Genomic DNA, 42,059 nt, shown 5'->3' on the forward strand with positions numbered 1-42,059 from the left:
TGTAAATAAAATACTTGGAACATCTTTCAGGCCTAAAATATCTAAAAAGGGTTTTGCTTTTAGTAAAATCTCTGAAAACTCTGCTTCTGCTTCGCTCTCAAATGTAATTCCACCCCCTACACCAAGCTGATAATGCTCACCATCATGAACTAATGTCCGAATCACGATGTTCATATCCATATCCATTTCTCGACTTAACCAACCCTGCATCCCTGTATAAATTCCTCTAGGTTGTTTTTCAACTTCCTTAATAATCTCCATTGCCCGCTTCTTAGGTGTACCTGTGATTGACCCTCCCGGAAATAAAGCCGTCATAAATTCTGAAAAAGTCAAATCTTCTTTAATTCTACTTTTTATTGAAGTCACCAGTTGATGAACATGAGAAAAAGTTTCAATTTCTGTAAATTTAGGGACAGACAAAGAAAAAGGTTGACTAATTCGGGCAATATCATTACGCAATAAATCCGTCACCATCAGTAACTCAGACCGTTCTTTACTACTATTGGAAAGTATTTCCTTTTGTAATCTATCAGCTACAACCTTTTCTCCTCTGGCAATTGTTCCTTTAATTGGTTTTGAAATTAATGCTCCATCATGAATAGAAACAAAGCGTTCCACTGAACTTGAAATTTGCGTCATTTTCCATTCAGGATATTGTAAAAATGATGAGAAAGGAGCTGGAATTTGTTTCCTTGTTTTCTTAAAAACATCAATAGGTTTTTGATCGGACCAAATTTCAAATTGTTGCGTCAAATTGGCAACATAGATATCGCCAGCCTTCATATAATCTTGTAATTTTTTTATTGAAGCAATATATTCTTGCCTAGTTTGGTCAATAAAAACAGCACCTATGCCATTCTGACCATCAAACTCAATCTCTGAATCCACTTCAATTTCTTCCGATTCAGTCAGCCAATATTGGCCATCAGTTTGTTCAAATTGCACGACACGTAACAGTTTTGTTCTATGGTCAAAAAGTAAAACTTCATCATAAGCTGCAAAACAAGCCGGATCTTGCTCATAACTTACAAAACCCAATAATTCTGGATAAAAAGGCCAATTTTTAGGTCGTTCAACTCTCTCATCCTTCAGCAAATCTACCGCATCTAAAAAATTGAACTTCTTTTTTTCACCATTAAAAAACACTTGACCCTTATATTTTGAAACCTTTTTATAAGGTTTATGAGCTAAAATACTATAATGCTCATTTTCGGTCACCTGACTACTATGTAAAAAAACAATTTCTTCATCTGACCGATAATATTTTAGGAAAATTTTCCAAATATCCGTATTTTTTATTATAAATTCCTTCAAAAGACTACACCACTTTCAAAAAATTATTTAACATTTCATGACCATATTCAGTAACTAAACTTTCTGGGTGAAATTGTAAAGCCCACAATTTTAATTTTGGCTGATGAATGGCCTGAATAACACCATCCTCACTCTGCGCATCAATTTCAAAATCATCAGGTAGTTTATCGACAATCAACGAATGATAACGTGCAACTTTCAAATTTTGTGGAAGTCCTTTAAAAATTCCTTGACAATTATGACGAATGACAGAAATTTTCCCATGCATTGGACTCTCACCAAGAACAACATTTCCCCCAAAACATTCAGCAATGACTTGCTGACCCAAGCAAATTCCTAACATAGGAATTTTTCCAGCGTATAGTTGAACTACATCCCTACTAAAAACGGCTTCTTTTGGTGTTTTTGGACCTGGAGAAATGATAATCGCATCATAATTTTCACAAATAAAATCCGGAGAAATTCTAATTTTCTGACTCATTTTCTCTTGGTCATTAACCACTGTTACACTACAATCTAATTCCTCAAAATACTGTGCAAGCAAATAAGTAAATGAATCATAATTATCAATTAATAGCAATTTCATTTCAGCCTCCTTTTTTAATTATACTAAAATATTTATTAAGTTAAGTATTTTAATCAACCTAATTTCAAATCTATAAAGACAATATTCCCTCATAAATTAATTAATTTACATATTTCAAAAAAGAACTAAAATTAAGTCCTTTTTTGAAAGTATATGAATTTTAAAGACTATTTAGCAAGACCTTTATAAATTTGATCTAAATTCCATTTCATCATACTATAGTAGCTATCCCCATTTTCTCCTTTTTTCGCCACTGAATCTGTAAATATTGTTGAATAAATTGAAATTCCTGTATCCTTAGAGACTGTTTTCATTGGTCGACTATCAACACTACTTTCTACAAAAAGCGATTTGAGTTCAGTAGCTCTTAACTTTCTAACTAGATTTTTTATTTGGTCTGGCGTGCCTTCTTCTTCTGTATTTATCTCCCAAATATAAGCAGAGGGAATATTATAAGCCTTAGAAAAATATTTAAAACAACCTTCGCTCGTTACAATCATCTTTTCATTTTCAGGTATTAAAGAAAATTTAGATTTTGCTTGCTGATCAAGATCAGATAATTTTTTAACATACTTCTCTAAATTAATTTTATAAAAATCCTTATTAGCTGAATCTTTTTTTGATAACTGATGTTCAATATTTTTTGCATAAATGATTCCATTCTCTAAGTTGAGCCAAGCATGCGGGTCTTCTTTTCCTTCAGTGTTCTTTCCTTCAAGATAAATGACCTCAACTCCAGTGCTTACAGGAAAATAGTCAATATTTTCTTTTTTATTTGCATTATTCACTAGTTTTGTAAACCATGCATTTCCACCTGTTTCCAAGTTTAAACCATTGTAAAAGATTAAATCTGCTCTAGAAGTTTTTTGAACATCTACAGGCAAAGGCTCATATTCATGCGGGTCTTTACCAACAGGAACAATACTATGTAAATTGATTTTATCATCAGCAATATTTTTTGTAATATCTGCCAAAATTGAATTAGTCACGACCACATTTATTTTTTTATCTGTGACTTGGTCTGTTTTTTTATTTGAGCAACCTACTAGAAAAACGATAGTACCTAGTGCTATAAAAGTTATCAATATGTTTTTATATTTTTTGATCATCAATTTTAACCTTCTTTTTTATAAAATTTTGTTTTGGTGAAACTAAAAAACTAATTGCAAAAATGATAGATGAAGTAATGACAATGCTTGAACCGACAGCAATATTAAAGCTGTAACCTATAAATAAACCTAAAACGGAAGAAACTGCCCCTAGTGAAGAGGAGAGAATTATCATTTTCCTCAAGCTATTTGTATATAAATATGCTGTTGCTGCTGGCGTAATTAACATAGCAACAATTAAAATAGTTCCGAGGCTTTGCATCGCAGTTACGGATACTAACGTCAATAAAACCATCAAAAGATAATGATAAAAATTCACTTTCATTCCAATTGCTTTTGCCATCAATGGGTCAAATGATGTAATTAAAAGTTCCTTAAAAAAAAGAATGATTACTATTAAAACAATTCCTGAAACTCCTATTGTCAGCCATTTATCAATATCTTGTACAGCTAAAATATTTCCAAAAAGAATATGGAACAAATCTGTTGAACTATTGGCAACTCCGATTAATATAACACCTAAGGCTAGAAACGAACTAAATGTAATTCCAATTGCAGTATCACCTTTGATAATACTATTATTTTTTATGAAAGTAATAATTATTGACGACAATAATCCAAAAATAATTGCCCCTACAAAGAAATTTATTCCTAAAATATAGGAAATAGCAACACCAGGAAGTACTGCATGAGAAATCGCATCACCCATTAAGGACATTCCTCTCAAAATGATGAAACAACCAACTGCTCCTGAAACTACGCCTATCACAACTGCTGTAACTAAAGCATTCTGTAAAAAATGGAATTCATATAAACCATTTATAAAATTCTGTATCATTTGATTCTTAATCTCCTATAAATATATTATCTCCATATGCCGCTTTTAAGTATTTTTGATTAAAACTATCTCTTACTGAACCATAAGAAATTAATTCTCTATTTAAAATAACAATGTCATCAAAATACTCTCTTACTTTGCTTAGATCATGATGTACTATTAAAATAGTTTTCCCTTGACTTTTTAAATCTTGAAGAATATTCATAATAATCTTTTCACTTATTGAGTCTATCCCTACAAATGGTTCATCTAAAAAGATATAGTCTGCTTCTTGAACTAAACACCTTGCCAACAAAACTCTTTGAAATTGACCACCTGATAGTTCACCTATCTGCCTATTTTCATATTCTGATAAGTTAACTTTTTGTAAAGCGTTAGAAACCCTTGACCATTCTTTATTTCCAAGTTTTTGAAACAGCTTTAATCCCGTATAAGTACCAAGAGATACGCACTCCTTAACTTTAATTGGAAAAGTATGATCAATATCACTTTTTTGCTCTACATAAGCTATATTTTTCAGTTCCTTTTTACTTACCTTACCATTTATTAATATTTTTCCAGAATGTGGAACAATATTGAGAATAGCCTTGATTAAAGTAGATTTTCCTGCACCATTTGGTCCTATAATACCAGTGATTTTCCCAGGTTTAACTTCTAGTTGAATATCCTTCAGAACTTTATTTTCATTATAGAATACATCTAAATGTTTAGTACTTATCATCGTTCTCTCCTATGCTAGTAAATAAAAACTTATAAATCTTTTCACAATTATAGCATATGCTAAATATTTAATCAATATATTTCGTTCAGGCTATTTATCTTTTAATATTAATTAATATATTTGAAAACTCACAGTTTTCTTTCCATACTAAATTGCAGATTTCGTTCTCAAAAAGTTTAAGTCATAAGTTTGGATTCCTGCACTATTATCTGTTATACTTCAAGTAAGATTGTTTAGAGAACGTTTTCATTTACACAAGGAGGCAAACAATATGACAACTATGGTTTTTGTAAATTTTCCAGTATCTGATATTGAAGCATCAACTAGTTTTTATAAAAAAATAGGTTTTAAAAAGAATCCTAATTTCTCAGATGAATTGGTTAGTTGCATGGTTTGGGATGAAAATTTTTTTATCATGCTACTATCACATGCTCGTTATAAAACATTCATTGGTGAAAAAGAAATTGCGGATACAAAATCATCAAGTGCTGCATTAATTTCATTTACTTTTTCAAGTGCGCAGAGTGTAAAGGACTTTGGTAAATTGGCAGATGAAAATGGCGGAAAAAGCCTTTATTTAGATAATGGTATTTCTGAAGAAATGATGTATGGTCTTGAAGTCCAAGATCTAGACGGCAACTGTTTAGAGCCTGTTTGGATGAATTCTGAGATGGGAAAAAATTGATTTCATGAAAAATTTCTCTAACTAATAAAAAGGCTCTCACAAACGAGAGCCTTTTTTTATTTTAAAAAAGAAATCTTATATTTTATTTTCAAAAGAAACTAGTTAATTATTCTTTCTCCATGCAATTCCTCCAATTGTCAATACTGAAAGCAAACCTAAGCCAAGTGCCATCAACTCTGAACTCATTAATTCATCTGAGCCTGTAGTAGGAAGTGAAGCTCCAAACGGCTCCGATACTATAGGCGTACTAAGAACATTCACCTTGTTACGAAGAGCTGAATTATTACCAGTTGATATTGTAGGAACAGAGAGTGCAGTGTTCCTAACTTTTGAAAATGGTACTTTTTCTATTACTTTTACTCTCATATTATTTCTAAGAGTGTCATCTGTATTCACTCCATCTTTACCATTTTGACCATTGGCACCATCTTTACCCGCTACACCTGCTGGCCCTTGCGCTGAAACTCCCGTATCTTTTCCATTGATAAAGATATCTCCATTATTTCCAATTGTAAGTGTTGGACTTTCTCCGTCTTTACCATTTGTACCATTTTGACCATCGGCACCATCTTTACCTGCTACACCTGCTGGCCCTTGTGCTGAAACTCCCGTATCTTTTCCATTGATAAAGATATCTCCATTATTTCCAATTGTAAGTGTTGGACTTTCTCCGTCTTTACCATTTGTACCATTTTGACCATCGGCACCATCTTTACCTGCTACACCTGCTGGCCCTTGTGCTGAAACTCCCGTATCTTTTCCATCAATATACCAATCACCATTTTCTCCAATGCTAATATCTGGCTCTTTACCCTCAGGACCTGTTGGACCAGTTACTCCTGGATCTGTGGTTCCGGTAGGAGGGACAACCGTGAGTGATCCTTCACCAGGAAATGTTACACCTCCTGTTGCAGCTGAACTACTTATAGAACTTGAGGAACTACTAGCTATACTTGAATTATTAGTTGCACTAGAACTTTCAGCACTGTTATTAGAACTAGATGCAACATTACTGCTATTACTTGTCGAGCTAGAACTATTTGAATTGTTTGGTGCAACAACCGTCAAGCTTCCTGATCCAGGTAGAGTAATTGGGTCGGCAAAAGTAACTGTACTTGTCAATATGTCTCCCACAGGAATACTTGAAGCATCAAAGCTATAAGTCAAAACAACATGACCAGCACCGATATTATCAACTACCATATTTCCATGGGCGGTAGCAATAATTTTACCTGTATGAGTGTCATAAAGGGTCCCTTCCGTAGGTTGAGAAGTATTTGCGTCCATCATATCATTTTCAACTTGAACAAAATCATAGGCTAGTTGGTTTCCATCCGCATAAATTTGTCCTTGTAAATACGCTCCCGCAAGTTGGTGATTACCAGAAGCAACATAAACTGGCGCAGATGATTTATAAATTTTACCAGTTATAGGATCAATGTAACTATAATCTACTGTATAAGTTCAGACTGAGTTTGTATTAACGTATCCAGATACACTGAGTTCATCCAATGATAAACTCTTACCTCCAGTGATAATTGCAGAAACGAAGCCAGCATCTGGAGAATATTGATCCCCAACAAATACGGTTTGAGATTGAGTCGTAATTGTTACAGCACTAGTTGGAGCAATTATAGGGTTAATATTTTCATTGTTCATTTGATAGACAATTGTTGTATAACCAGCCTGTGTAGGAGCGCTGTTTAAACTTACTCCCGCAGTATTCCCTCCTTGCGTAGATGCTGCAGCAGTCCCCATTGTTGTAGTTGCTCCATTTAAAGTTGGTTTAACTACAAACGTTTCGGGTACAAACATACCATCCTGATTTGATCCTGTAACAGCTTTTTGACCTTGATAATAATAGTTTTCGTATGCAAGGTTTTGACTAATCTGACTGCTTGGGTCTTGTGCTGTAAACCCAACTGTCATAGTTGCAGATGCTGTTATTGTAGGAATAGCAGCTGTTCCTGTACCATTTGCACCAACATTCCCACCAAGGCTGAGAACACCATCAATCACACCAATACCAAATTGGATAGCATCAAGTGGGCTGCTTAAATTTCCTTGTATTGAACCAGCAATAGCAGAATTTGATAAATTGGCAATATTGCCTATTCCTGCTAAAGTTTGACCTAAAGAATACCCTATACTATTAGTTCCGCTTGTTAAACTATTTGTAATATCTGCTTGTAATCCTTGGACAATAGAATTATATCCTTTTAAAGCGGTACTATAAGCTGCCGTGGTTGTATTGAGTATACCATTCAAAAAGTTATCTACAATAGCAAGCCCTGTATAAGAAGTATTACTTGAGTAATCATCAAATAGATTTGTAATCGAACTTGGTAGAGTAACAATCGTTCCCAGTTCATTACCTACTGATTGGGTATAATTTGTCACAAGATTAGTTGCCCAGTTAGCTACAGCAGTAATAAAGCCATGACCACTTCCTTGAACGGTAAAGGTACCATCACCGTTATCAACAACTGGTGCAAGATAATTTTCAGTAAATATTCCGCTCGTTGGGGAGCTAGCATTTGCCAATACCTTTCCAGATTCATTAATAGAATTTATTGCAAACTGAACATTATTACCATACTGTTGTAAAGCTGTCGCTGCAACTGTAGTTATATACTGAATCTGAGTAGCAACATTATAAATTCCTTGTTCAAAACTAGTAGGATTAATTTTTAAAAGTTCACCAATAGTAGGTCCAGAGAAAAGTGCTCCTCCAGTAAGTGGATTTGGAATAGATATTTCAGTACCTAAAACTGTAGTAATTAAATTATTAAGTTGTTGTTGACCGCCATTTAAAATAGAATTAAATGACAACTGGTTAAAAGGCGAAAGAATAGTATTTACTGAACTTGAAATAATTCCATTCACATAATCTGTTGCTGAGAGTCCAACATACTTAAGGACGTTGTCTGGAACACTTACAGCTGGATCAATAACAGCCTCTAAAGCACCAGTAAAATATGTTGCAAGAGAGGAAGCTAAGTTACCATTCAAAATTTGATTGATTGTATCAGTAGTTGAAACCCAAGCAGAGCCCGCACCTGCAGCTATATCATTTACAAGGGAAGCCACACTTCCTACTGCACCTCCAAGAGTATTAGCTAAAGCTTCTGTCGTACTTGAGTCAGCAGTATATTGAATGCTAACCATTGCAGTACTGGCTGCTGAAGTGACGATATAGCCAGTTTCTTCTGCGCTCATCATATTTTGCATTGAAGCAATGGCTGTACTATTTGCAGTAATACTAGTCAATAGATTCGTCATCTGTGTAAGTAAAGAAGCCGCACTTGCATTAAATCCACCCACTGCAATTGCTTGTGATTCTGCGGCAGACAATGAAGCATAATCAATCGCCATAGAACTAGTAGTTTTTGACAAATCAGCAATCGAGGATGCAATAGCAGAATTTTTTGCAGTTGTAGAAGTTGATTGAACAAACCCTTCACTTCCCACCACATCGTTCGGATAGTAACTTTGAGCTCCTTCATTTATTATTTGATAAGAACCACCAATTGTTTGTGCCGTTGCATTATTTTTTACAGCGAGAGTTGTTGTAGTCCCTTGTAAATTAGCTGTCGATTCCTGATTTGCTACATAAATTACTTTGGTATCTGCTACTGATAGACCAGCCTCTACTAAATCAGAAGGGGCTTCAACTGTCCATGAATAATTTCCCCCAGACAGAATATCATTAGCTGGTTCTCCTGAAGGTACTATTTGAGTTTGCTTAATATCAAATGATGTTGAAGAGTTTGCACTACTACCAGCTTGTATTGCCCCATTATTATTCAATGCTGTGCTATTTGTAACTCCTAAAGCTGGTGAGGCTGAGGAATCAACTCTGTTAACAGAACTATTAACACTATAAGTTCCGTCAGTATTAGTTGTATTTTTAGTTTCTGGAAGTCCTGTTGGAGCTGCAGTAGAGCCTAAAGAGTTTGAAATTACTGAAGTTCCATCTTGTCTTAAAACAACGTTACTCGTACTCGTTACAGTTGTAGAACTAGCCACACTTGAGGTAGCTGCTAAACTACTAGCAACCACCATATTTGAAGAAGTGATTGAACTTTGCAGTGAATTAGCATATGAGGCATTATCAGCGCCTGCGGTGGCATTAGATCCTAAACCTCCGGTTGCGGTATTTTCCGTCCCAGTAGCACCCGCTGAACTAAGAACTTGTCCATCTGCATGTACGTCTAGTTCAGTTCCTAAAGCACCTACTAATATAAATGCAATAACTGCAGAACTATAAAGCCAAGTTTTACCAGATTTCCAAGTACGAAATTGAGTGTTTACTTCTTTGAGATTTTCTTTCTTAAGTTTCTCCATAGTTTATTCCTTTTCGTTTAAAATAAAATTGTTTCACAACAACATAATACATTTAAATTAATAATAATTCAAGTCTTTGGAAGTATTATTCATGATTTGCTTTTATAAATAGTTTCCTTTTTGATATTTTTTTAAGACGCAACTCCTCTCTTATAAAGAGTTTTATATAGATTACACTATAGACAAATAGTTTTTATTCATCAAAAGCTCACTTTCTATGATGTATAATTATTCATAATTGTTAAAAAATCGAGTAAAAGCCTAATATCAACCTAATAGTCGCTATAAACAAATTATTTTCTTTCATTAAGAATCCAATAATACTTGTTGTATTTTTTTTAAAGCGAAATAAAAAGATTTCGACATACAAAAATTCTTATTTTTTGCCATCAACAGTAATTGTAAACAATAAAAAAAGCAAAAGATATAAAACCTCCTGCCTTTTCATAGAACTAACTCCATAATCTTTTCAATTAATTATCTAAAAAACCCATTTGAAAAATATAAACAACTTCTTCTTGATTAAAATAACGAATTGATTTGAGATTTTTATATCCTTCTGGTATTACTATTGCTGAATAGTCTAGCTCACTATTTGAATCTAACCCTACTTGCTTATAACCAATGATCATCAATTTTTCACTTCCCCCAGCAAGTAAAACTACACTCCCAAGTGGCAGAAAATCCTTTAACTCCCTCATAATTTACAATTTCCCTTATTGCTTCTTCCTATAACTCTTATACGTTAGAGTAATTATAACATTTACTTGAACACAAAGCTACAACTGAAATAGAAATATTACATCATTTTTAGTTAGCATAAAAAAAATTATTTAATGACAGGTTTAATATTACTTCTACCATCCCCCATTTTATTTATGATAATTTGTTGTCCAATAGTTGCTTTCATTTCCTCTACATGGCTAATTACTCCAACTAATCTATTTTCACCAATTTGTTCAAGAGCTTGCATCGCTTTTTGTAATGTTTCTTGGTCAAGAGAACCAAATCCTTCATCAATAAATAGTGCTTCTATTTGGACACCATTAGCTGTATTTTGTACGACTTCACTTAAAGCCAAAGCAATTGACAATGCGGCTATAAATGTTTCTCCACCCGATAAGGTATCAGCTGAACGAGCCGCCCCTGTTTCATTATCATAAATATTAATATCTAATCCATGATCCATTCGTCGATTATTTCCCTCGCCAGCAAGTTCAAATCGATATCTATTGTTTGACAACTGATTAATAAAATGATGGTTAGCATAATCAAGAATTTTTTCTAAATAATTTTGAACCACATATGTTTCAAGCCTTAGTTTATCTTCGGAAGCTCTACCAGAAATTGCATTATAAAGCTTAGTAATTGCAGATTTTTTGCTAGCATCCTTTTCTTGTTCTTTTATGACTTTTTTTAATTCACTAAGAATTAACTTCGCTTGCTCTACTTCATTTTCAGCAGACACCAATTTTTTTTGCAAAAAAACATAGTTTTCATTTGTCTGTTTCTTTTCTTCTTCAATCGATGCAAGATTTGGTCGCTTTTTATTTTGAATTAATTGCTGAATATTTTTAATTTCGACTTTCAATCTTGCTTTATCTGCTTTATATTGTTCAACTTTTTGGGAAATCTGAATTAAATCATCATCATAAGCCCACTCTTTTAATATTTGAAATTCTGTCGTGAATGCCTCTTGCTCAGAAAATTTTTCTTTTATTTTTTCTTTATTGGCGCTTATCCTTTCAAGTAATGTTGCTTCTTGACTTTCCAATGAATTTAAGCTGGCCGTTTGTGAAGAAATTTTTATTTTAATATCTGAAAGTTGTGCCATTAGTTCTGACAGATGTTTTTCAAATAAATCAGCTTTTTCCATTAGCCTATTTCGCTTCCTTATCAAATTATAACTTGTTTCAGTAATCCCTATCTCCGTTATTTCAGCTTTTAAATTTTCTATCTGTCTATTAAACTCTTGATTACTATATTCAAAGTCTTTTACTTTTTCCTGTAATTCAATTTTTTTTGACTCCAAATCAGCAAGCTTTACTTTTGTTTCATCATTTTTTACCTCTTCCAACTCTAACGATTTCGTTAAATTTAAAAGACTTTCCTTAATAGATACTTCATCAAAGGAATCCGGAAATATTTGTGAATAATCAGCAATAAATTCACTATAAAGAATTGAAAGTTCTTTTTCAAACTCATCTGCCTCTATTTTTTTCAAATCAAGACTAGTTTTAAGTTCAGTCTTTAATTGTTGTAATTGTTTATTTTTCTCCAAAAGGACTGTTTGTTTCTTTTGTGATTCATCAATCTCTTTCAATAAATTTTCAAGTTCTTTATAAGAGCTTTCTTCAATAGTTTCTGTAAACGGATGTTCTAATGCACCACACACGGGACATGCTTCGCCTTCTTGCAACTCAGATTGCAGCTGTGCGATCATCAAGCGTCTTCTACCTTTTAATTTTTCATTATAAGCAAATTTAGCCTTTTCTAGATTGTCCTTATTTTCAGAAAGCGTTATTGTGTTTTCTTTTAATTTTAATTCTAACCCAAAAATATCATCTTTTGAATGTTTCACTTTCTGAAAGGTCGGAATTAATTTCCCTCGAAATGTTAATTCTAATTGATTTCTCTCTTCTCTTTTATTAATAAAGTAGTCATCAGAAATAACATCATCTTGAAGAGTTAAAATATTTTTGGCTGCTTGTCCCAAGTTAGCTTTAAAATTTTCTAGTAGTGTGAGATTATCAACTTGCTCTAACCTTAATTCCTCAACCTTTGATTGCTTTTTTTCTACTTGAAGTGATAGCTGAATCTGGACAAATATTTTTTCTGCTGCTTTTTTATTCTCATTAATATTTTCTTGCTGTTTATTTAAGTCCTCTTTTTCTTTTGTTAATTTTTTCAAAAGAATTTCATCTTTTGCTTTTTCAGAAATTACCCCAGCAATATTATTTTTTAAAATTTTTGACTGTTTTATATCTTGTTCTAATTCATGAATACTTTCTTTTAAGGGAGAGGCCCATTTCAATTTTTTTAGATATTCGGAATTTTCTTCAAAAATAGCTGACTTTTCAATAATATTCTGCTGGTAATCATTTTCTAAATTATTTAGATTTTTAAACTGATTTTCTAATTCCAACGCGGATTTATAAGCTATTTCTATCGAAGTTACTTTTTCTTCTTGTTCAAAAGTTTGACCTTCTATCTCATTTTTTCTCGCAACACGTTCCTTCCATAGAGACGTGACTAGATCCAGTTTTTCTTGTTCAGCTGCATCTTCTAGTTCTTTTAACTCAAAAGGGTTCCAAATTGATGATTCATATAAATTTTGTTGTTTTCGATCATGTTCTAAATAAACAGCATTCATCTCTGAATTTTTAGCCTTTATCTCATTGCTAAAAGATGTAAAAATGTAGGTACCAAATATTCTTTTTAATATTGCCTCTTTATCTGGAGTAGAAGACTTCAAAAATCTCGAAAAATCATTTTGAGGTAGAAGAATTATTTTTTTAAATTGTTCGGCATTCAGATGTAAAAGACGAGTGATTTCTTCTCCAACGTTTTTAGGATTTATTGCAATATTATTTTTCTCGATTCCTTTTACTCTATCTACAATAGCTAATTTCGCTGTTGATTTTTGAAGAGTAGATCCACTGCCTCGTTTCTTTGAGAGTTTTTGTTCAGGACTTCTTTCAATTCTGTATAAAAGATTTCCTTGTTCAAAATAAAAAGTCACGCTTGTCCTATCATCAGCTGTTGCAAACTGACTTCTCATTTCTTTGGCATCTCTATCACCCGTTGTTGTTCCAAACAACGCATATGTCATCGCGTCAAATATCGTGGATTTTCCAGCGCCTGTGTCCCCACTAATTAGAAATATAGGAGATTCATCTAGCAGTCGAAAATCTACGACAGAATTCTCATGGGGGCCAAAATAATTCATTTCCAAATATATAGGCTTCATTTTTATTTTTCTCCTTCTAATTCATTAAATGTACTTTCAATGATTGCTGTTTGTACATCATCTAGCGTTTCCCCTGTAGTAAATTTATAAAAACTAGAAAGAATTTCCACATTATCTAACGTTTCAATATCTTGACTCCTACTTCTTGTTAATTGTTTTTTTTCAAATTGATAGTCAAGTTCTATAATTGTTCCATAAATCTTTTGGAGTTGGGCACGTAAATTTTGTCCCACGAGTTTCGTCCGATCAAAATTTTTAATTGTAATCGCAAACCAAGCTTTATTAAGTGGTTGCCTTTCATAAAAATCACGGTTTATTAGTTGCTCCCATTCTTCTTCAAGAACTACTAAATCTGTTTTAACTTGTAGTGGAAGAAAGTTAGAATTGAGCATTTTTTCTTTAATTTCAACAACAAAGATTCCTTTTTGTGTTGACGCTTCTTTGGTATTAAATTTTACTGGACTTCCCGAATACTGTACTTTATCACTTGGGGAAGCTAACCTAGTATGAATATGACCTAACGCAACATAATCAAAATCTGCAAACTGTGAAACATTTAAGGTCGATAATCCACCTACTTTAGATGAGGTTTCACTTGTTAAAACAATTTCTTCTTCATGAGGACTCACCGCAAAATGAGTGACTAAAACCTGATTTTTCTTATTATTGAACTGACTTTTCATCTTAGAAATTACCAATGTCATCGCATCATCAATTGTCTTAATTTGCTTTGTGTCCTCTTCATCTAATCCCTGATTCGAAAAATATATTCTTGCATCCATTGGGTCAAAAAAGGGAAGTAAAAAAATCTGAGTTTCTTTTGTTTCCACTGGAATAAAGGCTTCCTCAAGAGATGTTCGTAGATGTAAATTATTAAAATCCAACCAGTCCTTAGCATAACTTAGTCTTTTGGCTCCATCATGATTCCCTGAAATCATATAAATAGGAAACTTTTCTATAATATTCATCTCTCTCAGCATCTGATTGAATGTTATGACTGATTCTGCACTCGGAACTGCTCGGTCATAAAGATCTCCAGCAATGATAATTCCATCAACTTGATTTTGTTTTGCCAAAGATAAAATTTGCTCAAATGCATATTTTTGTTCTTCCAATAAAGAAAAACCATTGAGTGTTCTTCCAATATGCCAGTCTGACGTGTGTAAAAATTTCATATCTCTATCCCCCAAAAATAATCTTAATCCTTATAATATTCACCTTTCATTATAACATTATCAAATAGTTTTATATTATTCATTGATAGAGTATCTGATAAAACAAAAATACTAGCATTAACACTAGTATTTCAATAAATTCAATTATTTATTATTTTGCTTTTAATAACTCTTCTTTGCTGTGAACTAATTGTGTTAAGAAATCACAATAAGATGTGGCTACCTTATATTTTTTACCTTTACGTGAAACAGCCCCATTAATATAGTCAATCTCTGTCAATCGATTATTTTTAATCAAATCCTGATACATAGAAGGGTAATGTAATCCAATTGTGGATGGATCAAAACAGGTTTCAACGTGCTGAACTACTTCAGCAATATCAAGGTTTACATTCTCAAATTTTGCTACTGCTGCAAATTCATTAACAATAGTAACAACCATATCATGTGCTGGTTTTGTTTCACCTAATCCGGCCATATTAGTGTCTAAAATAGTACAAAGCCCATTCATTGTTCCATTAACACAAGCTTTTCTATAAATAGAATAATAAATATTGTTAGAATATTTAGCATTCAGTCCCGATTCTGATAATATTTCTGCTAACTTTTTAGCTGTTTCTTCCTCACCCGAAATAAGATTTTGTAGCTCAACCGAACCATCACCAAATAATTTAGCTTTACCTGGACCTTCTAATCCAGCAGTCCACATAGTATTACCAATAAAGATATTATTTTTCGAAACATATTTTTCTATAGTATCTTCGTGACCAATTCCATTTAGTAAGCAAAGTACCTTGGTATGCTCGTCAATTAATGGTTTAATATCTTGTAGCATCTTATCTAATTGCATGGCTTTTGTAAACAAAATAATTAAATCTGTTTTTTCTTTAGAAGAAATCTCAGATTGTAACTCAACCGATAGATGAGCGGTGAGTTCTTCTCCATTGTAATTAGCTCGCAAACCATGCTCTTTAATCGCTTTAACGTGTTCAGGCCATCCATCTATAAGGGTTACTTCATTGCCACCTTTATGAAGCATTAAACCAAAACGACTCCCCATCGCTCCTGCACCGGCAATTGTAATTCTCATTTTATCTCTCAATCTACATATTTTTTCCATAAAATAACTGAATTCGCTATTTTTAAACGAGTTCAGTTATAGTAATTTATAGATAACAAATTATTTATAGTTAAAATTGTAGCTTTTTATTAGTCAAAAATCAAAAATTAACTTTCAAAATATAAGACAGAGATATTTTGAAAATTCAACAAATCCTCACTAGATATTCTTATTTTGCCTGATCCCAAATTCGAACATTTTCAATAGCGGTCATCATGCCAAGCTGCCTGACTTTTCGTGGAAGAAATTTACGAATATCATCTTCATTATAGCCTACTTGCAACCTATGTTCATCCACCACAAGTGGACGACGCAGTAATTTTTGATTCTGAACAATTAACTCTACAAGTGAATTTAGAGTGAGCGCATCAAAATCAATGATTTTTGATAGTTTTTTATAAGCACTACTTCTTTTAGAGATAATTTCCTCTACTCCAGTTTCTGTTAATGAGAGTATTCTTAAAATATCTTTTTTTAATAAAGTATTTTCTAAGATACTTATTTCTTCAAATTCTAATTTGTTTGTAATTAACCATTGTTTCATTTTTTTACTTGAGCTACAGTTTGTCGAAGAAAATAATTTAATCATGGCATAATTTCCTTTTTTGTTTTTTATTATTTTTTTCTCATTTACAAATATATTATATTAAATCTTTTATTTTTTGTCAATATATATTATTATTTTTATTTAATTTTTTTGTTATTTAACTATAGTTTTTATGCATGCCCCTATTAAATAATAAAAGCCATCATTTTGATGGCTTTTGTTTAATACTTATTTTCTCCCCCCAGAAGTTAATGTCTTAAATTTATGCTTCCATTCGTTTTGGAACCATCGATTTTCAAAGGTGTCTGCAAGCAGAGTATTTCTCTCTGTTTGTTGTTTACTATTTTTGACCACTTTTACTGATATTTTTTTAGACAATTGATTTCCTCCCATTAGTGCTCTTAGATGATTAACCGAATAGGCCACCTCTAAAACTACTATATAGCTTAAAAAAATCTAAAGGATATAGAGAATCATTTCATTCTCTTAACGTAATTATACCAAAAAAATAACATTTTATGAAGAAAAAAGCTTACTTTTGATATAGATAATTTGAATACCCCATTAAACAACAAAAAAGCCAGTCGAATGGACTGGCTCAATGTTTGTAATTTGAAAAGAATTTCAGAGATGTCAAGGTTGGATATGCCTTGACTCTCTTATTCTATCGTATTTTATAAACTTTAACTAATTATTTGTTTGAAAAATTTTATAGGTGTTAGCTTTCATCCTCCTTTTTATTTTTACGCCAGAACAATAGACTGCCAAGCAGAGATAGAATGACTGTTCCAATTACACCAAGCCAGCCAGTGTCTGCACCATTTGTTGATGGTAATTTACCACTTGAGAAATACTTACCACCCATATTATCCCCACTATTACCTATTGCCATTCCAGAAGTCAAGACCGGAATAATAAAGTCTGTTGGATCACTTATATTTCCTGCAGCATCAGTTGTGGTAGCTGAAAGTTGAGTACCCGGTTTAACCCCCATCGGAAGTTTGATGCTATAGTTTCCATCTTTATCCACTATAGTAGTTCCCAAAACCTCACCAGTTGCTGGGTTTTTAATTGTTATTGTGGATCCAGGTTCCCCCTTACCACCTACTGTATAACCTGTATCAGTGTTCCCAGTTATTGTATCAACACTTGGAGCTTCTGGAGCAGTTGTGTCTGCTGGATCACTAACGACTAAGTTTTGGGTTACATCTTTATAACCTAATGCCGAATAAATCACCTTATAGGTTCCTTTTGATAGTTGCCCATTCGTTACTGCTATTCCTGAATTATTGGTGATTTTAGAAGTTACTGATATATCCGCACCAGCACTATTTTTCAAAGTTGTCGGAAGAGTCGCGCTCGCATCTGCGGCACCAGCGGCTGAAGTCGTCGCAGTTAATCCTGTAGTCGGAGCGACGAGTACGGGATTGACTGGATCTGCTGGAGTAGTCGCTGAGGTTGGGGCACTCTCATTTCCAGCTTCGTCAGTCGCAGTTACAGTCAACGGAGCGTTAGGACCAACACTACCTGGAAGTGTCACACTATAATCACCAGTTTCACCAGCGGTACCTGTACCTATCGGCGTCCCTGTCTCATCTTTAACTGTGACTGTCGAACCTGGTTCGGCTGTCCCGGTCACAGTGTAGCCATTCGTGCTGTTCCCCGTCACATCATTGACAACTGGGGCAGATGGGGCGGTCGTATCTGCTGGGTCACTAACGACTAAACTTTGAGTCACATCGTCATAACCTGTGGCTGAATAGGTGACTGTGTAGGTGCCAGCTGTCAATTGACCATTCGTTACTGCTGTACCTGAAGCATTCGTGATTTTAGAAGTTACTGGTATATCTGCACCAGCACTATTTTTCAAAGTTGTCGGAAGAGTCGCGCTCGCATCTGCAGCACCAACCGCTGAAGTCGTAACTGTCAAATCACCAGTTGGCGCGACAAGCGTTAAATTAACATCGCCAGCTAAATAAACATAGGAAATACCATTTGCACCACTCAGAATGTTAACATCCAGTAAAGTTGTCTGAACTGCGGATCCTACAAATTTTGCATCAATATCACTTTGGATAGTTGTTGGCGCTGTTATTTTGGTAGGAATAGTAATTGTTGTATCACCGAGAGCTGAGACATTTAACAATAAATCTAAAATATTACCTGTTCCATTAGTTAATGGTAATAAAACATCATCGATAGCTCCATTTAAAACCAACTTTAAAGGAGTTAAAGCAGCATTGACCGCTATAGCCCCTGGACCTGTTGCATTGAGATTATTAACAGCGGTTTCCAGGTTTTGAAGAATCGTTTTCACGTTCAGAGATAAAATATGTCCTACTCCATCATCTAATGGTGCACTAAGTAGTGCATTCTCATTACTTAATGTCGTTGTAGATGTAAATGTTCCGCCGCCAATATCTTGAATTCCTCGTAAAAGGTTGAGCTGTTGAGTCACTTGAGCTAAGTTAAGAGTAACCAAAGGATTACTACTCAAGAGCGGAGCAATATCAGATATCAATGTATCTCCAGCATTCACAATAGCAGTAATGAGGGCAACTTTGTTGAAATCAATGGTGATATTGGTAGAGACTGAAGTATTCCCGGTAGCAGCCACATAACCTCGTAGCTCTGGCGGAACCACCAAAGTAGCATATCTTGTTCCTGGTAGTACAGAGATATTCGCTAAAGCACCACCAGAGATGGTAAAATCTACATTGTGGCTCCCTGAATTACTGGTCCATCGATTAGTTGTACTTGTACCACTATTATTACTTGAAGTGATATTTTGCAATAGGTCAATATTCAAGGCAGCTGTTTGTGCTGTGATCTGATTAGAAAGAAGGCTGTAAGCTGTTGGAATAACTACCGATGTCATTAATAAAGTTCCTGACATCGTTGCTGATAATACTTTACGTTTAGTAATAATTTTATTTTTCTTACGTGGTGGTTTTTGTTTTTGCTTGACCATTGCTGACTTTCACAAGAGCTTGTGTGAAAACAACTAAGTCTTAAATCCCCCGTTTTCAGGACCTTCAACCAATTTTAGATGACATTTTCAAAATAAAAAAATCGCCAATGATAGCGATTTCTTTATTTTTGTGTTTTTATTTTATTTTTGTATTTTTATTCTATATGATTTTATTTTGTATTTTATTTATTTCTCGGAATTTTCTTCTAACATTTTCATTCTACGCAAAAGTTGATGTTCTCCAAATAAAATTAGTAATAAAACCAAGCTCCAACCTCCAATCAGTCCTGCTGAATCGATGAGTGGTCGTCCAGTCTTTGAAATGAAAATACGAGTAGGATGGTCTTTAGCCACATATACAATAATTTTTTTGCCATCATCTCCTAATTTTCTAAAATATACATCTAAAGGTCTTTTTTGATATTCTTTTCCTTCAAAACTGTATGTTACTTCATGGATTGCTTTAACCTCTGTTCCGTAAACAATTTTTCCTGAAACAGGTATTTTCTCTAAGTTTTTATTTGTTTGATGCAAGCCTAATAAAAAGAGAGCTCCTCCAAGCATTGCCACAGCAACGACAAACATGATAATCCGTAGAATACGCTCAACTATGCCGACAATTTTATTCATTTAATTATCCTATATTTTCTAATTTACTAATTTTCCTGAACTTATTTCTATTTTATTTTAACATTTTTTACTGATAAAAGTTACTTTCTCACTTATCCAAAGTTTTTTCAAAATTTTTGAAAGAAATACAAGCCCTTCTTTAATAATAGAAGAAAAATTACTCTTTTTTTGGTAAAATTGGCATAGAAATAATTATAAAACTTCTCATATTTACTGACAGGTTTGTCAATAAATTGAAAAGATATAATCACTCCCTAATTAACAGTGAAAACTGCTTATAAGAATTATAAAACGAAAGAGGCACCTAATGTCCTTTGATGGTATTTTTTTACACCACATGACGGCTGAACTTCAACCGTTGGTTGGTGGACGTATTCAAAAAATTAATCAACCTTTTGACCAAGAACTTGTTCTAACAGTTCGGTCAGCTGGTAAATCTCATAAACTTTTGCTGTCAGCACATCCTGTTTTTGGTCGTGTTCAGCTGACCAAAACTGATTTTCAAAATCCACAAAATCCAAATAATTTCGTGATGATTTTACGCAAATATTTGGCTGGCGCTTTTATTGAACAAATTGAACAAGTGGGCAATGATCGTCAGATTATTTTCCATATTTCAACCAAAGATGAAATTGGTGACAGTTTAAAAATTGCTTTAATTACAGAAATTATGGGTAAACATAGTAATATTATTCTACTAGAAAAAACCTCGCAAAAAATTATTGAATCCATTAAACATATTGGCTTTTCACAGAATCAATATCGCACAATTCTACCAGGTTCAACTTATATTGCACCACCTTTAAATACTGCTATTGACCCTTTCAAAGCTACTGACGAAGAAATTTTTGAAGCTTTACAAACTGAACAATTACAACAAAAATTACAAGGAATCGGACGTGATTCTAAAAATGCGTTGACAGGTCTGTCAGTAAAAGAATTCAATGAAAAATTACTGACAGTCACTCCATCAATTTATCCTAATGATACTTTTTCCAGTATCAAACTTGCTGACGAATTTGTAAGTTTTGACAGCCTCTCTGAAATGCTTGATACTTACTATGCGGATAAGGCCGAACGTGACCGTGTTAAACAGGTTGCTGCTTCTGTCATTAAAAAAATTCAAAATGAACTGAAGAAAAATCGTGATAAATTAAAAAAACAAGAACGAGAATTACTTGCGACTGACAACGCTGAAATTTTCCGTCAAAAAGGTGAACTGCTTAATACATTTTTAAATCAAGTTCCTAATGATAAAGCAAGTGTAACTTTGGAAAATTACTATACTAATGAACCAATTGAAATTGCTCTAAATCCAGCTTTAAGTCCTGTTCAAAATGCTCAACGTTACTTTCATCGTTATCAAAAATTGAAACAAGCCGTCAAATTTTTAGGAGAGCAAATTGCTAAAACCAAGGAAACGATTCATTATTTAGAATCTGTTGAATCAAATCTTGAAAATGCTGACGTTGCTGAAATTGCTGATATTCGTGAAGAATTAATTCAAACAGGCTATATTAAGCAAAAATATCGTAATAAAAAGCAAAAAATGCTCCCACCAGAAAAATATCAAGCTGAAGATGGAACAATTATTTTAGTAGGTAAAAATAACTTACAAAATGAACAAGTCAGTTTCAAACTTTCACGCCGTGGCGATCTTTGGTTTCACGTTAAGGATATTCCGGGAAGCCATGTTTTGATTACAGGAAATGCAAATCCATCTGATGAAACAATTACTTTTGCTGGGGAATTAGCAGCTTATTTCAGCAAAGCACGTTATTCCAATCTTGTTCAAGTAGATGTTTTGGATGTCAAAAAATTACACAAGCCAACAGGAACAGCTCCAGGGTTTGTTACTTATGACCGTGAAAAAACGATTCGAGTGACTCCTGACGAATCTGTCATTAAATCTCGCAAAATTGGTAAGTAAATTTTACTGACAAAACTTAATTTTTATATTGGAGAACAAATGTCTGAAATCATCAGCTGCCCTGTATGCAGCCACTTGCTCATAAAGGAACAAAATACTTATAAGTGTGAAAATAACCATACTTTTGATTTAGCTAAGGAAGGTTATCTCAACCTTCTTTTAAATGCTAAAAAAACTTCTGGCGACTCAAAAGAAATGATGGCAGCCAGACGCGACTTTCTTGCCAAAGGCTATTATGAAAAACTATCAGATAGAGTTAATCAAAGACTTAAAAAAACTCATTCAACTGACCAAGCTATCCTTGATATTGGTTGCGGCGAGGGCTACTACCTTTCACGCTTCCAAAAAGAGATTGCTCCGAAAGCCTCTAATTTCTATGGAATGGATATTTCTAAATTAGGAATTCGCATGGCAGCTAAAAAAAATCCAATGATTCATTGGTTAGTCGCTAATTTTGCCAAACTTCCTTTCAAGGACAAATCTGTCAGCACCGTTTTATCAATGTTTGCCGAATATTCTGTTCCAGAAATCGACCGAATTCTTACTGACGACGGAAATATTATTATTGTCAGAGCCGCAAACAATCATCTTATCGAATTAAAAAATATTATTTATCCTGAAATTCATGAAAAAGTAAAAACTTCATCTATTAAAACTTTCCCCGGCTTTTGCGTTGAACAAGAAAATTTTTCATATAAAGTTACCATTCAATCTACCGAAGATTTATTAAGTCTGCTATTGATGACACCACATTATTGGAAAATCAAACCAGAAGGAATTGAAAATTTAAAGAAATTTGAATCCTTGGAAGTAACAATCAGTATTGAAATTGATTTATTAAAGCGACAAAAATAAATCTTTTTAACTGAAAAATAACTGTATTTTAACCAAGCTTTTTTAAAAACCAATTATTAGGAAAAGCACTCTCATTATTGGAATGACGGGGCTTTCATAAATTGGACAAATTTGATATAATTAAATTTGTAATTTTTACAATTTACATTATTATATTATTTTATAAGAAGGAGCCAATATGGCAAATGAAACTGTCATTCAAATGATTGATGTCACCAAACGTTTTGGTGATTTTGTCGCTAACGACAAAGTCAATCTTGAGTTGAAGAAAGGTGAGATTCATGCTTTGCTCGGCGAAAATGGAGCCGGTAAGTCAACCTTGATGAACATTCTCTCAGGACTCCTCGAGCCTAGCGAAGGTGAAGTCCACGTTAAGGGAAAGCTCGAAAATATCGACTCTCCGTCTAAAGCAGCAAACCTCGGTATCGGAATGGTTCACCAACACTTCATGTTAGTTGACGCCTTCACAGTTACTGAAAACATCATCCTTGGTAATGAAGTTACTAAAGGAATCAATCTCGATTTAAAGACTGCTAAGAAAAAAATACTTGAACTTTCTGAGCGTTATGGTCTTTCTGTTGAACCTGATGCGCTCATCCGTGATATTTCTGTCGGTCAGCAACAAAGGGTTGAAATCTTAAAAACACTCTATCGTGGAGCTGATATCTTAATTTTTGATGAACCAACAGCGGTTTTGACTCCAGCTGAAATTTCTGAATTGATGCAAATCATGAAGAATTTAATTAAAGAAGGCAAGTCAATCATCCTCATCACACATAAATTGGATGAAATCCGTGCGGTAGCTGACCGTATCACAGTTATTCGTCGTGGTAAATCAATTGATACTGTTGAACTTGGTGACAAAACGAATCAAGAACTTGCAGAATTGATGGTCGGACGCTCAGTTTCATTCATCACCGAGAAAGCTCCCGCTCAACCTAAAGATATTGTCCTCGAAATTAAGGACTTAAATATCAAAGAAAGTCGCGGTTCTCTAAAAGTAAAAGGATTATCACTTGATGTTCGTGCCGGTGAAATTGTAGGGGTTGCCGGAATTGATGGAAATGGTCAAACAGAATTAGTGAAAGCTATTACTGGTTTGACAAAGGTTGATTCCGGTTCTATCAAACTCCACAATAAAGATATCACCAACCAACGCCCCCGTAAAATCACAGAACAATCTGTCGGGCATGTCCCAGAAGACAGACATCGGGACGGACTTGTTTTGGAAATGACAGTAGCCGAAAATATTGCTTTGCAAACCTACTACAAACCACCAATGAGCAAATATGGTTTCCTTGATTATAATCAAATAAATAGTCACGCTCGCAAACTCATGGAAGAATTTGACGTTCGTGGTGCTGGTGAATGGGTTTCTGCTGCCTCTCTTTCTGGTGGTAATCAGCAAAAAGCAATTATCGCCCGTGAAATCGACCGAAATCCTGACCTCCTAATCGTATCACAACCCACTCGTGGACTCGATGTTGGTGCGATTGAATATATTCATAAACGTTTAATCCAAGCTCGTGATGAAGGAAAAGCAGTTCTTGTTATTTCTTTTGAACTTGACGAAATTCTAAATGTTTCCGACCGAATCGCTGTTATTCACGATGGTCAAATTCAGGGAATTGTAAGCCCTGAAACAACCACAAAACAAGAGCTCGGTATTTTAATGGTTGGAGGAAACATAAATGAATAGTAAAACAAAAAAAGTCCTTGTTCCTCTGGTAGCCATTGTTTTTGGTTTCTTATTGGGAGCAATTATCATGCTAGCCTTTGGCTACAACCCAATTTGGGGTTATGAAGACCTCTTCATTTCTGCTTTAGGAAATGCAAGAGCAATCGGTGAAACCTTACAAACAATGGGCCCACTAATTTTGACCGCTTTATCTTTTGCAGTTGCAATGAAAGTAGGTCTCTTCAATATCGGGATGTCTGGTCAAGCACTTGCTGGTTGGATTAGCTCGATGTGGTTTGCTTTGAGTTTCCCAGATATCCCACGTTTATTGATGATTCCTTTAGTTGTAATCATTGGAATGTTCTTCGGTGCATTTATGGGATTCATACCAGGTATTCTTCGTGCTCTCCTTGGAACATCAGAAGTTATCACCACAATCATGCTAAACTATATCATGTTGTTCTTCTCAACATTTATGATTCATAGCATGTTCCAAAAAAGTATCCTGATGGATAATACTACTGACCAGACAAAACTAATTGGTGCCAATGCTTCTTTCAGAACAAATTGGATGTCATCATTAACTGATAATTCAACCTTAAATATTGGATTAATCATTGCATTGATTGCCCTTGTGATTATGGCGATTATCTTTACAAAAACAACTCTAGGATTTGAAATCAAAGCTGTTGGTTTAAATCCTGATGCTTCAGAATATGCTGGTATTTCAGCAAAACGTACCCTTATCCTATCTATGGTTGTCGCTGGTGCCCTTGCTGGTCTTGGTGGTGTTGTTTACGGATTTGGATACATGCAAAACTTTGTTTCTCAGTCAGCGTCCCTCGATATCGGATTCAACGGGATGGCCGTTGCACTTCTTGGTGGTAATAGTCCTATAGGTATTCTCTTTGCTGCTCTTCTTTTCTCAGTTCTTCAAACAGGTGCTCCTGGTATGACAAATGATGGTATCCCACCAGAAATCGTTAAAGTCGTCACTGCTTCAATTATTTTCTTCATTGCAGTGAAATTCATTATCGAAGTCATGTTACCAAAAGCTAAAGAAATCAAAGCATCAGAAGCTGCTAAGAAGAAAGGAGAAAAAGCATGAATCTTGTAAATACTTTACAAATCATTGTCGCTAATATGCTCATCTATTCAACTCCTCTAATCTTTACAAGTATTGGTGGTGTCTTCTCCGAACGAGGCGGTATCGTCAATGTCGGTCTTGAAGGAATAATGACTATCGGAGCTTTCAGTTCCGTTGTATTCAACTTAACTACTGCCGGAATGTTTGGAAGTATGACTCCATGGCTCTCAATCCTTTTTGGAGCTTTAATTGGTGCTCTCTTCTCTTCTCTTCATGCGGTGGCTACAGTGAATCTAAGAGCAGACCATATCGTATCTGGTACTGTACTCAACTTGATGGCTCCAGCACTCGGAGTTTTCCTACTTCAAGTTTTCTATCAACAAGGTCAAATTAATATCAGTGAACAAATCGGTTATTGGAACGTTCCACTACTATCAAACATCCCTGTCATTGGTAAAATCTTCTTTAGTCAAACTTCTCTACCAGGGTTTCTTGCAATTGTTGTAGCCATTCTCGCTTGGTACGTTCTATTTAAAACACGTTTCGGTCTTCGCCTTCGCTCAGTTGGTGAAAACCCACAAGCAGCTGATACCCTTGGAATCAACGTTTATGCCTACCGTTGGGCTGGTGTGATTCTCTCAGGTGTCCTCGGTGGTGTAGGTGGTGCAATTTATGCTCAAGCAATTTCTGGTAACTTCTCAGTTTCAACAATTGCTGGTCAAGGGTTCATTTCACTTGCAGCGATGATTTTTGGTAAATGGAATCCTATTGGAGCAATGTTATCATCACTTCTCTTTGGGCTCTTTACCTCACTTGCCGTTGTCGGTGGTCAAATCCCTGGAATCAAAGAAATCCCTTCTTCATTCCTACAAATGGCTCCATATGTCTTTACAATTATCGTCTTGGCACTCTTTCTTGGAAAAGCAATTGCGCCTAAGGCTGATGGTGTTAACTACATCAAATCTAAATAACTTTACAAAAATAAAAAAGTCTGTTGATGAACAGACTTTTTTATTATACTTTTAGCTTAACAAATTTAATTTAAAATAAAAAGAGTTAGTTGAAATCTCAACCAACTCTTTTTATTTTTAGTTTTTAACTGCAGAAGCAAATTCTTCTTTAGCAAAAGCTTCGTCAATGATTGCTTTCAATTGAGCACCAGAAGCTTCCATTTTTTGCATTTCAGCATCATTCAATGGAATGTGGATTGGGTTAACAACACCTTCAGCACCAACTACAGCTGGTTGACCAAGGTAGCAGTCGCTTACGCCATATTGTCCATCTTGGAATACTGATACAGGAAGTACTGCATGTTCATCATCAAGAATTGCTTTAGTAATACGAGCAAGAGCTACAGCGACACCATAGAATGTTGCACCTTTTTTAGCGATGATTGAGTAAGCAGCATCACGTACAGATTCAAACAATTCAACGATTTCAGCTTCGTTAAGGTAGTCATTTTCTTGGAACCATTGTTCCAATTTAACACCAGCAACGTTAGCGTGTGACCAAACGGCAAATTCTGAGTCACCGTGTTCACCCATGATGTATGCGTGGATTGAACGAGCGTCAACATCAACTTTTTCTGCCAATGCTTGACGGAAACGTGCAGTATCAAGTGAAGTACCTGAACCTACAACGCGGTTTTTAGGGAAACCTGAGAATTTCCAAGTAGCGTATGTCAAGATATCAACTGGGTTAGCAGCAACAAGGAAGATTCCTTTGAAACCTGAAGCAACAATTCTAGTGACAACATCTTTAGTGATACGAAGATTTTTTTCAACAAGGTCAAGACGAGTTTCACCTGGTTTTTGTGGAGCACCAGAAGTCAAGACAACGAGGTCAGCGTCGCTTGCATCAGAGTAGTCTGCAGAGTAAATCTTTTTAGGTGAAGTAAATGCCAAGGCATGAGAAAGGTCTTCTGCATCTCCTTGAGTTTTTTCTTTAAAGAGGTCAACAATTCCTAATTCTTGTGCAATCCCTTGGTTTACAAGAGCAAAAGCGTATGATGAACCTACAGCACCGTCACCTACAAGGATAACTTTTTTACGTTGTTTATCAGCCATGATTTTCTTTAATTCCTTTCAAATTATAAACGAGTATTTTATAAAATATAATCTTTTCAACAATAGGGCCTGTCGATAGCGGCAGGCATTATTGTTTTAAGATTCTTAATTGACAAATTATTTAACAGTGCGGATACGCATTGTATTTGTACGACCAGTACCAACTGGAACACCAGCAACGATGATGATATTGTCACCAGATTCAACTAAACCTGAAGCCAAAGCAACTTTTTCAGCAACTTCAAACATGTCATCTGTAGATGAAGGTTTTTCAGTCATCGTTGGGATTACACCCCAGTTAATCATCAATCCACGTTCAACTTTTTCGTCAAATGTAATAGCCAAGATGTCAGCATTAGGACGGTGTTTAGAAATCAAACGAGCAGTGTTACCAGATTCAGTCAAAGCAACAATCAATTTGATATCCATAGCTTCTGCAGCGTTTTTAACTGATGCAGCAACTACTTCTGTTACAGTTGATTTGTCGTAACGTTCTGGGTGAAGACGTCCGTATTCTTTCAACATTGTTTGAGCGTTTTTGTTAACAGTAGCCATTGTACGAACTGATTCGCGTGGGTATTTACCATTAGCAGATTCACCTGAAAGCATTGTTGCGTCAGTTCCGTCAATAACAGCGTTGAATACGTCTGAAATTTCTGAACGAGTAGCACGTGGGTTGTAAGTCATTGATTCAAGCATGTTTGTTGCAGTAACAACGATTTTACCTGCTTTGTTAACTTTGCTGATGATCAATTTTTGGTAAACTGGAACCATTTCAAATGGAACTTCGATACCCATGTCACCACGAGCGATCATGATACCATCAGCTGCTTCGATGATTTCATCAAGGTTTTCGATACCTTGTTGGTTTTCAATTTTAGCCAAAAGTTGTACGTGTGGATTTCCAGTTTCTTCACAAATACGACGTACTTCTTTAACGTCATTTGCAGTACGTACGAATGAGATAGCGATAAAGTTGATTCCGCCAGGTTGTGAAAGTCCGAAACGGATATCCGCATCATCACGTTCAGCAAGAGCTGGGAAAGGAATTTTAGTGTTAGGAATGTTAACACCTTTTTGTTTACCAATAACGCCATCATTTTGTGCTTCAACTTCAAACTCACGAGTTGCTGCATCTTTACCAGTCAATGACAAACCAAGTTTACCATCGTCAATCAAAATAGTTTGACCGATTTCAACATCATCAAAGATATCAAGACCACCAGCTACGTTCAAAGCAATCAATTCAGGAGTTGATTTAAGACCTTGTTTAGTTGCAACGCGGAATTTATCTCCAGTAACAACGCTGATTGCATCAGCACCGTCAGCAAAGAGTTCTGTACGCATTTCAGGACCTTTAGTATCAAGCAAGAAACCTACTTTATGACCAGCGATTTCTTCAGCTCGGTGAACTGTTGCCATACGAGCACCTTGTTCAGGATGGTCACCGTGTGAGAAGTTAAAACGGAAGACATTTGCACCTTCTTCAATCAAAGCTGCAATGTTTTTTGCTGATGCTTCGACGTCAAGAGATTCTCCCCAATAGCCGCTTTCACCAAATTTTTTGCCACCACGAATTTCGACAGCAGGTCCAAGAGTTGAGACGATTTTTACACGTTTATTCATTTTGTGTTTTTCTCCTATAATGATTAATTATATATCTCTGCCCTAATTATGCGTTTAACACTTAACTAGAAACAGATTTGCAGTAACTTAGTTAAGGTTAAGATTGTTGAGTGCTGAGTTAAGACGGTAAAGTTCAAGACCAGCTTTATGCGGGTTATTTACTTTGATTCCACCTTCAGTAGTCAAACTAAAGAGCGCTCCTTCTTCAGCTGTTCCGAGAATTGGACTTTCTACAAGTTCTTCATTACGGATACCAACGGCTACGCCCCCGATTCCATCACGAAGCAATTCAACGGCACGAGCACCCATACGGGAAGCAAGAACACGGTCACGAGCTGTTGGTGAACCACCACGTTGGATGTGTCCAAGGACAGAAACGCGAAGGTCTCCTTTATAACCAGCTTCTTTAAGTTTTGTAGCAAATTCTTCACCAGTCATTACACCTTCAGCAAGAACGATGATGTGGTGATTTTTACCTTTTTCGTAGCCTTTGTTAATGTTGTTAACTACGTTTTCAAACTTAAATTCTTTTTCTGGAATACAAATATCATCTGCACCAGCAGCGATACCAGCATTCAAAGCGATATCTCCAGCATTACGTCCCATTACTTCTACAACGAAAGTACGGTTATGTGATGATGAAGTATCACGGATTTTATCCAAGGCATCTACAACTGTTGAAACAGCTGTATCAAATCCAATTGTAAAATCAGTTCCTACGATATCGTTATCGATTGTTCCTGGAAGTCCAACAGCTGGGAAACCATGTTCTGTAAGACGCATAGCTCCATGATAAGAACCATCACCACCGATTACAACGACACCTTCGATACCGAATTTTTTAAGTTGCTCAATCCCAGCAAGTTGTCCTTCTACTTGAGCAAATTCTGGGTAGCGTGCTGAATACAAGAATGTACCACCACGACCGATTTTATCACCAACTGAAGCTGACGTAAGCGGGAAAATATCTCCCGCAACCATGCCCGCATATCCGTGATTGATACCGTAAACTTCGATACCTTCAGAAATTGCTTTGCGAACAACTGCACGAATAGCCGCATTCATTCCTGGGGCATCACCACCAGAAGTCAAAACTGCAATGCGTTTCATTTAAATCTGTCCTCCGAAATTGAGATACATAGCAAAAATACGTAAACGTTATTAATATTTTTACCATGTTCATTTGTTGTCTAGTTCATTATATCACGTATTTATAAAAAAATCTCTTTACAAACTGTATGAAACGTTTTCATTGTTTCTTTTTTTCTAAGCCTTATTTTGCAAGGGTTTTCTAGCATTTTCAAATAAAATTTATAGACTTCATTTGCTCTTAATTCTTCTATAATATGACATAATAATAGCCATTCTATTCTTTTATATTTTAACAAAAAAGTAAATAATCTTTTACCTTTTTGTTTATTTTTCTGATTATTCAACTTGAAAAATGAAATATTTTCATAAAAAAATGAATTCCTTGCTAAATTCATTTTTTATATTACGCTTCATAGCGTTTTTCACCATCAAGATAAGTTGCAACTAAATCAAAATCATTGTCTAAAACGATAAAATCAGCTGACAAACCTGGTTTTATTTGACCACAAACATCATCAATGTTTACAGATTTTGCTGGTGTCAATGAAGCCATCATAATTGCTTCTGCTGGTGTGGCAATCCCCCAGTCAATGACATTTTTAACAGCTGTTTTGAGTGTTAAAATTGAAGCAGCAGGGCGTCCTGTTGGAAGCCATGCGGCTCCGTCACGAACTTCTACTTCGTATTCGCCAAGCATATAAGGTCCGTCAGGAAGTCCTGCGGCACGCATTGAGTCTGTAATCAAAACAACATGGTCAGCACCTTTCATTTTCATTACAATTTCAGCTGCTTCTGGACGAACATGGTGACCATCACAAATTAACTCAGCATAAGTGTTTGGCGTATTTAAAATTGCTCCAACCATTCCTGGTTCTTGGTGAGTCATTCCAGACATTCCGTTAAAGGTGTGAACCCAAACAGATGCTCCAGCTTGTACCCCAGCAACTGCTTGTTTATAAGTCGCATTTGAATGTCCCAATGCAATAACAACACCTGATTCAGTTGCTTTACGGATGAAGTCTTCTGAACCATCACGTTCTGGGGCAAGACCGATTTTTTTGAGCATTCCATGTGCAGCTTCTTGCCAATCTTCAAGTTCCCACATTTTGGCATCGCGCATGTATTTAGGGTTTTGAGCCCCTTTCTTTTCTTCTGTAAAGAATGGACCTTCAAAGAAAATACCACGAACTTTGGCTCCGCGAGCTTCTTGGTAATGTTCTCCTACAACCGTACAAACTGCTTTCAATCCTTCATGATCATCGGTCAAAGGACTTGGTAAAAATGAAGTGACCCCTGCTGACAACAAGCCTTCTGACATTGTTCCCATAATTCCTTCAACTTCAGCATCTTGGGCATCCGCTCCACCAAAACCATGGATATGTGTTTCAACAAGACCTGGGGCAATTGATTGACCTGAATAATCTAAAATGTCAGCTCCTGCTGGTGCTTCTTCAGTCCACTCTCCAAATTTTCCATCAGTAATTTCTAAGAAACCACCTTTTTTTGTTTCATAAGCGTAGAAAAATTGATCTGCTTTAATATAGTAAGTCATAAATATCTCCTCTTCTTTTTCTTTAATTTTAGCACCCTTTATCTTTTTTGTCAATAAACAGTATATACCAATTATCGCTATAAAAAATTACTGACAGATTTTGCCTGAGCCTATACAAATCATGCTTTAGCAGATGAAAATAGCGCTCAATTTCTGTCAGTAATTTTAAAATTTAATTTAATTGTTTATTATTTGATAATTGTAACAATTTTTCTTTAATTTCTTCTTCCATTTTAGAAAGTTCAACCTCACCTTGTTGACGTTTTTGACGTCCTTCGGCCTGAATTCTCATGGTTTCTTGAATAGTATCAACTAAGTTTTGTTGAGTTAATTTTAATGTTTCAATATCTACTAAACCACGTTCATTTTCAGTTGCAGCCTCAATTGTTGATGCTTTAAGCATTTCTGAATTTTTACGCAACAAATCGTTGGTTGTTTCTGAAACAATACGTTGACTTGTCAAAGCATCTTTTTGTTTTAAGAGGGTCAAAGCAATCGCAACCTGATTTTTCCATAGTGGAATGGCAGTGTTAATTGAAGTTTGGATTTTCTCAGCTAATTCTTGATTGGTATTTTGAATGAGACGAATTTGTGGGGCTTGTTGAATTGTCAACTGACGAGCAAGACGCAAGTCATGAGCTCGTTTTTCTAAGCGATTTTTATATGATTCTAAATCATTCACTTTTTGAACAATCAAGGCATTGTCAGTCGAATCTTGAGCTTCTTTTCGAGCTTGCGGAATAATTTCTGTATCTAATTCTTGGACTTTTAATTCAGCACCTGCAATATAAACATTCAAAGCCTTGAAATAATTCAAGTTTTCATCGTAAAGTTTATCGAGCATTTCATTATCTTGCAAAAGTCCTTGTTGCTCATTGTTCAATTTTGCAGAAATTTTATCAATACCTGCCCCAATTTTTTGGTATTTTTGCGTCACTTCAAAAATTGAACGTTTAACTTTACCAAACATTTTGGTAAAAATCCCTTTATTTTCAGCCACCAATTCGTTTGGATTAGCTTGTTGTAAGTTAAACATCAAATCTGTCAGTGAAGAACCAACTTCACCCAAATCTTGTGCCTGAACTTTATTTAAGACACTTTGAGAAAAAGCCGAAATCTTATCTTGGGCGCTTGCTCCATAGTTAATGACAGATTGAGCACTTGATTCATCCAACTGTTTTGATAATTCTTTTGCTTTTTCTAATTCTTCCGTAGAAAGAACTTCTACTGCTGCTAAAGAGGCTTTTTCGTGCATTTTTACAATTTCTGACTTTTGTTGTTCATCTAATTGCTCTGCCTCTTTAATGACTTTATCATTGGTCATCAAATCATCTAAAATTGGATTATCCATATCTTTAATTTCCTTTGCTATACTTATATTTCTTTACTTTTAATTATAAATGATTCCTGCCAAAATTGACAGGAATATTTGTTTTTTTACTGACAGAATCATCAGTTTTACTGACAAGAATTTTTAAAATGTCTGTCAGTAAAATTATTTGTCAAAATCAACTTGATGTTTGATGACATTGACATCGTCCATCAAAATTTCATGGTAGTTTTTAGAAATTGAATGTGAGAGTGTTTTTATCAAAAGTAAGGTTTCATCTAAATCACGATTGATTTCTTCTGTTCTTACTGACTGTTTCTTCATCTCAATAAATTTCTCTGACAATTTGACCATGTTTGGCAAGTCTTTATATAGAAACTCATTTTGTTTTGTGAGTTCTTGTGGATTTTGAACAATATATTTAAACGTTTGTTTGCTGGCTTCTAAACCACCTGTCACTGATTCAACAACTTGTAAATCATCTTCTTTTTTCAGTAATTTTTCCCAAGTTTTGATATTTTCTTTTGCTTCTGACAAGTTTTCACGGAAAATTTTAATATCCGTATCTGAGAGTCCTGCTTCGTGGTAACGTTCAATATTTTCTTTTTTGCTCATTCCTTTATCCTTATATCCTTCTTCTCTTTCATCGGGGTTTTTTCGCATAAAACTAATTCCGATAATCATTTTTATAATTAAGAAAAAGAGAACTAATCCAAAAATCACATTCACGATTCCTAGATGACCATAACCGAACATCATGTCCTGATGATTCATAAATAAACTGACTGGCATATTTTTTTCCTCCCGCTTGCGTCCTGTTCTCACAAGTTTCTAATTTTTAAATTTCATTTTTAAGAATAACCTTTCGGATATATCTCTATTTTATCATAATATTTGAACCCTAAATCATACTTAGGGCTGATTTTTATTCTTGCTTATGTTAAAATGTAAAGGAAACCAAAACGAAAGAAAGGATCATTTCTATGAATCCACAAAAAATTGCAGTTTTAGGCCCAGGTTCGTGGGGAACTGCACTTTCACAAGTTCTTAATGATAATGGTCATGAAGTTCGTATCTGGGGAAATAACCCAGAACAGATGGCTGAAATTAATGAAAAGCATACAAATACACGCTATTTTAAAGATGTTGTTTTGGATGAAAAAATAAAAGCATTTGATCGTTTAGATTTAGCTTTAGAAGATGTTGATGCCATTTTATTTGTTGTACCAACAAAAGTAACACGTTTGGTCGCAAAACAAGTAGCCGAAGTCCTCAAACACAAAGTACACATCCTTCACGCTTCTAAAGGGCTTGAACAAGGGACACATGAGCGAATTTCTACTATTCTTGAAGAAGAAATCCCCGCTCAATTGCGAGGAGAAATCGTGGTAGTTTCTGGCCCTTCTCATGCTGAAGAAACAATTGTTCGTGATATTACTTTAATTTCTGCAGCTTCTAAAGACCATGATGAAGCGAAATACGCTCAAGCAATCTTTAGCAACGACTACTTCCGTCTTTATACTAATACTGATGTTGTTGGTGTTGAAACAGCCGGTGCCCTTAAAAATATTATTGCCGTAGGCGCGGGTGCTCTTCACGGTCTTGGTTTTGGTGATAATGCTAAAGCAGCAATTATTACACGTGGTCTTGCCGAAATTACTCGTTTAGGTGTGGCTATGGGAGCTGAACCTTTAACTTATAGCGGTTTGTCTGGTGTTGGTGACTTAATTGTAACAGGTACTTCAATTCACTCACGAAACTGGCGTGCGGGTGATGCTCTTGGTCGCGGCGAAAAGTTAGCTGATATTGAAAAAAATATGGGAATGGTTATTGAAGGTGTTTCAACCACTAAAGCTGCTTTTGAGCTTGCTCAACAGCTAGATATCGATATGCCAATTACCGAAACAATCTACAAAGTTCTCTATGAAAATCTAGATGCAAAAACTGGAATTCTTGATATCATGCGCCGCGAAACTCGTGCCGAAAATGAATTCATTAATAATAAATAAAAAGTAAATACGATTTATCTAACTATAAAGGAGTTATTATCCATGAAACAAAACGCTATTCCAACTAAAGCCAGAAAAGTACGTAAAGCTGTTATTCCTGCCGCTGGTCTCGGAACTCGCTTTTTGCCAGCAACTAAAGCGATTGCCAAAGAAATGTTGCCAATCGTTGACAAACCTACTATTCAATTTATCGTTGAAGAAGCCTTGAAATCAGGAATCGAAGATATTTTGATTGTTACTGGTAAAGCAAAACGTCCTATTGAAGACCATTTTGACTCAAACATTGAGCTTGAACAAAATTTGCTTGAAAAAGGAAAAACAGAATTACTTAAACTTGTTGAAGAAACGACAGATATTAATCTTCACTTTATCCGTCAATCTCATCCAAAAGGATTGGGACATGCCGTTCTTCAAGCTAAAGCTTTTGTTGGAAATGAGCCTTTTGTAGTCATGCTTGGCGATGACTTGATGAATATTACTGGGAATGAAACTCCTTTAACTAAAGACCTAATTAATGATTATGAAAAAACTCACGCTTCAACAATCGCGGTTATGAAAGTTCCTCATGATGATGTTGATAAATATGGTGTCATTGACCCTAACGGTGAAGTTTCTAAAGGCCTTTACAATGTTGAACGTTTTGTCGAAAAACCAAATGTTGATGAAGCTCCTTCTGACCTTGCAATTATCGGTCGTTACCTCTTAACTCCTGAAATTTTTGATGTTTTAGAAACACAAGTTCCCGGTGCTGGAAATGAAATCCAATTGACTGATGCTATCGAACGTTTGAATAAAACACAACGCGTTTTTGCTCATGAATTTACTGGAAAACGTTATGATGTTGGTGATAAACTTGGTTTTGTTGAAACAACAATTGAATATGGTTTAGAACACCCACAAATCGGGGCGAATTTGAAAAACTACATCATTGAAAAAGCAAAAGAACTTTCTAAAGATGACTCAAAAAATATCACTAAAAAATAAGAAAGAGCCGAAAGGCTTTTTCTTTTTGATTTCGTGAATTTTTTCATTAATTCTGCTATAATTAACCTTAATGAACTTCTTTAAAAACACGGTTAATTTTTTTAAAAGCATAAAGACAAAACCGCTTGATTTTGTTATTATTTTTCTACTGTTCATCGCTTCTTTCTCAACCTTGTTCTTCTTCGCTACTGGTTCCAAGGGAGCTCAGGCCGAACTAAGAATTAGTGGTAAGGTGATTAAAACTTTTGATTTAAATAAAAATCAAACTTGGACCTACCGTGATAAAGATGGCGATTATAATAAAATACAAGTTAAAAATGGTGAAATTGCGGTTGTCGAAGCCAATTGTAAAGACCAAATTGACGTCCAAAGGGGCTATATTTCTAAGACTGGGGAAACTATCGTCTGTTTACCTCATAATTTAGTGATTGAAGTTATGAGTGGTCAAAAGGATGAACAGGTAGATTATAAAGTATGAATATTAAAGAATACGTTTATGTTTCTCTATTGACAGCTGCTGCGGTAGTTATGGGAATTATTGAAAGCTCTTTACCTCCTTTTTTTGCTTTTGCACCTGGAGCTAAAGTGGGCCTTGCCAATTTGGTGATGATTATTGCAGTTTTCACTTTAAGATGGCGACAAGTTTGGGTCATGCAAATTCTTCGTCTATTAATTACAGCACTTTTTACTGGTTTTTCCGTTTTTCTATACTCTTTTGCAGGCGGAATCTTATCTCTGTTAGCCATGTATTTGATGAAGCAATTTGGACCAAAACTGGTTTCAATGATTGGAATTTCGACAGTTGGTGGATTTTTTCATAATTTTGGCCAATTAGCAATGGCTTCTCTTTTAGCTAAAACAACTTCTGTTATGCTTTATTTGCCTTGGCTTGCCTTTTTTGGAATACTTGCTGGTTTTGCAATTGGCATTGCTGGGAATCAATTAATTACACGTGTTAAACCTATTCAAGAACTATTTATTAAAGAAAGTAAACAATGGACTTAAAAAATAACTTTTGGAAAGACTATCCAGAGCTTGAAAAAGAATTGGTTCAAGTTCAACAATTAATGAAAAGCCACGTTACCATCAAAAATTCAGATGTTAAATCGGCTATTTTTGATATATTTGATGCGGGCGGAAAAATGTTGCGTCCAGCTTATTTACTTTTATTTTCAAGATTTACTGATCTTTCTGAAAATGAAAGATTGGCACTTGCGGCTTCTGTCGAAATGATGCATACAGCGACTTTGGTTCACGATGATGTCATTGACCACGCAGACACACGGCGTGGCGTAGCTACTTTGTCAGCAAAATACGGACCAGAAATTGCCGTCTATGCTGGGGACTATTTATTTATTGCTGTCTTTCGTCTAATGTCTGAACACTCATTAGAATTATCAAATTTAACCAAAAATATTGGTTCAATTGAGCGTTTATTAGGTGGTGAGCTTGGTCAACTTAATCATCATTTTAATCTTCAACAAACTTTAGATGATTATATTGAAAATATTTCAGGAAAAACGGGAGAACTTTTTGCACTTTCTGCTTCTGTTGCTCCTTTAATTTCTAAAAATAATACATTGACCAAACGAGCTTATAAAATTGGAATGAATATTGGGATTTCTTTCCAAATTATGGATGATTATTTAGATTATGCATCGACTGCTCAAACACTTGGCAAACCAGTACTTGAAGATATTAAACAAGGCATTTATTCTGCTCCTGTTCTCTTTGCTTTACAGGAAAACAATGCTCTTGTTTCTGAATTAATTAAAAATGAAAAATTTGAAGAAGTTTATGATTTTATCAAAACTTCTGATGCCCTTGAAAAAACCAAAGCACTTGCAAAATCTTATACTCTTTCAGCATTAAATTTAATTGATAAATTACCAAAAGGTAAAAATCGTGAGCTAATTGCTGAAATTACTAGAAAACTTTTGGAGCGAACTTTATGACCCCTGATGAATTTTTGTCAGCACTGACAGAATTTGATATTCAACTCTCTGATAAACAAATCAAACAGTTTGAACGCTATTTTGAACTTTTGGTTGAATGGAATGAAAAAATTAACCTGACAGCAATTACTGAAAAAAATGAAGTCTATTTAAAACATTTTTATGATTCTATTGCACCAATTTTATATGGATTGATTACTGACCAACCTGTCAGCATTTTAGATATTGGTGCTGGAGCTGGTTTTCCTAGCTTACCAATGAAAATTATTTTCCCTGAATTAAAAGTGACTATCATTGATTCTCTCAATAAGCGAATTAATTTTTTAAGTTTACTGACAGAGGAATTAGGCCTCGAAAATGTGACTTTACTTCACGGACGAGCTGAAGATTTTGGTCAGGATGCTAATTATCGTGGAACTTTTGATTTTGTTACTGCCCGTGCGGTTGCTAGACTTTCTGTTTTGACTGAATTTACGATTCCCTTTCTCAAGAAAAATGGTATTTTATTGTCATTAAAAGCAGCTCAATTTGAAGAAGAATTGAATGACGCTAAAAAGGCAATTGCTACACTTGGCGGAAAATTTATCAAAGAAGTCGCTTATGAATTGCCTAACGGTGATGAGCGTCACATTGCTCTGATTGAAAAGAAAAAAGAAACCCCTAAAAAATACCCACGCAAAGCCGGAACTCCTGCAAAAAATCCAATAAAATAAAAAAATCGGCCATTTTTAGCCGATTTTTTTGCTGAGATTAATCACCAATACTGAAATAGAAACAATCGCAGTAAAACTATTCATGACCATTGCAGGTGCCGTCAGTGAAAGGCTAGTAAAGATTGAGAGTAAGATAAAAGTAATATGTATTGACCGATAGCGAAACCAAAATTTAGTAAATTTATTCTTCCACACTTTTTGACTTTGTTTTTGACTTTTATTTTGAATTTTAAACCATGACCTTACGACGACAACAACAATTAAGTCTAATAAAATCATGTAAGCAAAAACCATCGCAAAAGTAATCCCAACTGATAAATAATCAATCTCGGCTAAAACTTTATAAAGAGTGATTGTTTTATTATCAACTTGTAAATAAACATCACCAACAATCGTATAAATCTCTATGAATAATCGAGCCAGTATAAAAGCTACAAATATTCCAAGTAACACAACCAAAAAGTGAAGTAATTTTTTCATTTTATTGATTCCATTCTGCTTTAATAGACTTTACTAAATACATAGTTTTTAGTTTTAAAATTATGACATAAAAAAGCCCTGACCGAAGTCAGGGTTATTTTTATTTTCTACTATTTAATTCAGCCAAGATAATCAGACCGACAACAATAATCAGCCAAGCCCACCAGTAATCTAATAGTAGTTTCATGTCGGGCAAGAGGGTATATATCTTGGATAAACAGTTTTTTTTATTATTTTCTTAAAAATATAAATTGTCTGATTCCTATTTTTTTTACTTTTTTAAAATTTTATACTAAAATATAATTATTAAAAATAATAGATGAAAGAAGTTATATGCGGGTTTTAAAAGAAAAGTTTTTGTTGGATTACAAAAATACCACTGGACACTCTGAAATACATTTAAAAGATTTTTTTACTAGACCTATAGTCCGTTTTCTATTGCTCTTTAGACTTGGCGAAAAAAATAAATTATTTTACATTTTGCAAAGGCTCTACGGAAGAAAGTTTGGGCTAGAAATGAAATCAGACAATTGCGGAGCCGGTCTTCAAATTGGCCACCCATTTAATATTACAATAAACCCTGATGCAGTAATAGGTAAGGGAGTAATTTTAACAAAAGGAGTTACAATAGGTGTTGAAAAAGGGAAATGTCCCATAGTCGGAAATAACGTGCGTATAGGTGCAAATTCTACCATAACCGGCGGGATAAGTATTGGAGACAATGTGGTCATTGCACCAAATACTTTTGTAAATTTTAATGTTCCCAGCAATACCGTTGTAGTGCCAGGTAAAGCCGAAATTCACAATCGGCATACTAAAAAAGCTTAAACAAGATCATTTTTCTGAGGCCCTTTCCCTCTCTTGAAAACCGCATAATACCAAATGTCCGTGAGGTCAAGAATAATGAAGATGTTGCTTAAAGTGAAACAGCTGGATTTAATTCGGAAAATAAAGATGTGCGAATCTATGGACGATTAAATCGCTATGTACCAACGTATATTGTGGTTTTACGGACAATTCACGGACGATTTGGTTTAATTCTGAAAATAAAAAAAGCCCTGACCGAAGTCAGGGTTAATTTTAATAATTTAGAGTTTGACCAGCGTAAATCAAATTAGGGTTTGAAATACCATTCATTGAAACAAGAAGTTGAACAGTTGTTCCTAAACGACTTGCAATTAATGAAAGATTATCACCAGAATGTACGGTGTAAGTTCGTGCTGTAGCCCCAGATTGACCGCCTGTGAAGCGAATAACCTGACCTGCATAAATCATGTTCGGATTAGATAAACTGTTCTGACGTGCTAATTCTTGCCAGTTTGTTCCCCAATTTGAAGCAATTCCACTAAGTGTATCACCTTGTTTTACAATGTAACTTTTTGAGGTTGTTGCGGGTTGGCTAGTTGATGCATCAATAGTTTCAACATTATGAACAGATAACCAGCTCATAATACCATCAAGCAAGACTGTATCACCGTTCTTCTGGATGATTTTATGTGGTTTACCTTTTACCCATTGAGGAATTGTTTCTCCTGTGGCATAATTCGTAGCACTAAAGTTTACTTTAACCGTCATTCCAACTTCTACATCATTGCCTTTAACTTCATTGGCTTCTTTACCACTGCCAATAGCCGGTGTAATAGTATCGGGTTTAACTTCTTGCCCTTTTTGTTCTCCATAGCCATTGTCTGTGATTCCCGTTAAGTCAACATTCCCATCAAGTCCGCCAGCAACATAAGTTGATGTGAACTGGAATACTGAAATTCCGTCCATACTTGGGAAAAAACTATAGTTTGGAACTGGGGTTACTTCATAATTTGGATATGCCGCAATCCATAGTGAGTTAGGAAACTCTTTGAGGATTTTCTTATAATTGACATTTTCCAAAGTGTATGGCTTGTACGAATAGTACATTGGCGTATATCCAGCCGCTTTTACACGTCGCATTCCATAAAGAATCGCATCAGTATTCGCTTGTTTATCTCCACTTGCTCCACTTTCATAATCCAATGCTACAATGGAGTTCTTAGGCGTTTGAATTTTGGGCAAATAACGGTCAAGTGCCGCTTTCGCTACTTCTTGAGAACCTCCGACTTGATACCAAATATAAGTGTGCGCTCGTTTTCCTTGGGCAATGGCAGATGCAACTTGTGTTGAATAAGTCGCTTGGTCAACGAATGAACCGCCATAAGTTCCGCCGATTTGACTAAATGCAAACTTATCATGCCCATAGCCAAACTTGCCGTATGTGCCTTGATACACCGACCAGTCGACTCCTTGGTCACCAACTGCCGCAAATACTGGTCCACTTGCTGCAACAACAAAGAAAGCTACCATTCCGATGGCAGCTTTTTTAATTACTTTTTTCATTTGTTTTCCTCTGTATCATTCGACTGGCTATTATATTTAACAGCACTTACTCCAGCTAATGTTCCCAAGAATACTGTGAATGCATTCAATGTAATAATAGCTAAATCAGTTCCACCCCAACCGTAGGCTTTACCAATTACACCGATAAAAACACTGAGTGCTGGCAATGCTGTCAAAACAGCCCATTTGATAATGTTATAAACTTTGTCATTTGAAATCATTTTCTTTTCCTTCCTTATACCTTTCGTAAATTTCGTGAGCATAATGATTGCCCCCTAACGCTGTATATTCATCAAAAATACCACTGACAATTTGTAAG

37 protein-coding genes (1 of these 37 only partly in view) are annotated in these 42,059 nt (G+C 34.9%); 13 read left to right on the forward strand and 24 right to left on the reverse strand.

Annotated features, from left to right (window positions below):
- The 5 genes from pabB to HFD15_RS09880 form a co-directional block, all read right to left on the reverse strand.
- Positions 1 to 1,314 carry the 5' portion of an aminodeoxychorismate synthase component I gene (gene pabB / locus HFD15_RS09860; protein ID WP_058208055.1) on the reverse strand. Its footprint begins 573 nt before the window's first position, so 1,314 of the gene's 1,887 nt are visible here — the first part of the coding sequence; it begins with the start codon at positions 1,312 to 1,314; the stop codon falls past the left edge of the window.
- Positions 1,315 to 1,318: 4 nt separating this feature from the next.
- Positions 1,319 to 1,900 (reverse strand): aminodeoxychorismate/anthranilate synthase component II, encoded by a 582-nt coding sequence (locus tag HFD15_RS09865; protein WP_058208056.1) that lies wholly within the window; start codon positions 1,898 to 1,900, stop codon positions 1,319 to 1,321.
- Positions 1,901 to 2,067: 167 nt separating this feature from the next.
- Positions 2,068 to 3,009 (reverse strand): metal ABC transporter substrate-binding protein, encoded by a 942-nt coding sequence (locus HFD15_RS09870; RefSeq protein WP_058208057.1) that lies wholly within the window; start codon positions 3,007 to 3,009, stop codon positions 2,068 to 2,070.
- Positions 2,993 to 3,847, reverse strand: a complete 855-nt coding sequence (locus HFD15_RS09875) for a metal ABC transporter permease (RefSeq protein WP_058208058.1) — start codon at positions 3,845 to 3,847, stop codon at positions 2,993 to 2,995. The genes HFD15_RS09870 and HFD15_RS09875 overlap by 17 nt, the downstream gene beginning before the upstream one ends.
- Before the next feature lie 7 nt (positions 3,848 to 3,854).
- Positions 3,855 to 4,568, reverse strand: a complete 714-nt coding sequence (locus tag HFD15_RS09880) for a metal ABC transporter ATP-binding protein (RefSeq protein WP_033899005.1) — start codon at positions 4,566 to 4,568, stop codon at positions 3,855 to 3,857.
- Between the two features lie 271 nt (positions 4,569 to 4,839).
- Between HFD15_RS09880 and HFD15_RS09885 the strand changes: the two genes are divergently transcribed.
- Positions 4,840 to 5,253, forward strand: a complete 414-nt coding sequence (locus tag HFD15_RS09885) for a VOC family protein (RefSeq protein WP_058208059.1) — start codon at positions 4,840 to 4,842, stop codon at positions 5,251 to 5,253.
- A 102-nt stretch (positions 5,254 to 5,355) separates the two neighbouring features.
- On the opposite strand, the gene HFD15_RS09890 is transcribed toward HFD15_RS09885, so the two are convergent.
- The 10 genes from HFD15_RS09890 to HFD15_RS09935 all read right to left on the reverse strand — a co-directional run bounded on the left by HFD15_RS09890 (position 5,356) and on the right by HFD15_RS09935 (position 20,013).
- Positions 5,356 to 6,540: a hypothetical protein gene (locus HFD15_RS09890; protein ID WP_167595092.1), complete on the reverse strand. Its 1,185-nt coding sequence runs from the start codon at positions 6,538 to 6,540 to the stop codon at positions 5,356 to 5,358.
- Between the two features lie 177 nt (positions 6,541 to 6,717).
- Positions 6,718 to 9,600, reverse strand: a complete 2,883-nt coding sequence (locus HFD15_RS09895) for a KxYKxGKxW signal peptide domain-containing protein (protein WP_167593583.1) — start codon at positions 9,598 to 9,600, stop codon at positions 6,718 to 6,720.
- 473 nt (positions 9,601 to 10,073) lie between these two features.
- A complete protein-coding gene (locus HFD15_RS09900) occupies positions 10,074 to 10,301 on the reverse strand; it encodes a DUF4176 domain-containing protein (protein WP_033899013.1) in 228 nt (75 codons plus the stop codon).
- A gap of 128 nt (positions 10,302 to 10,429) precedes the next feature.
- Positions 10,430 to 13,570, reverse strand: coding sequence for an AAA family ATPase (locus HFD15_RS09905; protein WP_058208692.1), 3,141 nt, complete (start codon positions 13,568 to 13,570; stop codon positions 10,430 to 10,432).
- A 2-nt stretch (positions 13,571 to 13,572) separates the two neighbouring features.
- On the reverse strand, positions 13,573 to 14,745 hold the full coding sequence (locus HFD15_RS09910; RefSeq protein WP_058203158.1) for an exonuclease SbcCD subunit D: 1,173 nt from the start codon (positions 14,743 to 14,745) through the stop codon (positions 13,573 to 13,575).
- A gap of 151 nt (positions 14,746 to 14,896) precedes the next feature.
- Complete coding sequence (locus tag HFD15_RS09915; RefSeq protein ID WP_167593582.1) at positions 14,897 to 15,835, reverse strand: 2-dehydropantoate 2-reductase; 939 nt, start codon at positions 15,833 to 15,835, stop codon at positions 14,897 to 14,899.
- A gap of 199 nt (positions 15,836 to 16,034) precedes the next feature.
- Positions 16,035 to 16,454, reverse strand: a complete 420-nt coding sequence (locus HFD15_RS09920) for a Spx/MgsR family RNA polymerase-binding regulatory protein (protein WP_017864580.1) — start codon at positions 16,452 to 16,454, stop codon at positions 16,035 to 16,037.
- 186 nt (positions 16,455 to 16,640) lie between these two features.
- Entirely contained in the window at positions 16,641 to 16,790 is a 150-nt protein-coding gene (locus HFD15_RS09925; protein ID WP_012897949.1) for a hypothetical protein, read from the reverse strand.
- 340 nt (positions 16,791 to 17,130) lie between these two features.
- A complete protein-coding gene (locus HFD15_RS09930) occupies positions 17,131 to 19,383 on the reverse strand; it encodes an adhesive domain-containing protein (protein WP_058208806.1) in 2,253 nt (750 codons plus the stop codon).
- A 186-nt stretch (positions 19,384 to 19,569) separates the two neighbouring features.
- A complete protein-coding gene (locus HFD15_RS09935) occupies positions 19,570 to 20,013 on the reverse strand; it encodes a hypothetical protein (protein WP_058208807.1) in 444 nt (147 codons plus the stop codon).
- Between the two features lie 307 nt (positions 20,014 to 20,320).
- On the opposite strand from HFD15_RS09935, the gene HFD15_RS09940 reads away from it, so the two are divergent.
- From HFD15_RS09940 to HFD15_RS09960, 5 genes are all read left to right on the forward strand, one after another.
- A complete protein-coding gene (locus tag HFD15_RS09940; protein ID WP_058208808.1) occupies positions 20,321 to 21,943 on the forward strand; it encodes an NFACT family protein in 1,623 nt (540 codons plus the stop codon).
- Between the two features lie 39 nt (positions 21,944 to 21,982).
- Entirely contained in the window at positions 21,983 to 22,798 is an 816-nt protein-coding gene (locus HFD15_RS09945) for a putative RNA methyltransferase (RefSeq protein ID WP_058208809.1), read from the forward strand.
- A gap of 178 nt (positions 22,799 to 22,976) precedes the next feature.
- Complete coding sequence (locus HFD15_RS09950; protein WP_017864584.1) at positions 22,977 to 24,497, forward strand: ABC transporter ATP-binding protein; 1,521 nt, start codon at positions 22,977 to 22,979, stop codon at positions 24,495 to 24,497.
- Positions 24,490 to 25,584 carry an ABC transporter permease gene (locus tag HFD15_RS09955; RefSeq protein WP_025017112.1) on the forward strand — a complete coding sequence of 365 codons (1,095 nt, stop codon included), beginning with the start codon at positions 24,490 to 24,492 and terminating at the stop codon, positions 25,582 to 25,584. Before HFD15_RS09950 ends, HFD15_RS09955 begins: the two co-directional genes overlap by 8 nt.
- Entirely contained in the window at positions 25,581 to 26,534 is a 954-nt protein-coding gene (locus HFD15_RS09960) for an ABC transporter permease (RefSeq protein ID WP_058208810.1), read from the forward strand. Before HFD15_RS09955 ends, HFD15_RS09960 begins: the two co-directional genes overlap by 4 nt.
- A gap of 117 nt (positions 26,535 to 26,651) precedes the next feature.
- Here the strand turns inward: HFD15_RS09960 and HFD15_RS09965 are convergent, their stop codons facing one another.
- From HFD15_RS09965 to HFD15_RS09990, 6 genes are all read right to left on the reverse strand, one after another.
- Positions 26,652 to 27,629, reverse strand: coding sequence for an L-lactate dehydrogenase (locus tag HFD15_RS09965; RefSeq protein ID WP_181952283.1), 978 nt, complete (start codon positions 27,627 to 27,629; stop codon positions 26,652 to 26,654).
- Between the two features lie 117 nt (positions 27,630 to 27,746).
- A complete protein-coding gene (gene pyk / locus HFD15_RS09970) occupies positions 27,747 to 29,255 on the reverse strand; it encodes a pyruvate kinase (protein WP_003131076.1) in 1,509 nt (502 codons plus the stop codon).
- An 87-nt stretch (positions 29,256 to 29,342) separates the two neighbouring features.
- Positions 29,343 to 30,365 carry a 6-phosphofructokinase gene (gene pfkA, locus HFD15_RS09975; protein WP_003131080.1) on the reverse strand — a complete coding sequence of 341 codons (1,023 nt, stop codon included), beginning with the start codon at positions 30,363 to 30,365 and terminating at the stop codon, positions 29,343 to 29,345.
- 385 nt (positions 30,366 to 30,750) lie between these two features.
- Positions 30,751 to 31,899, reverse strand: coding sequence for an N-acetylglucosamine-6-phosphate deacetylase (gene nagA / locus HFD15_RS09980; RefSeq protein WP_010905894.1), 1,149 nt, complete (start codon positions 31,897 to 31,899; stop codon positions 30,751 to 30,753).
- 172 nt (positions 31,900 to 32,071) lie between these two features.
- Entirely contained in the window at positions 32,072 to 33,250 is a 1,179-nt protein-coding gene (locus tag HFD15_RS09985) for a toxic anion resistance protein (RefSeq protein ID WP_003131084.1), read from the reverse strand.
- A gap of 144 nt (positions 33,251 to 33,394) precedes the next feature.
- Positions 33,395 to 34,021, reverse strand: coding sequence for a 5-bromo-4-chloroindolyl phosphate hydrolysis family protein (locus HFD15_RS09990; protein ID WP_010905895.1), 627 nt, complete (start codon positions 34,019 to 34,021; stop codon positions 33,395 to 33,397).
- A gap of 191 nt (positions 34,022 to 34,212) precedes the next feature.
- Between HFD15_RS09990 and HFD15_RS09995 the strand changes: the two genes are divergently transcribed.
- The 6 genes from HFD15_RS09995 to rsmG all read left to right on the forward strand — a co-directional run bounded on the left by HFD15_RS09995 (position 34,213) and on the right by rsmG (position 38,890).
- Positions 34,213 to 35,238, forward strand: a complete 1,026-nt coding sequence (locus HFD15_RS09995) for an NAD(P)H-dependent glycerol-3-phosphate dehydrogenase (protein ID WP_012897958.1) — start codon at positions 34,213 to 34,215, stop codon at positions 35,236 to 35,238.
- Positions 35,239 to 35,280: 42 nt separating this feature from the next.
- Positions 35,281 to 36,222 carry a UTP--glucose-1-phosphate uridylyltransferase GalU gene (gene galU / locus HFD15_RS10000; RefSeq protein ID WP_017864588.1) on the forward strand — a complete coding sequence of 314 codons (942 nt, stop codon included), beginning with the start codon at positions 35,281 to 35,283 and terminating at the stop codon, positions 36,220 to 36,222.
- A 70-nt stretch (positions 36,223 to 36,292) separates the two neighbouring features.
- A complete protein-coding gene (locus tag HFD15_RS10005) occupies positions 36,293 to 36,700 on the forward strand; it encodes a NusG domain II-containing protein (RefSeq protein WP_012897960.1) in 408 nt (135 codons plus the stop codon).
- Positions 36,697 to 37,227, forward strand: coding sequence for a Gx transporter family protein (locus tag HFD15_RS10010; RefSeq protein ID WP_003131089.1), 531 nt, complete (start codon positions 36,697 to 36,699; stop codon positions 37,225 to 37,227). The genes HFD15_RS10005 and HFD15_RS10010 overlap by 4 nt, the downstream gene beginning before the upstream one ends.
- A complete protein-coding gene (locus tag HFD15_RS10015) occupies positions 37,218 to 38,177 on the forward strand; it encodes a polyprenyl synthetase family protein (RefSeq protein ID WP_058208811.1) in 960 nt (319 codons plus the stop codon). Before HFD15_RS10010 ends, HFD15_RS10015 begins: the two co-directional genes overlap by 10 nt.
- Entirely contained in the window at positions 38,174 to 38,890 is a 717-nt protein-coding gene (rsmG, locus tag HFD15_RS10020) for a 16S rRNA (guanine(527)-N(7))-methyltransferase RsmG (protein WP_003131091.1), read from the forward strand. The genes HFD15_RS10015 and rsmG overlap by 4 nt, the downstream gene beginning before the upstream one ends.
- Positions 38,891 to 38,905: 15 nt before the next feature.
- Here rsmG and HFD15_RS10025 read toward each other — a convergent pair whose 3' ends face one another.
- Positions 38,906 to 39,370 (reverse strand): hypothetical protein, encoded by a 465-nt coding sequence (locus HFD15_RS10025; protein WP_058203166.1) that lies wholly within the window; start codon positions 39,368 to 39,370, stop codon positions 38,906 to 38,908.
- A gap of 333 nt (positions 39,371 to 39,703) precedes the next feature.
- Between HFD15_RS10025 and HFD15_RS10030 the strand changes: the two genes are divergently transcribed.
- Positions 39,704 to 40,198 carry a DapH/DapD/GlmU-related protein gene (locus HFD15_RS10030; protein ID WP_167593581.1) on the forward strand — a complete coding sequence of 165 codons (495 nt, stop codon included), beginning with the start codon at positions 39,704 to 39,706 and terminating at the stop codon, positions 40,196 to 40,198.
- A gap of 252 nt (positions 40,199 to 40,450) precedes the next feature.
- Here HFD15_RS10030 and HFD15_RS10035 read toward each other — a convergent pair whose 3' ends face one another.
- Positions 40,451 to 41,740: a LysM peptidoglycan-binding domain-containing protein gene (locus tag HFD15_RS10035; RefSeq protein WP_167593580.1), complete on the reverse strand. Its 1,290-nt coding sequence runs from the start codon at positions 41,738 to 41,740 to the stop codon at positions 40,451 to 40,453.
- A complete protein-coding gene (locus tag HFD15_RS10040; RefSeq protein WP_167593579.1) occupies positions 41,737 to 41,961 on the reverse strand; it encodes a phage holin in 225 nt (74 codons plus the stop codon). The genes HFD15_RS10035 and HFD15_RS10040 overlap by 4 nt, the downstream gene beginning before the upstream one ends.
- Positions 41,962 to 42,059: the final 98 nt, after the last annotated feature.

It is taken from the genome of Lactococcus sp. EKM203L (assembly GCF_011800585.1).
Taxonomy (GTDB): domain Bacteria; phylum Bacillota; class Bacilli; order Lactobacillales; family Streptococcaceae; genus Lactococcus; species Lactococcus lactis.

Excerpts from the sequence above, each read along its gene's own strand:
- HFD15_RS09865 (WP_058208056.1), bottom strand. The coding sequence starts at position 1,900 with ATGAAATTGCTATTAATTGATAATTATGATTCATTTACTTATTTGCTT.
- HFD15_RS09870 (WP_058208057.1), bottom strand. The coding sequence starts at position 3,009 with ATGATCAAAAAATATAAAAACATATTGATAACTTTTATAGCACTAGGT.
- HFD15_RS09875 (WP_058208058.1), bottom strand. The coding sequence starts at position 3,847 with ATGATACAGAATTTTATAAATGGTTTATATGAATTCCATTTTTTACAG.
- HFD15_RS09880 (WP_033899005.1), bottom strand. The coding sequence starts at position 4,568 with ATGATAAGTACTAAACATTTAGATGTATTCTATAATGAAAATAAAGTT.
- HFD15_RS09885 (WP_058208059.1), top strand. The coding sequence starts at position 4,840 with ATGACAACTATGGTTTTTGTAAATTTTCCAGTATCTGATATTGAAGCA.
- HFD15_RS09890 (WP_167595092.1), bottom strand. The coding sequence starts at position 6,540 with ATGGACGCAAATACTTCTCAACCTACGGAAGGGACCCTTTATGACACT.
- HFD15_RS09895 (WP_167593583.1), bottom strand. The coding sequence starts at position 9,600 with ATGGAGAAACTTAAGAAAGAAAATCTCAAAGAAGTAAACACTCAATTT.
- HFD15_RS09900 (WP_033899013.1), bottom strand. The coding sequence starts at position 10,301 with ATGAGGGAGTTAAAGGATTTTCTGCCACTTGGGAGTGTAGTTTTACTT.
- HFD15_RS09905 (WP_058208692.1), bottom strand. The coding sequence starts at position 13,570 with ATGAAGCCTATATATTTGGAAATGAATTATTTTGGCCCCCATGAGAAT.
- HFD15_RS09910 (WP_058203158.1), bottom strand. The coding sequence starts at position 14,745 with ATGAAATTTTTACACACGTCAGACTGGCATATTGGAAGAACACTCAAT.
- HFD15_RS09915 (WP_167593582.1), bottom strand. The coding sequence starts at position 15,835 with ATGAGAATTACAATTGCCGGTGCAGGAGCGATGGGGAGTCGTTTTGGT.
- HFD15_RS09920 (WP_017864580.1), bottom strand. The coding sequence starts at position 16,454 with ATGATTAAATTATTTTCTTCGACAAACTGTAGCTCAAGTAAAAAAATG.
- HFD15_RS09930 (WP_058208806.1), bottom strand. The coding sequence starts at position 19,383 with ATGGTCAAGCAAAAACAAAAACCACCACGTAAGAAAAATAAAATTATT.
- HFD15_RS09935 (WP_058208807.1), bottom strand. The coding sequence starts at position 20,013 with ATGAATAAAATTGTCGGCATAGTTGAGCGTATTCTACGGATTATCATG.
- HFD15_RS09940 (WP_058208808.1), top strand. The coding sequence starts at position 20,321 with ATGTCCTTTGATGGTATTTTTTTACACCACATGACGGCTGAACTTCAA.
- HFD15_RS09945 (WP_058208809.1), top strand. The coding sequence starts at position 21,983 with ATGTCTGAAATCATCAGCTGCCCTGTATGCAGCCACTTGCTCATAAAG.
- HFD15_RS09950 (WP_017864584.1), top strand. The coding sequence starts at position 22,977 with ATGGCAAATGAAACTGTCATTCAAATGATTGATGTCACCAAACGTTTT.
- HFD15_RS09955 (WP_025017112.1), top strand. The coding sequence starts at position 24,490 with ATGAATAGTAAAACAAAAAAAGTCCTTGTTCCTCTGGTAGCCATTGTT.
- HFD15_RS09960 (WP_058208810.1), top strand. The coding sequence starts at position 25,581 with ATGAATCTTGTAAATACTTTACAAATCATTGTCGCTAATATGCTCATC.
- HFD15_RS09965 (WP_181952283.1), bottom strand. The coding sequence starts at position 27,629 with ATGGCTGATAAACAACGTAAAAAAGTTATCCTTGTAGGTGACGGTGCT.
- pyk (WP_003131076.1), bottom strand. The coding sequence starts at position 29,255 with ATGAATAAACGTGTAAAAATCGTCTCAACTCTTGGACCTGCTGTCGAA.
- pfkA (WP_003131080.1), bottom strand. The coding sequence starts at position 30,365 with ATGAAACGCATTGCAGTTTTGACTTCTGGTGGTGATGCCCCAGGAATG.
- nagA (WP_010905894.1), bottom strand. The coding sequence starts at position 31,899 with ATGACTTACTATATTAAAGCAGATCAATTTTTCTACGCTTATGAAACA.
- HFD15_RS09985 (WP_003131084.1), bottom strand. The coding sequence starts at position 33,250 with ATGGATAATCCAATTTTAGATGATTTGATGACCAATGATAAAGTCATT.
- HFD15_RS09990 (WP_010905895.1), bottom strand. The coding sequence starts at position 34,021 with ATGCCAGTCAGTTTATTTATGAATCATCAGGACATGATGTTCGGTTAT.
- HFD15_RS09995 (WP_012897958.1), top strand. The coding sequence starts at position 34,213 with ATGAATCCACAAAAAATTGCAGTTTTAGGCCCAGGTTCGTGGGGAACT.
- galU (WP_017864588.1), top strand. The coding sequence starts at position 35,281 with ATGAAACAAAACGCTATTCCAACTAAAGCCAGAAAAGTACGTAAAGCT.
- HFD15_RS10005 (WP_012897960.1), top strand. The coding sequence starts at position 36,293 with ATGAACTTCTTTAAAAACACGGTTAATTTTTTTAAAAGCATAAAGACA.
- HFD15_RS10010 (WP_003131089.1), top strand. The coding sequence starts at position 36,697 with ATGAATATTAAAGAATACGTTTATGTTTCTCTATTGACAGCTGCTGCG.
- HFD15_RS10015 (WP_058208811.1), top strand. The coding sequence starts at position 37,218 with ATGGACTTAAAAAATAACTTTTGGAAAGACTATCCAGAGCTTGAAAAA.
- rsmG (WP_003131091.1), top strand. The coding sequence starts at position 38,174 with ATGACCCCTGATGAATTTTTGTCAGCACTGACAGAATTTGATATTCAA.
- HFD15_RS10025 (WP_058203166.1), bottom strand. The coding sequence starts at position 39,370 with ATGAAAAAATTACTTCACTTTTTGGTTGTGTTACTTGGAATATTTGTA.
- HFD15_RS10030 (WP_167593581.1), top strand. The coding sequence starts at position 39,704 with ATGCGGGTTTTAAAAGAAAAGTTTTTGTTGGATTACAAAAATACCACT.
- HFD15_RS10035 (WP_167593580.1), bottom strand. The coding sequence starts at position 41,740 with ATGAAAAAAGTAATTAAAAAAGCTGCCATCGGAATGGTAGCTTTCTTT.
- HFD15_RS10040 (WP_167593579.1), bottom strand. The coding sequence starts at position 41,961 with ATGATTTCAAATGACAAAGTTTATAACATTATCAAATGGGCTGTTTTG.